The 40848-nt window shown below is 66.8% G+C and carries 44 protein-coding genes and 1 pseudogene; 27 read left to right on the top strand and 18 right to left on the bottom strand.

The genetic code is table 11. From position 1 onward, the window contains the following. The 3 genes from CKY51_RS01830 to CKY51_RS01820 form a co-directional block, all read right to left on the bottom strand. Nucleotides 1–496 (bottom strand): MurL-like N-terminal domain-containing (locus CKY51_RS01830; RefSeq protein WP_484607006.1); only part of this gene is annotated, 496 nt, incomplete at its 3' end. After that, nucleotides 493–951 carry a hypothetical protein gene (locus CKY51_RS01825; protein WP_022974132.1) on the bottom strand — a complete coding sequence of 153 codons (459 nt, stop codon included), beginning with the start codon at nt 949–951 and terminating at the stop codon, nt 493–495. The genes CKY51_RS01825 and CKY51_RS01830, both read right to left, overlap by 4 nt. Then, nucleotides 935–3544 carry a bifunctional aspartate kinase/diaminopimelate decarboxylase gene (locus CKY51_RS01820; protein ID WP_022974133.1) on the bottom strand — a complete coding sequence of 870 codons (2610 nt, stop codon included), beginning with the start codon at nt 3542–3544 and terminating at the stop codon, nt 935–937. Before CKY51_RS01820 ends, CKY51_RS01825 begins: the two co-directional genes overlap by 17 nt. Before the next feature lie 157 nt (nt 3545–3701). Between CKY51_RS01820 and CKY51_RS01815 the strand changes: the two genes are divergently transcribed. Both CKY51_RS01815 and CKY51_RS01810 read left to right on the top strand, forming a co-directional pair. Then, on the top strand, nt 3702–4577 hold the full coding sequence (locus tag CKY51_RS01815) for a PhzF family phenazine biosynthesis protein (RefSeq protein ID WP_031340712.1): 876 nt from the start codon (nt 3702–3704) through the stop codon (nt 4575–4577). Nucleotides 4578–4609: 32 nt separating this feature from the next. Then, the gene (locus tag CKY51_RS01810; RefSeq protein ID WP_022974135.1) at nt 4610–5491 is read left to right on the top strand and encodes a PhzF family phenazine biosynthesis protein; all 882 of its coding nucleotides are present in this window, start codon (nt 4610–4612) and stop codon (nt 5489–5491) included. Between the two features lie 248 nt (nt 5492–5739). On the opposite strand, the gene CKY51_RS01805 is transcribed toward CKY51_RS01810, so the two are convergent. The 5 genes from CKY51_RS01805 to CKY51_RS01785 all read right to left on the bottom strand — a co-directional run bounded on the left by CKY51_RS01805 (nt 5740) and on the right by CKY51_RS01785 (nt 8974). Next, nucleotides 5740–6327, bottom strand: coding sequence for a glycine zipper 2TM domain-containing protein (locus tag CKY51_RS01805; RefSeq protein ID WP_031340713.1), 588 nt, complete (start codon nt 6325–6327; stop codon nt 5740–5742). Nucleotides 6328–6477: 150 nt separating this feature from the next. Beyond that, nucleotides 6478–6912: an OsmC family protein gene (locus CKY51_RS01800; protein ID WP_022974137.1), complete on the bottom strand. Its 435-nt coding sequence runs from the start codon at nt 6910–6912 to the stop codon at nt 6478–6480. 73 nt (nt 6913–6985) lie between these two features. Next, complete coding sequence (locus tag CKY51_RS01795; RefSeq protein ID WP_022974138.1) at nt 6986–7933, bottom strand: aspartate carbamoyltransferase catalytic subunit; 948 nt, start codon at nt 7931–7933, stop codon at nt 6986–6988. A gap of 14 nt (nt 7934–7947) precedes the next feature. Next, nucleotides 7948–8415, bottom strand: coding sequence for a Holliday junction resolvase RuvX (gene ruvX, locus CKY51_RS01790; protein WP_022974139.1), 468 nt, complete (start codon nt 8413–8415; stop codon nt 7948–7950). Further along, nucleotides 8408–8974 carry a YqgE/AlgH family protein gene (locus CKY51_RS01785; protein WP_022974140.1) on the bottom strand — a complete coding sequence of 189 codons (567 nt, stop codon included), beginning with the start codon at nt 8972–8974 and terminating at the stop codon, nt 8408–8410. Before CKY51_RS01785 ends, ruvX begins: the two co-directional genes overlap by 8 nt. A gap of 78 nt (nt 8975–9052) precedes the next feature. Here CKY51_RS01785 and CKY51_RS01780 point away from each other — a divergent pair, with 78 nt between their 5' ends. The 3 genes from CKY51_RS01780 to CKY51_RS01770 all read left to right on the top strand — a co-directional run bounded on the left by CKY51_RS01780 (nt 9053) and on the right by CKY51_RS01770 (nt 12543). Further along, the gene (locus CKY51_RS01780) at nt 9053–10894 is read left to right on the top strand and encodes a DUF4153 domain-containing protein (RefSeq protein ID WP_022974141.1); all 1842 of its coding nucleotides are present in this window, start codon (nt 9053–9055) and stop codon (nt 10892–10894) included. After that, nucleotides 10891–11436, top strand: coding sequence for a DNA-3-methyladenine glycosylase I (locus CKY51_RS01775; protein WP_022974142.1), 546 nt, complete (start codon nt 10891–10893; stop codon nt 11434–11436). Before CKY51_RS01780 ends, CKY51_RS01775 begins: the two co-directional genes overlap by 4 nt. A gap of 198 nt (nt 11437–11634) precedes the next feature. After that, nucleotides 11635–12543: a DUF72 domain-containing protein gene (locus tag CKY51_RS01770; RefSeq protein ID WP_022974143.1), complete on the top strand. Its 909-nt coding sequence runs from the start codon at nt 11635–11637 to the stop codon at nt 12541–12543. A 31-nt stretch (nt 12544–12574) separates the two neighbouring features. On the opposite strand, the gene CKY51_RS01765 is transcribed toward CKY51_RS01770, so the two are convergent. The 3 genes and pseudogenes from CKY51_RS01765 to CKY51_RS01755 all read right to left on the bottom strand — a co-directional run bounded on the left by CKY51_RS01765 (nt 12575) and on the right by CKY51_RS01755 (nt 15907). Continuing rightward, nucleotides 12575–13249 carry a YitT family protein gene (locus CKY51_RS01765; protein ID WP_031340714.1) on the bottom strand — a complete coding sequence of 225 codons (675 nt, stop codon included), beginning with the start codon at nt 13247–13249 and terminating at the stop codon, nt 12575–12577. A gap of 326 nt (nt 13250–13575) precedes the next feature. Further along, nucleotides 13576–14707 (bottom strand): annotated as a pseudogene (locus CKY51_RS01760) (PilT/PilU family type 4a pilus ATPase). A gap of 162 nt (nt 14708–14869) precedes the next feature. Continuing rightward, complete coding sequence (locus tag CKY51_RS01755) at nt 14870–15907, bottom strand: type IV pilus twitching motility protein PilT (RefSeq protein ID WP_003489919.1); 1038 nt, start codon at nt 15905–15907, stop codon at nt 14870–14872. Nucleotides 15908–16108: 201 nt separating this feature from the next. Between CKY51_RS01755 and CKY51_RS01750 the strand changes: the two genes are divergently transcribed. The 7 genes from CKY51_RS01750 to CKY51_RS01720 all read left to right on the top strand — a co-directional run bounded on the left by CKY51_RS01750 (nt 16109) and on the right by CKY51_RS01720 (nt 20884). Next, the gene (locus CKY51_RS01750) at nt 16109–16798 is read left to right on the top strand and encodes a YggS family pyridoxal phosphate-dependent enzyme (protein ID WP_022974149.1); all 690 of its coding nucleotides are present in this window, start codon (nt 16109–16111) and stop codon (nt 16796–16798) included. Nucleotides 16799–16849: 51 nt separating this feature from the next. Next, nucleotides 16850–17728 carry a pyrroline-5-carboxylate reductase gene (proC, locus tag CKY51_RS01745; protein WP_031340721.1) on the top strand — a complete coding sequence of 293 codons (879 nt, stop codon included), beginning with the start codon at nt 16850–16852 and terminating at the stop codon, nt 17726–17728. 353 nt (nt 17729–18081) lie between these two features. After that, nucleotides 18082–18501 (top strand): HU family DNA-binding protein, encoded by a 420-nt coding sequence (locus CKY51_RS01740; RefSeq protein ID WP_152248790.1) that lies wholly within the window; start codon nt 18082–18084, stop codon nt 18499–18501. Nucleotides 18502–18638: 137 nt separating this feature from the next. Then, nucleotides 18639–19217 carry a M23 family metallopeptidase gene (locus tag CKY51_RS01735; RefSeq protein WP_022974152.1) on the top strand — a complete coding sequence of 193 codons (579 nt, stop codon included), beginning with the start codon at nt 18639–18641 and terminating at the stop codon, nt 19215–19217. A 91-nt stretch (nt 19218–19308) separates the two neighbouring features. After that, a complete protein-coding gene (locus CKY51_RS01730) occupies nt 19309–19614 on the top strand; it encodes a DUF3861 family protein (protein ID WP_022974153.1) in 306 nt (101 codons plus the stop codon). A 277-nt stretch (nt 19615–19891) separates the two neighbouring features. Beyond that, nucleotides 19892–20218, top strand: coding sequence for a hypothetical protein (locus tag CKY51_RS01725; RefSeq protein WP_152248791.1), 327 nt, complete (start codon nt 19892–19894; stop codon nt 20216–20218). A 69-nt stretch (nt 20219–20287) separates the two neighbouring features. Beyond that, nucleotides 20288–20884: a YceB family lipoprotein gene (locus CKY51_RS01720; protein ID WP_022974155.1), complete on the top strand. Its 597-nt coding sequence runs from the start codon at nt 20288–20290 to the stop codon at nt 20882–20884. Nucleotides 20885–20951: 67 nt separating this feature from the next. Here the strand turns inward: CKY51_RS01720 and CKY51_RS01715 are convergent, their stop codons facing one another. Next, on the bottom strand, nt 20952–21494 hold the full coding sequence (locus CKY51_RS01715; RefSeq protein ID WP_022974156.1) for a type 1 glutamine amidotransferase domain-containing protein: 543 nt from the start codon (nt 21492–21494) through the stop codon (nt 20952–20954). Between the two features lie 98 nt (nt 21495–21592). Next, the gene (locus CKY51_RS01710) at nt 21593–22060 is read right to left on the bottom strand and encodes an SET domain-containing protein (RefSeq protein ID WP_152248788.1); all 468 of its coding nucleotides are present in this window, start codon (nt 22058–22060) and stop codon (nt 21593–21595) included. A gap of 173 nt (nt 22061–22233) precedes the next feature. Between CKY51_RS01710 and CKY51_RS01705 the strand changes: the two genes are divergently transcribed. The 8 genes from CKY51_RS01705 to CKY51_RS01670 all read left to right on the top strand — a co-directional run bounded on the left by CKY51_RS01705 (nt 22234) and on the right by CKY51_RS01670 (nt 29821). Continuing rightward, nucleotides 22234–22692, top strand: coding sequence for an SUF system Fe-S cluster assembly regulator (locus CKY51_RS01705; protein WP_022974158.1), 459 nt, complete (start codon nt 22234–22236; stop codon nt 22690–22692). Between the two features lie 15 nt (nt 22693–22707). After that, entirely contained in the window at nt 22708–24165 is a 1458-nt protein-coding gene (gene sufB, locus CKY51_RS01700) for a Fe-S cluster assembly protein SufB (protein WP_152248787.1), read from the top strand. A gap of 100 nt (nt 24166–24265) precedes the next feature. After that, nucleotides 24266–25030, top strand: coding sequence for a Fe-S cluster assembly ATPase SufC (gene sufC, locus CKY51_RS01695; RefSeq protein WP_152248786.1), 765 nt, complete (start codon nt 24266–24268; stop codon nt 25028–25030). Next, the gene (sufD, locus tag CKY51_RS01690; protein ID WP_022974161.1) at nt 25030–26289 is read left to right on the top strand and encodes a Fe-S cluster assembly protein SufD; all 1260 of its coding nucleotides are present in this window, start codon (nt 25030–25032) and stop codon (nt 26287–26289) included. Before sufC ends, sufD begins: the two co-directional genes overlap by 1 nt. After that, entirely contained in the window at nt 26286–27530 is a 1245-nt protein-coding gene (locus tag CKY51_RS01685; protein WP_022974162.1) for a cysteine desulfurase, read from the top strand. The genes sufD and CKY51_RS01685 overlap by 4 nt, the downstream gene beginning before the upstream one ends. Before the next feature lie 123 nt (nt 27531–27653). Next, nucleotides 27654–28193 (top strand): GNAT family N-acetyltransferase, encoded by a 540-nt coding sequence (locus tag CKY51_RS01680; RefSeq protein WP_022974163.1) that lies wholly within the window; start codon nt 27654–27656, stop codon nt 28191–28193. Further along, a complete protein-coding gene (locus tag CKY51_RS01675) occupies nt 28190–28522 on the top strand; it encodes a non-heme iron oxygenase ferredoxin subunit (RefSeq protein ID WP_022974164.1) in 333 nt (110 codons plus the stop codon). Before CKY51_RS01680 ends, CKY51_RS01675 begins: the two co-directional genes overlap by 4 nt. Nucleotides 28523–28846: 324 nt before the next feature. Continuing rightward, complete coding sequence (locus CKY51_RS01670; protein WP_031340731.1) at nt 28847–29821, top strand: FAD:protein FMN transferase; 975 nt, start codon at nt 28847–28849, stop codon at nt 29819–29821. Nucleotides 29822–30115: 294 nt separating this feature from the next. Here the strand turns inward: CKY51_RS01670 and CKY51_RS01665 are convergent, their stop codons facing one another. Both CKY51_RS01665 and CKY51_RS01660 read right to left on the bottom strand, forming a co-directional pair. Next, nucleotides 30116–30760: a HutD/Ves family protein gene (locus tag CKY51_RS01665; protein WP_022974166.1), complete on the bottom strand. Its 645-nt coding sequence runs from the start codon at nt 30758–30760 to the stop codon at nt 30116–30118. 306 nt (nt 30761–31066) lie between these two features. After that, nucleotides 31067–31441 (bottom strand): ComEA family DNA-binding protein, encoded by a 375-nt coding sequence (locus CKY51_RS01660; RefSeq protein WP_342354106.1) that lies wholly within the window; start codon nt 31439–31441, stop codon nt 31067–31069. 157 nt (nt 31442–31598) lie between these two features. On the opposite strand from CKY51_RS01660, the gene CKY51_RS01655 reads away from it, so the two are divergent. From CKY51_RS01655 to murU, 4 genes are all read left to right on the top strand, one after another. Further along, on the top strand, nt 31599–33092 hold the full coding sequence (locus tag CKY51_RS01655; RefSeq protein WP_152248784.1) for a M20 family metallopeptidase: 1494 nt from the start codon (nt 31599–31601) through the stop codon (nt 33090–33092). Nucleotides 33093–33363: 271 nt separating this feature from the next. Then, nucleotides 33364–33636 carry a GlsB/YeaQ/YmgE family stress response membrane protein gene (locus CKY51_RS01650; RefSeq protein WP_022974170.1) on the top strand — a complete coding sequence of 91 codons (273 nt, stop codon included), beginning with the start codon at nt 33364–33366 and terminating at the stop codon, nt 33634–33636. 46 nt (nt 33637–33682) lie between these two features. After that, nucleotides 33683–34693: an aminoglycoside phosphotransferase family protein gene (locus CKY51_RS01645; RefSeq protein WP_022974171.1), complete on the top strand. Its 1011-nt coding sequence runs from the start codon at nt 33683–33685 to the stop codon at nt 34691–34693. Beyond that, complete coding sequence (gene murU / locus CKY51_RS01640) at nt 34690–35439, top strand: N-acetylmuramate alpha-1-phosphate uridylyltransferase MurU (protein WP_022974172.1); 750 nt, start codon at nt 34690–34692, stop codon at nt 35437–35439. Before CKY51_RS01645 ends, murU begins: the two co-directional genes overlap by 4 nt. Nucleotides 35440–35619: 180 nt before the next feature. Here the strand turns inward: murU and hda are convergent, their stop codons facing one another. Genes hda through CKY51_RS01625 form a run of 3 tightly spaced genes read right to left on the bottom strand, consistent with a single transcriptional unit; the run spans nt 35620 to nt 38677 of the window. Next, the gene (gene hda, locus CKY51_RS01635; protein WP_022974173.1) at nt 35620–36405 is read right to left on the bottom strand and encodes a DnaA regulatory inactivator Hda; all 786 of its coding nucleotides are present in this window, start codon (nt 36403–36405) and stop codon (nt 35620–35622) included. Then, complete coding sequence (locus tag CKY51_RS01630; RefSeq protein ID WP_022974174.1) at nt 36402–37568, bottom strand: AI-2E family transporter; 1167 nt, start codon at nt 37566–37568, stop codon at nt 36402–36404. Before CKY51_RS01630 ends, hda begins: the two co-directional genes overlap by 4 nt. Next, complete coding sequence (locus CKY51_RS01625; protein ID WP_152248783.1) at nt 37565–38677, bottom strand: DUF2066 domain-containing protein; 1113 nt, start codon at nt 38675–38677, stop codon at nt 37565–37567. The genes CKY51_RS01630 and CKY51_RS01625 overlap by 4 nt, the downstream gene beginning before the upstream one ends. A gap of 128 nt (nt 38678–38805) precedes the next feature. Here CKY51_RS01625 and purM point away from each other — a divergent pair, with 128 nt between their 5' ends. The 3 genes from purM to purN form a co-directional block, all read left to right on the top strand. Continuing rightward, nucleotides 38806–39831, top strand: coding sequence for a phosphoribosylformylglycinamidine cyclo-ligase (gene purM, locus CKY51_RS01620; protein ID WP_031340742.1), 1026 nt, complete (start codon nt 38806–38808; stop codon nt 39829–39831). 29 nt (nt 39832–39860) lie between these two features. Continuing rightward, nucleotides 39861–40319 (top strand): hypothetical protein, encoded by a 459-nt coding sequence (locus tag CKY51_RS01615; RefSeq protein WP_022974177.1) that lies wholly within the window; start codon nt 39861–39863, stop codon nt 40317–40319. Nucleotides 40320–40325: 6 nt separating this feature from the next. Then, nucleotides 40326–40848 (top strand): phosphoribosylglycinamide formyltransferase (gene purN / locus CKY51_RS01610; RefSeq protein WP_152248782.1); only part of this gene is annotated, 523 nt, incomplete at its 3' end.

Genomic DNA, 40848 nt, shown 5'->3' with positions numbered 1-40848 from the left:
GCTCGACCCCGGCCTGGCGCAGCGCCTCGATGCTGACCAACGAATCCTTGCCACCGCCGATGGCCACCAGCGCATGCGCGCGCAAGCCCAGCGACGGCGCCGGTGCAGCCGGCGGTGCGTCGGCCGGCACGCGGATCCTGCCATGCAGGTTCAGGCCGTTGCGGTAGGCGAACTCGCCCAGACCATGCAGGTAGACGGTCTCCACCAGTGCCGCGGTCTCGGCATCGATGGCGCCCTCGTCGATCAGGATGGTCGGCGGGACCGCGGCCTTGTAATAACTGACGCCGGCGATCAGATGCAGCAGACGCAGCGCGCGCTGTGCCGCGGCGCCGCGTGCGCCGTCCAGTGCGAACGGCGCACCGGGCACGGCCACGGTCTCGACCAGTTCCGGCCCCTGGTCGAAGGCATACACCAGCGTCGCCACGCCAGTCTGCGCATCCAGCGCGCAGCGCACGAAGCGAAAGCGGGAGATCTGCTGTTTGTCGAAAGTGCTCATGGACTACCTGCAAGAACGCGTGCGCGACGCAGGTAACGTCGGCACAGGAAATATTCGATCACGGAAAACGGCGCGGCCGCCCATAACAGCGGGACGCAGCCGAAGACCAACAACAGCAGCACGACCTCCGGCCGCAGCATCTGGCCGTGACCGCTGGCCAGCAACGCCACCAACAGGTACACCGCCACTGCCAGCAGGTAGCCGAGCGCGCTCAGCACCACCGTTCGCACCGCCATGCCGCCAGCCTGCCGCACCGGCGCCTGCGCAGCACGCCGACGTTGCCAGCGCTCGGACCACCAGGCCCCGAGTGCGGCGCCGAACAGCGCCGGCAGCAGCCACTTCAAACTATCGCTCCACGGTGCACGCTGGCCGTTCAGATCGATGACGGTGGACAGTGTCACCGTCACGCCGCCGGCCAGCGCACTCAGCAGAACGAACTCAAGCTGTGGGCGCATCGATCACCTCTTCGCGCGGTAGCTCGCGTTGGTTGTAGGTGCTGGCCATGGCATAGCCATAGGCGCCGGCATCGGCGATCAACATGACATCGCCCGGTGTGGTGTCCGCAGGCAGTCGACGACGGCGCCCGAACACATCGGACGATTCGCAGATCGGCCCGACCACATCGAAGCAGCCATCGGCTGGCGCATCATGGCGGCTGAGATTGGCGATATCGTGCCAGGCGTCGTAGAGCGCCGGCCGAATCAAGGTCTGCATGCCGGCATCCAGGCCGACGCGATGCACACCGTCCTTTTCGATGACCTGGGTCGCATGCGCCAGCAGCACGCCGGCTTCGGCCACCAGGTAACGGCCGGGTTCGATGGCCAACCGATAGCCCGGATGCACGGCCTTGACCTCGGCCAGGCCCTTGGCCCAGATCTCCAGATCGAACGGCTCGTCCTCGTCGCTGTAGGGAATCGGCAGCCCGCCGCCGATGTCGATGGTCTCCACCGTGCCGATGCGACGCGCGAAGCCGGCCAGCTCGTCGTACATCATCCGCCAGTGCTCGCCGGTCTCCACGCCGCTGCCGAGATGCGCATGCACGCCGGTGATGGTGACTTGCAGCGTACGCGCCAGCTCGACGAATTCATCCACGCGGGTGGCCGAGAGGCCGAACTTGGACGCCTTGCCGCCAGTGTTGACCTTCTCGTGATGGCCATCGCCATGGCCAAGATCGATGCGTACCCACACATGGCGGCCACGGAACACCTCCGGCCAGTTGCGCAGCGCTTCGACGTTGTCCACGGTGACGGTCACGCCCAGTGCGAAGGCCGCTTCGTATTCCGCACGCGGCGCGAAACTCGGGGTGAACAATACCCGCCGCGGCGACAGTTCCGGCAAGGTGTCGAACACCCGCCGCAATTCGCCGTGCGACACGCACTCCAACCCGAAGCCGGCTTGCTCCAGCGCCATCAGGATGGCGGGATGCGCATTGGCCTTGATCGCGTAATAGCGCTGATCCACCGCGCCGATCTGCGCCAGCGCATGCGCGCGCGCGCGCACCGTGGGCAGGTGATAGACGTAGCGCGGCGTGCCCGCCTGCGACAACGACAGCAGATGCGCGCGCTCGGCCCGCCACCAGGGCGTCGGCCGCGGCCGCACCGAGCCGATGATCTCCCGCCAGCGCGGGCCGAACACCTCGCCCTCGCTCACCGGCATGGCGCCGCTGTCGATCAGCTCGGCATGCAGGATCGGCAGCAAACCGTCCGCATCGGCTTCGTCGATGACGAAGGTCAGGTTCAAGTCGTTGGACGACTGCGAGATCATGTGCACGCGCTCCTGCCCGAACGTCGCCCACACGTCGGACAGCTTGTGCAGCAGCGAGCGCATGCCGCGCCCCACCAGGGTGATCGCCGCGCAGGGAACAATAATCTTGACCTTGCAGATTTGCGCCAGATCGGCCGACAAGGCGGCCAGCACGTCGGTATTGACCAGATTCTCGGATGGATCCAGCGACACGGTGACGTTGGTTTCGGCCGAGCCGATCAGGTCCACCGACAGGCCATGCTTCTTGAACAAGGCGAACACGTCGGCCAGGAAGCCGACCTGCTGCCACATGCCGATGCCTTCCATCGACACCAGCACGATGCCGTTGCGGCGGCTGATCGCCTTGACGCCCGGCACCGGCTCGGCATTACCGTCGATGCTGGTACCGGGCAGCTCCGGCCGCTCGGTATCCAGGATCGCCATCGGCACGCCGGAGTCGCGGCACGGCTTGATCGAGCGCGGATGCAGCACCTTGGCGCCGGTGGTGGCGATTTCCTGCGCCTCGTAGTAATCCAGCCGGGTCAAGAGGCGCGCATCCGGTACTTCCTTCGGATTGGCGCTGAACATGCCGGGCACATCGGTCCAGATTTCCACCCGGCTGGCGCCGAGCAGCGCACCGAAATACGCCGCCGAGGTATCCGAACCGCCACGACCGAGGATGGCGGTGCCACCGTCGGCGTGACTGGCGATAAAGCCCTGGGTGATCAGCAGACGCGTCGGCTGGGCATCGAAGCGCGTGCGCCAAGCGGCATCGGACTGCCATTGGCAGGACACCGACAGACGCCGCGACCAGGCGCTCTGGTTCGGTTGCGGCGGCAATGCCGACAACCACTGCCGCGCGTCCAGCCAGCCCATGTCCAGCCCGTTGGCGCGCAGATACGCCGCACCGATGGTGGAGGACAGCAGCTCGCCCTGTCCCAGCACCTCGGCCTGCCAGTCGAGCGGGCGGCTCGACGCACGCGGGTCGTCGAGCAGCGCGCGCAGGCCGGCCAGGCGTTCGCCCAGCACGGCCTCGGCATCGAGTTCGAGCTCCTGCAGGAAGTCGCGATGGCGTTGTTCCAGCGCCGCGACGCGCTGCGCGCTATCGGCTGCGCCATCGGCGATGGCGGTGAGCTCGTTGGTGACGCCGGACAAGGCCGAGACCACCACCAGCACGCGGCCACCGGTCTCTTGCGCCCGTTTTCCCGCCAGTTTGCCAATCGTGTCCCAGCGATGACGACGCGACACCGAGGTGCCGCCAAACTTGAGAACGATCCAGCGATCGGTAGACAGGGAAGCTGACATTGAGATGAGCGTTTAGGATGAGGGGGGGAAACGCCCGGCGTGCCGGGCGCGATCCTCGATTCTACTGCCAATGCCATTGCCTGATCCCGCCACCGGCCAGACCGGGCCGCCGGCTCAACGCCATGCCCTCCTGTCGATTCCCGCGTCGCGCCTGCTCATGAGCAAACATCGTTACCTGCAACTGGACGTCTTCGCCGCCACCCCCGGCGGCGGCAACCCACTGGGCGTGGTGCTCAATGCCGGCGAGCTCTCGGCCACGCAGATGCAGCAACTCGCTGCCTGGCTGAACCTGTCGGAGACGGTGTTCTTCCTGCCGGTCAGCGCCGCGGGCGCGGACTACCACATCCGCATCTTCACCCCGCGCAGCGAACTGCCGTTTGCCGGCCATCCCAGCGTCGGCGCTGCTTGGGCCGCCGCCACGCACGGCCTGGTGCCTTACCGCGCCGACGGTCTGCTGTACCAGCAATGCGCGGCTGGCGTGTTGCCGGTAGAGGTGTTCGATCGACATGGCGCACTGCAGGTTCGCCTGCGCACGCCGCGTGCACGAGCGCTGTCCGTGAGCGCCACGCACGCCCCGCTGCTGGACGCGGCCAGTGCTGGTTTACGCAACGCCGGAGCACCGCCGGCGCTGTGGAGCAACGGTCCGAACTGGTGGCTGCTGGAGTTGGCCGACGCTGCCGCGGTGCGCAGCGCGCAGCCGGATCTGGCCGCGATCGCACGCCTGAGCGAGGCCAGCGATGCGGTGGGCCTGGCGATCTATGCGGCTGGTGACGAGGCGGCCGACTTGGTGGTGCGGGCATTCTGCCCAGCGGACGGGATCGCCGAGGATCCGGTCACCGGCAGCGCCAACGCCTGTATCGGCGCGCGCCTGCATGAAGAAGGCCGGCTGCCCGGCGCTGCATCGCGCTACCTGGCCAGCCAGGGCCGCGAGGTCGGTCGCGACGGCCACGTGTGGGTGGAGGTCGATGCGAAAGGCGAAGTTTGGATCGGTGGGGCGACGCAGCCGGTGATCGCCGGCCACCTCGATTGGTAATCTGCCACGCCCACCCATCGGAGCCACTCCTCATGACGACCCGCCGTTTCCTGCAGGTGGATGTCTTTTCTGCGCGTCCCGGCAGCGGCAATCCGCTGGCGGTGGTGCTGGACGCCGAGGGACTGGACGACGCGGCGATGCAGGCGATCGCGCGCTGGACCAAACTGCCGGAAACCACGTTCGTCTTTCCTGCGCCGAACACTGCCACCAGCTACGGCCTGCGCATGTTCTCGCCACAGAAGGAAGTTCCGTTCGCGGGACATCCCAGCGTCGGCACCGCGCACGCGGTATTGGAAGCCGGCCTGGCGACACCGCGCGACGGCGTACTGGTACAGGACGGCATCGCCGGCCCGCTGCCGCTGCGCGTGGCCCAGCACAACGGCAGGCGCAGCATCGCCATTCGCACACCGCGCGCGCAGGTCGCCGAGCAGGCGCAGGCCGACGACCCACGTCTGCGCGAGGCCTTGCACGGTTGGACGCTGGGAACGCTGCCGCCGGCGCTGATGGACGGCGGCCGCACCTGGTGGGTGGTGGAACTGGCCAGTGAAGCGGCACTGCGCAGCCTGCAGCCAAACTGGGACGCGGTGGCGCAGTTGGCCGAAGCCACTGGCAGCATGGGCGTGTTCGCTTATGCACGCACACCGCAAGCGACACTGCACGATCTGGCCGTGCGCGCCTTCGTCGGTAACGGGCGCCGCTTCGAGGACGCTGCGTCCGGTGCCGCCAATGCGGTTCTCGCGGCCTGGCTGGATAGCCGAAACGCATTGCCAGGCCGCGCGGGACGCTATGTGGCCAGCCAGGGCCGCGAGATCGGCTTCGATGCGCTGCTCGAACTGCAAGTCGATGCCGATGGCCAGGTCTGGTCCGGTGGCCAGGTTCAGACCGTGATCCGCGGCAGCCTCGACTGGGCCTAAGCGCGGCCCTAAAAAACGACCGGCGACGGTCATCTCACGGTCGCCGCGTCGCTCAGCGAGCCGGCGTGCCCCCGGGCGAACACACACTCACGCGGCGTCGTACACGACACGACGCCGCATGCGGGTAGACCGTCCTGGAGCACCACGACGGCAGCGACAAAACGCAAAACGCCGCGGCAAGCCGCAGCGTTCTTGAGGCCGCCGCCGCGGTGATCAGCGGCGGCCGCGTTGCCAAGTGTCAGACGCGATCAGTCGGCGCGCACGTCCACGCGGACGCGGATGGTGCGGCCTGGGTTGTAGTCGCTGCGGGTGTGATAGAGACGGCCACCGTATTCGTAGGTGACGTCATAACCATCGACACGATCGCTCTGATGGCGATAGGCCACCGGCTCGCAGACACTGACCACGCCGCCGTAGGAGCGATGGTTGGAGTCGTAGATCGAGCGACCTGCCGCCACGCCAGCCATGGTGCCGACCGCGGTGCCGACCAGGCGACCGTTGCCGCCACCGACTTGGCTACCGAGCACGGCACCGGCGATGCCGCCGATCACGCTGGCAACGCCACGGTTGGCGGAATTGGGCGCGCCATAACCACCATCGCGGTAATAGCCGTCGTTGCTGGTGTAATAGCCATCGGCAGGACGGTTGTAGCAGCGTTCGCTGGTCCGCTCGGTGTAGCCATCGGAAACGATGATCGGATCGACGCGAACGACGCGGGCGTATTCGTAGCGTCCATCCTCATAACCGGCGCGATAGCCGTCGTAGTAACGCTGTGCCGTTGCATTGCCCGTCACGGCCAGACCCACAACCAGAGCACCAAGGACAAGAGTTTTCATAGCAGCAGCTTCACAGGGTGGACACGATGCCGATGCTCTGCCCGGTCCAGTGAAACCGCACTGAACCGAGACAGGTCCGCTCTGCCCTATTCAGCAAGCCGCCAGCTGGCGGCGCCGGGCGTCTGCCGGCGCGCGCCCGCATGGGACTGCTCAGTTGGAAAATTCGCTGTCCAAGCTGATCGGCACCGCACTCAACGCCTTGGACACCGGGCAGTTCTTTTTGGCCGCGTCAGCCAGCTCGCGGAACTTGGCCTCGTCGATTCCCGGCACCACCGCCTTGAGCTTGAGCCGGATCTGCGACAACTGCGGACCACCTTCCATCGACAGATCGACGTCCGCGCGGGTATCCAGCGCTTTGGGCGGGAAACCGGCTTCGGTCAATTGCGCCGACAGTGCCATGGTGAAGCAACCGGCATGCGCGGCGGCGATGAGCTCTTCCGGATTGGTGCCCTTTTCATCGCCAAACCGGCTGTTGAAGCCATAGCGGGTGGCGTCCAGCAGGCCGCTCTGCGGCGTGTTGAGCTGTCCCTTGCCGGTCTTGAGGTCGCCTTCCCAATGCGCGGTGGCGTGGCGCGAAATACCCATTGCGGTCTCCTGCGTTTGAAGGGGACCGCCACCATAGGCAGGCGAACGTTATGCCGCCGTGCCCCCGGCGTGCTCAGCCGAGCAAGGTCTCCAACACCGCCATACGCACGGCCACGCCATTGGCGACCTGGCGCAACACGCAGGATTGCGCGCCATCGGCCACCTCGTCGGTGATCTCCACGCCGCGGTTGATCGGGCCCGGATGCAGCACCACCGCATCGCGCGCGGCGCGCGCCAGACGTGCGCTATTGAGGCCGTAGTCGGCGTGGTATTGCTCCAGCGACGGCACCAGCCCTTCTTCCATGCGCTCGCGTTGCAGCCGCAGCATCATCAGTGCGTCCACGCCTTCGAGCATCGCGTCGAAGTCGTCGCCGACCACGCAACCGTCCAGCAGACCATCTTCGGGCAACAGAACTGCAGGTCCGCACACGCGGATCTCGCCAGCGCCCAGCGTGCGCAGCGCATGCAGGTCCGAGCGGGCGACTCGCGAGTGCTTGACGTCACCGACGATGAGGATCTTGAGCCGGGAAAAATCGGTGCCGCGGGCCTGGCGCAAGGTCAGCATATCCAGCAAGCCCTGGGTGGGATGGGCGCTGCGGCCATCGCCGGCATTGATCAACGCGGTGCCCTCGCCGGCCGCTTCGGCCAGCCGTTCCACTGCACCATCGTCCGGGTGCCGGACCACGAAGCCGCGCACGCCCATCGCCTCGAGGTTCTTCAAGGTGTCGCGCGCGGTTTCGCCCTTGCGCGTGGATGAGGTGGAGGCATCGAAGTTGAGCACGTCCGCGCCCAAGCGCTGGGCGGCCAGATGGAACGAGCTGCGGGTGCGCGTGGACGGCTCGAAGAACAGCGTGCATACCGCCGTGCCGGCCAGCACGCTGCGCTTGCCGACCCGTCCGACCGCGGCATCGCGGATCTGCCCGGCACGGTCGAGCAATTGCAGCAAGGTGGCGCGCGGCAGCCCTTCCAGGGTCAGCAGGTGGCGCAGGCGTCCGTCCGAATCGAGTTGCATGGTGGTCATCGCAGTCGGGAGTGTCAGGAAAGAGGGGTGGCCTGGTCGGGCGCGGCCAGCCAGCGCTCGACGATGACGGCAGCAGCCATGGCGTCCAGCGCATCGGCATCGCGTCGACGCTTGCGGCCATCGGCGCGTTCGCGCGCGAATCGCTGTGCCGCTTCGACCGAACTGGAACGCTCATCCATCAGCATCACCGGCAATGCATAGCGCTCGCGCAGTTGCCGCGCGAAGGCATGGGCACGCTTGCGCGCCGGTTGATCCTGATCGTCGAGGGTCAAGGGGTCGCCGACCACCAGTCCATGCGGGCGCCATTCGCGATGCACACGGTCCAGCGCGGCCCAGTCCGGTCCCTGGCCGTGTACGGCGATCACCGCCACTGCGCGCGCACCGGCGCCCAGCGGCGAACCGACCGCCACGCCGATCCGGCGCGAGCCGACATCGAAACCGAGGACGGTGCCACCGGGGCGGATCGGACCCGCCTCAGGCATGCCCGCTGTAGTCCGTCAGACGGAACAGATCCACGCCGATGCGGCCGGCCGCGGTCTGCCAGCGGTCCTCCAGCGCGGTGGCGAACAGCAGGTTGGCATCGGAGGGAGCGGTCAGCCAACTGTTCTCGCCCAGCTCGAATTCCAGCTGCCCGGCGCCCCAACCGGCGCACCCCAGGGCCACCAGCACATGCCGCGGGCCGTCGCCGGCCGCCATCGCCTCGAGAATGTCGCGCGAGGTGGTCAGATACAGGCCCTGCCCCACTTCGAGGCTGGAATCCCACTGCCGTGCGTCATCATGGATCACAAAGCCGCGTTCCGGATGCACCGGCCCGCCATTGAGGACCGGCTGCTCACGCAACTGCAGGTCGTCGGTGTCGATCCCCATCTGCGACAGCACTTCGCCGAGGGTGTATTCGGAAGGACGATTGACCAGCACGCCCATCGCACCGTTCTCGTCGTGCTGGCAGATCAGCGCCACGCTACGGGAAAAGTTGGGATCGGACAGCGCCGGAAGCGCGATCAGCAATTGGTTGGCCAGAGGCGTGGGCAAAACGGACATGCCGCCATTCTAGCGGTTCATTCCGCGCCGCGCCGAGCCGCTGCCATACTTGACCATCATTGCCGCCATGAATTGCCGATGCCTGCACCCGATCACGCCATCGCCGACACCCCCATACCGCGCCAGACCCGCGCCTTCATCGTGCTGGTCGCGCTGCTGCAGGGCGGGCTGCTGTACCTGGCGGCCTGGGGCGAGAGCCAGCACCTGGGGCCGTTCCGCAGCCTTGGCGGGCAGATCTGCTGGTACACCCTGGTGCTCTCGGTCCCGAGCGCGGCGTTGCTCTGCGTACAGCAACTGGGCGATCGGCGGCTGTGGCAGCACCTGGCCATCGTGGCCGCTGTGTTCGCCGCACTGGCGGCGTGGGCGGCCTGGAGCGCAACCGGCGCGCCCGGCCTGCAAAGCCGGAAGATCCTGACGCCATTCGGCCTCAGCGTGAGCGCCGGGTTGTTCGTCGCCCTGCCCTGGCTGCAGAGCCGCCAGCAGTCCGGACGCTGGCGGGCCGACTACCGGGCACTGTTCGAACATGCCTGGCAGAACGCGCTGACCCTGGCATTGGCGCTGCTGTTCGTGCTGGTGTGCTGGACCGTCCTGCAACTGTGGGCGGCATTGTTCGCGCTGATCAAGATCGAGATCTTCCGCACGCTGTTCCGCGGTCAGGCCTTCATCTACCTGGCCACCGGCATCATGACCGGCTTGGGCATCTTGATCGGCCGGACCCAGCACCGGGCGGTGCAGGTGCTGCGGCAGATCCTGTTCGCGATCTGCACCGGTCTGCTGCCGCTGCTGGCCGGCGTGGCGCTGCTGTTCGTGCTGACCCTGCCGCTGACGGGGCTGCAGGCGCTGTGGCAGACCCGCTCGGCCGCCACCTTGTTGCTGAGTGTGGTGTTCCTGCTGGTACTGTTCACCAATGCGGTCTATCAGGACGGTCGCGTCACACCGTCCTATCCGCGCTGGCTGCGGCGCCTGGTCGATGCCAGCCTGCTGAGCCTGCCACTGTATGCGGGCCTGGCGGCCTATGCGCTGGGACTACGCATCGCCCAGTACGGTTGGACCGGCGAACGCTTCTGCGCGTCGGTCCTGGCACTGGTCGCGCTGGGCTACGCACTGGGCGGCGCATGGGCGGTGCTGCGCCCGCAGCCCGGACGCTGGCTGGGCCGCATGGCCGGCAGCAACGTCGCGATGTCGTGGCTATTGATCGCGCTGGTCGTGGCGGTCAATAGCCCGGTGCTGGACCCTTACCGCCTGGTGGTCGGTAGCCAGTTGCAGCAGTGGGTCGCACAGCGCGGCCCGACGGTTTCGGACAGCGAACAACAGGACCTGGAGTTCCTGCGCTTCGACAATGGTCGCCGCGGCTACCGTGCAGTCGCCGCGCTATTGACCGATCCGGCACTGAGCGCCGACGGCAGACGCCGCGAGCTGGTGAAACGACTGCTGGCACGCACCGAGCGCTGGGAGGCGCCGCCGTCGTCGGACGCCTTGCAGAAGACGCGCATGACCGACCCGGCCGAGCTACGCAAACATCTGCTGCTGGCCGTGGGCAGTGCCAGCCCAGACGCTAGCTGGTGGTCGGCCCTGGCGGCCGGCAAGCTGGACAACGACTCCTGCCTGCAGCGCGACACCGAATGCGTGGTCAACAGTCTGGATCTGGACCAGGACGGCAACAACGAAGTGCTGCTATGCGAGGTCTCCAGTCCGTTCGGTGTGCTCTGCACCTTGTACGCAAACGACGCCCGTGGCTGGAGCAAGGTCGACAGCGCGCATAGCTATCCGCGCCGCAGCCAGGGGCAGGAAGCCCTGCGCGACGCCGTCCGCAAGGGCAAGTTCACCTTGCAGCCGCGGCGCTGGCCGGACATCCACGTACCGGGCGGCGGTCCGCTGGTAATGGATCCCCCGAACAATCAGAACCAGCCCGAAAAATGAGCGCTTATTGCAGCATCGCACCTGACCACCCGGTGCACGCCAGCTATCACGCCGAGGAATACGGCTTTCCGCAGCGCCAGGAGTCGGTGCTGTTCGAGCGATTGCTCCTGGAAATCAATCAGGCCGGGCTGAGCTGGGAAACCATCCTGCGCAAACGCGACAACTTCCGGCGCGCCTACGATGGGTTCGACGTCGACGCCGTGGCGGCCTACGGCGAGGCAGACATCGCGCGACTGCTGGCTGACGCGGGCATCATCCGCAACCGGCTGAAGGTGCAGGCCGCCATCCACAATGCGCAGGTGATCCAGCGCCTGCGCGCATCGCATGGCGGTTTCGCCGAGTGGTTGGATGCCCACCATCCTTTGGACAAGCCCGGCTGGGTCAAGCTCTTCAAGCAGACCTTCCGCTTCACCGGCGGCGAAATCACCGGCGAATTCCTGATGAGCCTGGGCTACCTGTCAGGTGCGCACCACCCCGATTGCCCGGTGTTCGCACGCTTGCAAGCACTGGCACCGCCGTGGATGGATGGCAAGGCTGGCTGAAGGCGGGACGACGGCGGGACCGGTTGATCGCGCGCACCACGAGCGCGCCCGTCACTCGCTGCGCGCTGTTGGCGCGCCTGCCATGGGATCGTTGGCGGATGGGGCTGCGCGATTCGCGCTCCGGATTGGCACTGACAGTGCGCGCTGGTCCGGCATGCTTGGACGCTGCCTGCACGCAGGCCGCGGAATGCTGCGGCAATGAGGATCCGCATCGGCATTTCGGGCTGGCGTTATCCGCGGTGGCGGGGCACGTTCTATCCGGACGGGCTGCTGCAGCGACGCGAGCTCGCCTACGCCGCGCAGTGTTTTCCCAGCATCGAGATCAATGGCTCGTTCTACTCGCTACAGCGCCCGGAAAGCTACCAGCGCTGGCATGACGAGACACCCGAGGATTTCGTCTTCGCACTCAAGGGCCCGCGCTTCGTCACCCATATGAAGCGGCTGCGCAACTGCGAGCAGGCCTTGGCGAATTTTTTTGCGTCCGGGGTGCTGCGGCTAGGCCCCAAGCTGGGCCCGATCCTGTGGCAGCTTCCGCCGAACCTGGCCTTCGATGCCGACGTCCTGGACGCCTTCCTCGCCAGCTTGCCACGCGACAGCGAGCGCGCGCTGGCCCTGGCACGCCGACGCGAGCGCGGACGCATGCAAGGCCGCAGCGCACTGGCCATCGACCGTAGGCGCCCGCTGCGGCACGCGCTGGAAGTCCGGCATCAGAGCTTCTGCGACCCGGCCTGCCTGCGACTGCTACGACGGCACAGGGTCGCCCTGGTGATCGCCGATACCGCCGGCAAGTTCCCTTATCTGGAGGATGTGACCGCCGACTTCCTCTATCTGCGCCTGCATGGCGATGCACAGCTCTACGCCAGTGGCTATAGCGATGACGCCCTGGAGCGTTGGGCCGCACGCATCGCCCGTTGGGCCGCCGGCGGAGAGCCGGGCGATGCCCGTCGCAGTGGTCCGCCCGCGCGTCCGCGCGCCAGTCGCGAGGTCTATTGCTACTTCGACAACGACATGAAGGTGCATGCGCCGTTCGACGCGCGCGGACTATTGCGACGGCTGGATCTGCCAAGCGACTGCCCGCCAGGACCAGCTGCCGGCGGCACGCGTTGACGCTACGCCAGTCCCCGGCAGGATCGCGCGCTCAAACGCCCATGTAGCGGTGCGGCCGGTGATTGAACATCAGCACCAGGCTCAGCATCAGCGCGCCCAGCGCCGAATACAGCACTTTGTCCGGCGAGAGCACCGCAAATGCGGCCGCCATCAGCATCGTATCGAAGCTCATCTGCACCTTGCCGGCGCTCCAACCGCGTTCGCGCTGCAGATAGACCGCCAGGATGCCGATTCCGCCGAGACTGCCGCGATGGCGGATGAAGAACAGGATGCCCAGACCGGAGAGCGCGCCGCCAGCGATCGCGGCAAACGCTGTCTGCATCTGCGCATAGCTGGCCCAGCGGGGCAGCAGATCGGTCAGTGCGCCGCAGGCGCCCACCGCCAGGAACGTCTTCAAAGTGAACTCCCAGCCCATGCGGCGCACGCTCAGCCAGTAGAACGGCAGATTGACCAGCACGAACACCACGCCGAAATTCCAGTGCAGCGTGTAGTGCAGCAGGAAGGCCACCCCGGCCATGCCGCCGATCATCAACCCGCCCTTGGCGAAGATCGCCAGGCCCAGCGACGCCACCAGCGTGGCCAGCACCATGCCCTGCACGTCCTCGGCCACCGAATGGTGATACGCGCGATCGTCGGCAGCGGTGCCGGCCGAATCCGGCGGCGGCGTCAGCGGACCGGAGGTGACCACCGCACCATCGTCAGGCAACGGCGCCAGCTCCGGACGGAGATCGGAATCGGGAAGGCTCACGGAATTGGGCACTGCAGTGGGGGGGCTATTAGACACTATCGGCTGGCGCAGTTACATCTGTAACAACGGCCAATCGATGCCGGTCATCGGGACCGGCGCCACCACTCACAGGCGAACGCCATCGCCGTTCCGGGAGACGGCGGCGAACGCACAGCGAGGCGCTTGCGGGATGGCGCGACCATCCACGCCAGGGCGCGTCTGCCCGCATTGACCACGACATCCGCCACATCGGTGGCCGTGCCGGGAGCCCCGGTCACGGCCAACGCGCAAGACCCGAAGGCGCCTCAGCGCACTTCGGCGATTTCCACGCCATCCAACCCCTGCGCCAGAGTCTTGGCATCGCCACCTTGCGACAATTTGATGCGCAGGCGCACCTCGTTCTGCGAGTCGGCGTAGCGCAAGGCGTCCTCGTAGCTGATCTCGCCGGCCTGGTAGAGCTCGAACAGGCTCTGGTCGAAGGTCCGCATGCCCAGGTTGGTCGACTCCTTCATGACCTCCTTGAGCTTATGGATCTCGCCATCGCGGATGTAGTCCTGCACCAGTGGCGTGCCCAGCATGATCTCCATCGCCACTCGCCGGCCACGGCCGTCCGGGGTGGGAATCAGCTGCTGAGCGACCACGCCCCTGAGATTGAGCGACAGATCCATCAACAACTGGCTACGGCGATCTTCGGGGAAGAAGTTGATGATGCGGTCCATCGCCTGGTTGGCGTTGTTGGCATGCCAGGGTACACAGCACCAAGTGGCCGGTTTCGGCGAAGGCGATCGCATGATCCATGCCTTCGCGGGTCCGCACCTCGCCGATCATGATCACGTCCGGCGCCTGCCGCAGGGTGTTCTTCAAGGCGTTTTCCCAGCTGTCGGTGTCGATACCGACCTCGCGCTGGGTGATGATGCAACCCTCGTGCTTGTGCACGAATTCGATCGGGTCCTCGATGGTGATGATGTGCCCGGTCGAGTTCTGGTTGCGGTAGCCGATCATGGCCGCCAGCGAGGTCGACTTACCGGTACCGGTAGCGCCGACGAAGATGATGATGCCGCGCTTGGTCATCGCCAGCGTCTTGATCACCGGCGGCAGGCTCAGCTCGTCAACGGTCGGGATACGGGTCTCGATCCGGCGCAGCACCATGCCGACCTGGTTGCGCTGATAGAAGCAGCTGACGCGGAAGCGCCCGACCCCGGACACGCCGATGGCGAAGTTGCACTCGTGGGTCTTCTCGAACTCTTCGCGCTGCGCCGGCGTCATCACGTTCAGCACCAGGTCGCGGCTCTGCTGCGCGGTCAACGGGGTCTGGGTGATCGGGCTGATCTTGCCATGCACCTTGATCGCCGGCGGCATGCCGGAGGTGATGAACAGATCCGACGCTTTCTGATGCGCCATCAGCTTGAGGAAGGAGGTGAAGTCGATGGTGCTCATTGTTTGAGGCTCCAGGCCCCGAGACACAGGCCACGGGACCCGGAACAGCCGCGGCTGCCACCGTTCCCACGCCCCGCACCCCGCTCCGGCCCAATCTTATGAAAAATCACAGTGCATCGCTGCCGCTTCACCGGGTCCCGGGTCCCGGGCCCCGGTCCCGCTTCACTCGAAGATGCGCTTGTCCTTGGCGTACTCGCGCGCCTGGTTGCGGGTGATCAGGCTGCGCTTGACCAGGTCCTGCAAATGTTGGTCCAGCGTCTGCATGCCGTATTGCTGACCGGTCTGGATTGACGAATACATCTGCGCCACCTTGTCCTCGCGGATCAGGTTGCGGATCGCCGGGGTGCCGACCATGATCTCCCACGCTGCGGTACGTCCGCCGCCGACCTTCTTCAACAGCGCCTGCGAAATCACCGCGCGCAGCGACTCGGACAACATCGAGCGCACCATCGGCTTTTCGCCAGCCGGGAACACGTCGATGATGCGGTCGATGGTCTTGGCCGCCGAACTGGTATGCAAGGTGCCGAACACCAGGTGACCGGTTTCCGCGGCGGTCAGCGCCAGGCGGATGGTCTCCAGGTCGCGCAACTCGCCGACCAGGATGATGTCGGGATCTTCGCGCAGCGCCGAGCGCAGCGCCTCGTTGAAGCCGTGGGTATCGCGGTGGACCTCGCGCTGATTGATCAGACACTTTTGCGAGGTATGCACGAATTCGATCGGATCCTCGACCGTGAGGATATGGCCGTATTCGTTCTTGTTGATGTAGTCGATCATGCCGGCGAGCGTGGTCGACTTGCCCGAACCGGTCGGCCCGGTGACCAGGATCAGCCCCTGCGGCTGGTCGATCAGCTGGCGGAAGATCGGCGGGCAGCCCAGATCCTCCAGCGTCAGCACTTCGGACGGAATCGTCCGGAACACCGCACCTGCGCCGCGGTTCTGGTTGAACGCATTGACGCGGAAACGTGCCAGCGACGGGATCTCGAACGAGAAATCGACCTCGAGGAACTCCTCGTAGTCGCGCCGCTGCTTGTCGGACATGATGTCGTAGACCAGCGCGTGGACCTGCTTATGGTCCAGGGCCGGGATGTTGATGCGACGGACATCGCCATCGACGCGGATCATCGGCGGCAAGCCGGCCGACAGATGCAGGTCCGATGCTTTGTTCTTGACGGAAAACGCCAGTAATTCAGCGATATCCATACGCTGCTTTTCCCCTAGGCTGCGATTGGAAGTGGGTCCCCGCCGGCAGTATAGCGCCCCGGCCGCTGGCGGGAAGCGGGCTGCTCCCGACACTGGCGCGCGCGCCTGAACACCGGCAGGCAGCGCCCTGGCGATGGCCATCGCTGGCAGCAGGACGGCGGCGGCGGCACTATAGCCCTCCTTCTCTATCCGGAGCCGCACGTGTCGGCCTCGCCCCTGCAGCAAATCCTCACCATCATCCAGGCGGCCACGCCTGCCCACGCCAGCCAGGACGTCCGCCTGCTCGCCGTCTCCAAGACCCAGCCAGCGGCAGCGGTCGCGGCGTTGGCAGCCCAGGGCCAGCATGCCTTCGGCGAGAATTACGTGCAGGAAGCCGAGGCCAAGATCGCCGCCCTGCAGTCGCTGGGACTGGAGTGGCACCTGATCGGCCACCTGCAATCCAACAAAGCCGAGCTCGCCAGCCGCTGCTTCGACTGGGTACAGACGCTGGACCGCGCCAAGCTGGTGCCGCTGTTGGCACGCCATCGCCCCGCCGAGCGCGGCCCGCTCAACGTGCTGATCCAGGTCAACATCGACGACGAGGACAGCAAGCATGGCTGCCACCCCGAAGCGATCGACGCCCTGGCCGCGGCGATTGCCGCACAGCCCCGCTTGCGGCTGCGTGGGCTGATGGCCATTCCGGCCCCGTTCCCCGAGCTGGCGCGCCGCCAGGCTGCGTTCTGCCGCATGCAGGCGCTGTTCGCGACCCTGCAATCGCAGCGACCCGGCATCGATACCTTGTCGATGGGCATGAGCGGCGACTTCGCCGAAGCGATCGCCGCCGGCGCCACCATGGTGCGCATCGGCACCGCCTTGTTCGGCCAGCGTGCAGCGGCACCGATATCGTCCTGACGCATCCACGCCGTTCCCGTCCGTCCCTCTGCCCTGCCCGAGGCTGCTGCGATGTCTCCTTCTTCCTCTGCTTCCCTCCGCCCCATCGAGCCCGCGACGATCGCCTTCATCGGCGGCGGCAACATGGCGCGTAGCCTGATCGCCGGGCTGATCCGCAAGGGCCAGTCTCCCGACCGTATCCACGTGGCAGAACCGATCGCCGCGTTGCGGCAATCGCTCACCAGCGATTTTGGCGTGCACTGTTGCGAGGACGCGCTGTCGGCCGTGGATGGCGCCACTACCTGGGTGCTGGCGGTCAAGCCGCAGGTGATGCCGGCGATCTGCCAACAACTGGCCACGCGCGTACAGGCCGAAAAGCCCTTGCTGGTCTCCATCGCCGCCGGCATCACTGCCGCGCAACTGGAGCGTTGGTGCGGCGGCAGTGTCGCGGTGGTTCGCTGCATGCCCAATACGCCCGCCCTGCTCGGCGCCGGCGTGACCGGCCTGTATGCCAATACGCGGGTGAGCGCGGACCAGCGTGCGCTGGCCACTGGCCTGCTGGAAAGTGCCGGGGTGGTGGTGGCGATCGACGACGAGGCGCAGATGGACGCGGTGACCGCGGTGTCCGGCAGCGGCCCTGCCTATGTGTTCCTGCTGGCCGAAGCGATGGAGGCAGCCGGACATGCGCAAGGGCTGCCCGCAGAGACTGCGCGCACGCTGGTGCTGCACACCCTGCTGGGTGCGGCACGGATGCTGACCGAATCGGGCGAAGCACCGGAGGTGCTGCGTCGCCGCGTCACCTCGCCCAATGGCACCACCCAAGCGGCGATCACGTGTTTTCAGGCTGGCGGACTGGAGGCGCTGACGGCGCGTGCGATCGCCGCGGCGACCGAACGCGGCCGCAGCCTGTCGGCGGCCAACGACGTACCGGCCGCACCCGCCGATCACTGAGCATCCACATCACCGGCCACATGAGCGGGTGCATCCTACTGGTCCGCGCGCCGCTCGCGTGGCGGAAAAAACGCGCGCGCGTGCGGCTGCGCACGCCGATACCGCACATGCCACACGCGCATCGGCACCCTGATGGTGTTCGCCAGCACCCTGTGAGAAGGCAGCACGACGTGTCCGGCGGCGCCCGCAATCGCGCTTTTTTCGTCCCGTGGTGAACGAAACCCCGGTGCAGAGCGTTTTTTTCGCGTCTTTTCGTCGATTACCTATTGGCGCAGCGCGACAGTTGCCCTACATTTCGCGTTGCCGACTGGGTCGGCAGACCCAAACCACCAACGATCACGGAATAGAAACCCATGGCAAAAACCGCCGCTAAGAAGGCTGCCCCCAAGAAGGCAGTGAAAAAGGTCGCCGCCGCCAAGACCGCGAAGCCGGCCAAGGCAGCCAAGCCGGCCGCGCCGAAGCCGCTGAAGGAAGCGCTGAGCAAGACCGGCCTGGTCGCGCACATCGCCGAAACCACTCAGCTGGCCCCGAAGGACGTGCGCGCCGTGCTGGCAGCGCTGGAAGGTGCTGTGCACGCCTCGCTCAACAAGAAGGGCGTCGGCACCTTCACCCTGCCGGGCATGGTCAAGCTGACCACCGTGCACGTGCCGGCCAAGCCGAAGCGCAAGGGCATCAACCCCTTCACCAAGGAAGAGCAGATCTTTGCCGCCAAGCCGGCAGGCTTCAAGTTCAAGGCTCGCGTGCTGAAGAAGTTGAAGGACGCTGCGCTGTAAGCGATTCTTCAAGCGCATCATCGAGACGGCCTTCGGGCCGTCTTTTTTTTTGCGCACGTCACCGGACATGCGCGCGCGAAAGACACGGTGCTCATCGCTACGAGGCTAGGCTGACCTCTTCGCACGGAGGTCAAGGTGTGACCACATCCACCGCCAGCCCTGCCCGTCGCCTGCGCCGCCTACTGGTCTCGCTCGCCCTGGTGTGCGCCCTGCTGGTGGCCGCGCGCTATGTCTGGCTATCGCCGATGGCCCTGCAACTGCGCACGACATGGGAGTTGGCACGGCTGCCCCCACCCACGCAGGTTGCGGTCCCGGTGGAAGGCGTGCAGGCACGTCGCATCGCCGATACCTTCGGCGCACCACGCGGACGCGACCGCAGCCATCAAGGTGTGGACATCTTCGCGCCACGCGGCACCCCGGTCCTGGCCGCCACGCGTGGGGTGGTCAGCGCCATCGGCGATCGCGGCTTGGGCGGTAAGCAGGTGTGGGTCGTGGGGCCGGCAATGCAACGGCATTACTATGCGCACCTGGACGACTGGGCACCGGGCCTGCAGGTCGGCGCCGTGGTCGAGCCCGGCACGCCGCTGGGCGCGGTCGGCACGACCGGCAACGCTCGCGGCACCCCGCCGCATCTGCATTACGGCATCTATGGACGCAACGGTGCGTACGATCCACTGCCATTACTTCGCAAAGACGCGCCTGCGCAGGCGCCGTAGATGGTCTGGAACACTGCGTCATGGCCCGCGCTATCGAGCTCCCCATGCGTAGCACCTATGGTGGAGTCAGCCCAAGATCACTGCGACCACCATGCCCAGACGACGCTACCGCATCACGATCACGCCGATCGAAAGCGACGGTCACCCCTGCAGCGATCGCTGCACCCTCGAATTCGAGCAGCGCTCCGGCGCCGATTGGATGCGCCTGTTCGAAGAGTTGCACCAACGCCGTGACCTGAGCAGCGACGAGTGCGCCGCGCTGACCGTCGGCGCGCAACTGCTCGAGAACCTGGCCGCTCGCCCACGCGCGCAGCCCAGCCACGCCCTGGAAGCCTTGCGGCCGCGCCTGCAGGACCTGCTCGATCGCCTGCAACGCGTGCATCCACCATCCCGCTGAGCGCTCCTTGGCGATGCAAGGTCCCGGTACACTGCTGGCTTCGATCAGCGGAGCGATGGTGATGCGGGGATGGCAACTGCTGCTGGGGAGCGTGCTATTGGCCGGCTGCAGTGGCCAGCGCCCTCCCGCTGAGGACACCACAGCGCCCGCAACGCAACAGGCCAGCTCCACCAGGCCCGCGGCGGCCGCCACCGCGGCGACGTCAGCAGTCGCAACGCCGACGACCAACGCCGAGGCAGCGGCGCGCTCCAGCGGCTTCGTCGAAGCGGTCTCCACCCTGCATCGGTACATCGGCGCGCTACCCGGCGCCGATCGCGCTGCCGCCGATGCACTCTGGACCGGTGGCCGACCGGCGCCGGTGCCCGACGATGCAGTGCTGCGCAGCTTGCAGGACATCCAGTCGCTGCGGATCGACACCGACCCACCCGTGGCGCTGGACACCAACACTCCACCGCAGCGCATCGAGGTGCCGCTGCGCGTTACCGTGCGCACGCGTGCCGGCATCGAATCGTTCAGCGGCGCCTACCGCCTGCAGACCCGCGCTGCTAGCGGCGATGCCAACTGGGAAATCTATTCGGCCAGCCTGCACCCGCAGTTGCGCTAGCGTCACGCGCTAACCCGTGGTTCACCGGCATCGGCCAACGATGGCGGTATCCCTTGTCGGAGTGTGGCTATGATCCTGCGTTCGCTCGCCGTTCCCTTGCTGGCCCTTGCGTTGGCACTCCCTGCCGGGACGTCGCTGGCAGCACCGCGCATCCAGGGTCATCAGATCAGCGTCCAAGCCGAGGATGTGCAGCAGTATCTCGGCGGCCATTTCCCACAGACGCATGACGCGCTCGGTGGACTGATCGCACTGACGGTCAGCGATCCCAAGTTGTCGCTGCCACCAGGTGATCGACTGAAGATGGCGTTCGATCTGGCGGTCGGTAGCGCAGGCGGCGCTCCGGCTCCGCTAGGCAATGTGACCTTGACCAGCGGCTTGCGCTATGACACTGCCAAGCAAGGCTTCTATCTGGATCAACCCACCATCGACGACTTCCGGCCGGTCAATGCCGGCGCGCGGCTCGATCACAGCACGCGCCAGCTCCTCAATGCCTGGCTTGCCGACTATGCGCGCAAGGAGCCGATCTACCGCATCGACCCGAAGATCGCCGCTGTCCTCGGCGCGGTACAAGTGCAGTCGGTTGCCGTGCAGGATGGCCGAGTGGCGGTGACCTTCAATCAGGACATCGAACAGCTGGTGCCGTCATCGGCGCGTTCCGGAAGCTGAGACAACGGAGCGCGCTTGCCGACGCACGCGGCACGGACAGCGCCAAACGCCGTCCGTGCCTTGCGCATCAGGCAGTCAGCGCCTTGGCCACAGCTTCGCTGAAAGCCGGGATGTCGTCGGGCTTGCGGCTGGTGATCAATGGACCATCCACCACCACCTCGGCATCGCGCCAGCGGCCGCCGGCATTGCGCAGATCGGTCTTGACCGAAGGCCACGAGGTGACTTCGCGGTCACGCACCAGGCCGCTCTCTACCAATAACCAGGGCCCGTGGCAGATGGCCGCCACGGGCTTGCCGGCATCGGCGACCGCACGGATGAACGCGATTGCCTGTGCATCGGTGCGCAGGTGATCCGGGTTGATGACCCCGCCCGGCAGCACGAGTGCATCGTATTGGTCCGGAGCGGCCTGGCTGAGACGCCGATCGACCGGGACCGAATCGCCCCAGTCGGTGTGATTCCAGCCGCGGATCTGCGCATCCTCGCCAGGCGCGATCACGTCGACCTTGGCACCCCAGGATTCCAGCAGCCGCTTGGGCTCCTGCAATTCGGACTGCTCAAAACCATTGGTCGCGAGCATGGCAACCGTCTTGCCGGACAGTGCGTGATTCATGGGAGGACTCCTCGGGTTTGCGAAGGAGTCAGCACCCTAGGTGCGCCGACGTTGCGCGCCGGTGAATCGATGTCGGCGCGGCGTCACGACACGCGCGCTCAGCGCTTGGGCTGCAGCATCGTACCGGTGCAGTTCTTGGAACCGCAGCGGCATTCCCAGATCTTCTTCATCCGCGCGGTGTGCCGCTCGGCCAGGGTGATGCCGTAGTTGTAAGTCAGCTCCTGCCCCGGCTTGATCGCGCGCTTGGCCTCGATGAACACCTTGTCCTTGCTGCGATCATCGCCCTCGGCCTCTTCCAGCACCGCCTCGCAGTTGGGATTGCAGCTGTGGTTGATCCAGCGCGCGACATTGCCCTCGTAGTTGGCATCGATCACATATTGATCGCTGAGCGTGAACAAGAAGGTGTGTCCACTCTCGGTGTCGCCACTGTCGTCGGCGTCGACCTCGGCATGCGTGCGCACCCGGCCCTTGTATTGGACGATGCGCTCGCCCTTGCCGATGTCTGCGACGGCGAACACGCCATTGCCGTGAATACGTGACTTGCGGGCGGCAATCTTGCGCGACATGAAGGGGTCCAGTAAGGGGGCTGCCCATTGTGACGGCAGCGCAGGCGGGCGCCAAGCACAAGCGGCCAGGCCACAGCGAGAACACCGCCTTGCCGCCGCCTGAACCAGGTCGGTTGGCCTGCGCGGCGTAAAAGCGTACAATTTCGGTCCGCTTTAGAGTCGTGTGCCTTGCCATGCTGCGCGTCACCAAACTCACCGATTACGCCACCGTCGTATTGACGGTGCTGGCCGCACGCAGCGGCCAGGTGTTGAGCGCCAGCGAATTGGCCGAGCAGGCCGGCCTGGAAGCACCGACGGTGAGCAAGATCCTCAAGCCACTGTCGCAAGCCGGACTGGTCGAAGGCCTGCGCGGCGTCCACGGCGGCTACCGGCTGGCACGTGCGGCCAGCGGCATTACCTTGATCGACATCGTCGAGGCCATGGAAGGCCCGCTGGCGATCACCGAGTGCAGCCAGGACCACAGCCAGTGCGGGATCGCCCATCAGTGCGGAGTGCGCTCCAACTGGCGACTGATCAACGACGTGGTCGCCGACGCCCTGCGCGGCGTCACTCTGGCGCAGATGCTGCACCCCCTCTCCCTTCCTGGCGACAGCCGGCGGCGTTCCATTGCCGCGCGCGTCGCGACCACCTGACCTGTAGGCAGCCCGATGGCCACCGAACTTGCCCCCCCGCAGAACGCCGAGATCCTCGAACGCCTGGGCCGACGCTACGACGCCGGCTTCATCACCGAGATCGAGTCCGACTCGCTCCCGCCCGGACTGGACGAGGACATCATTCGTGCCCTGTCGGCCAAGAAGGACGAGCCGCAGTGGATGACCGACTGGCGCCTGGACGCCTATCGGCACTGGCTGAAGATGCCGATGCCCGAATGGGCCAAGCTGCAGATCGCGCCGATCGACTTCCAGGCGCTCAGCTATTACTCCGCGCCCAAGGGCCCGAAGTATGCCTCGCTGGACGAAGTGCCGAAGGAGCTGCTGGACACCTACGACAAGCTGGGCGTGCCGTTGCACGAGCGGGCCAAGCTGGCCGGCGTGGCAGTCGATGCGGTGTTCGACTCGGTGTCGGTGGGCACCACCTTCCGCAAGGAGCTGGCCGAAAAAGGCGTGATCTTCTGCTCGATGTCCGAAGCCATCAAGGAGCACCCCGAGCTGGTCAAACAGTATCTGGGTAGCGTGGTGCCGGTCGGCGACAATTACTTCGCCGCGCTCAACTCGGCGGTGTTCTCCGACGGCAGCTTCGTGTTCATTCCCAAGGGCGTGCGTTGCCCGATGGAGTTGAGCACCTATTTCCGCATCAATGCCGGCCACACCGGCCAGTTCGAGCGCACCTTGATCATCTGCGAGGATCGCGCCTACGTCTCCTATCTGGAAGGCTGCACCGCACCGATGCGCGACGAGAACCAGCTGCATGCGGCGGTGGTCGAGCTGGTGGCGCTGGAAGATGCGGAAATCAAGTATTCGACCGTGCAGAACTGGTACCCGGGCGACGAGGAAGGCCGCGGCGGCATTTATAACTTCGTCACCAAGCGTGCCGAATGCCGCGGCGCCCGTAGCAAGGTCACCTGGACCCAGGTCGAAACCGGCTCGGCGATCACCTGGAAGTACCCCTCCTGCGTGCTGCTGGGCGACGACTCGGTCGGCGAGTTCCACTCGGTGGCACTGACCCACCATCGCCAGCAGGCCGACACCGGCACCAAGATGATCCATGTCGGCAAGCGTACCAAGAGCAAGATCGTCAGCAAGGGCATCAGTGCCGGGCGCGGCCAGAATACCTATCGCGGCCTGGTCAAGGTGGATCGCAATGCCGATGGCGCGCGTAATTACACCCAGTGCGACTCGCTGCTGATCGGCAAGCAATGCGGCGCGCACACCTTCCCCTACATCGAGGTGAAGAATCCTGGCGCCACCGTCGAGCACGAGGCCACCACCTCCAAGATCAGCGACGACCAGCTGTTCTATTGCCGTGCGCGTGGCATCAGCCAGGAAGACGCGGTGTCGCTGATCGTCGATGGTTTCTGCAAACAGGTGTTCCGCGAGCTGCCGATGGAATTCGCAGTGGAAGCCAAGAAGCTGCTGGAAGTCTCGCTGGAAGGCAGCGTCGGCTGACGCTGCCTGCAGGGATTGCGCATCGTGCGGGATCGGCCAGATCCCGCTGATTGCCGTCCCGCTCCCTCTGCTCATCACTCTCTCTTCGAGAAGCCACTCCATGCTTACCATCAACAACCTGCACGCCAGCATTGCCGGCAAGGACATCCTCAAGGGCCTGTCGCTGGAGATCCAGCCTGGCCAGGTCCACGCCATCATGGGCCCCAACGGCGCCGGCAAATCCACCCTCGGCAATGTGCTCGCCGGCCGCGACGGCTATGAGGTCGGCACCGGCAGCGTCCGGTTCGAGGGCCAGGATTTGCTGGCACTGGAGCCAGAGGCGCGCGCCGCCGCCGGCCTGTTCCTGGCGTTCCAGTACCCGGTGGAGATTCCCGGGGTCAACAACACCTATTTCCTGCGCGCAGCACTCAACGCCCAGCGCAAGGCGCGCGGCGAAGAAGAGCTGGACTCCATGCAGTTCCTCAAGCTGGTCCGGCAAAAGCTCGCGGTGCTGCACCTGAAGGATGAATTGCTGCATCGTGGCGTCAATGAAGGCTTCTCGGGCGGCGAGAAGAAGCGCAACGAAATCTTCCAGCTGGCGGTCCTGGAACCGAAGCTGGCGATCCTCGATGAAACCGACTCCGGCCTGGACATCGACGCGCTCAAGAGCGTCGCCGATGGCGTCAACGCGTTGCGCTCGCCGGAGCGCTCTTTCCTGGTGATCACCCACTACCAGCGCCTGCTCGACTACATCAAGCCCGATGTGGTGCACGTGCTCGCCGACGGCAAGATCGTGCAGAGCGGCGGTCCAGAACTGGCGCTAGAGCTGGAGCAGCACGGCTATCACTTCCTCAAGGATCGGGTGGTGCCGGAGGCGGCCGCCTGATGAACGCCCTGCTGGAATCCCTGGCCCAAGGCTTCTGCGGCAGCGATGCGCGGCGTGCCGAGCTCGATGCGGCCCTGCAGGCCGGCCTGCCCGGCCCGCGTGCGGAGGCCTGGAAGTACACCTCATTGCGCCAGCTGGAGCGGCGCAGTTTCCGGCCCGCACCGCTGGTGCCGACCCTGGTCGATGCCGCGGCGCTGGACGAGATTCCGGCGCCACGGCTGGTCTTCGTCAACGGTCGGCCGTCGTCGGCGCTGAGCGATCTGTCTGGCTTGGCCGACGGCGTGCAGGTGCAGGCGTTGTCGACGCTGCAGACCAGCGATTCGGCCTGGCAACTGCTGGGTCGTCGGTTCGACGGCAACGATGCGGTCTTTGCTCGCTTGAACGCCGCACTCGCTGACGAAGGCGTCGTGGTACGCGTCGATGATGGCGCAAGGATCGATCTGCCGCTGCAGTTGGTCTTTGTCGGGGTGGCCGGCGAGCAGGATCTAGCCTGGCACCATCGCCACCTGATCGAACTGCGTGCCGGCGCGAGTCTGCAGGTGGTCGAGCACCATCTGTCGATCGGCGATGCCGCGCATCTGAGCAATGGCGTGATGCATGTGCACCTGTCACAGGAGGCGACGCTGTCGCACGCACGCGTGCAGGGCGACGGAGTTCGCGCCACCACCCTGCTGCGCACGGACGCAGTGCTGGCGCGCAATGCGCACTATCAGCGGGTCGATCTGGAACTGGGCGCCGGACTGTCGCGGCACGAGCTCAACGTGCGACTGGAGGGCGATCACGCCCGGTTACTGGCCAATGGCGTGCTGTTGGGCAACGGCCGGCGCCATGTCGATACTCGTCTGGGCATCGAGCACATCGCGCGCGACACTGCCTGCGAGTTGCTTTGGCGCGGCGTCGGCGCCGATCGCAGCCGACTCGTCTTCCACGGCGGCATCCATATCCGTGCGGGCGCCGATGGCACCGATGCGCGCCTGTCCAACAAGAATCTGCTGCTGTCGGCCAATGCCGAGATCGATACCCAGCCGGTGTTGGTGATCGACGCCGACGAGGTCCAGGCCGCGCACGGCGCCACCGTGGGCCAACTCGACGACAACGCGCTGTTCTACCTGCGTTCGCGTGGACTGCCGGCCGAACAGGCGCAACGTCTGCTCAGCGCAGCGTTCTGCCATGAACCACTGCGCGCTCTCGGCTCGCCGCTGGTCGATCTGCTGGCAATCCAGCTCGATCGCGCATTGAATTCGGCAGGCGTGGCATGAGCGCTCCCCGGCCGACCACGACCACCGCGCCAGATTGGGAACGCGTCCGCAGCGATTTCCCGTTGTTGCTGCGCCAGGTCCACGACAAGCCGCTGATCTATTTCGACAACGCCAATACCGGCCAGAAACCGCTGCCGGTGATCGCCGCGACCGATGCCTTCTACCGGCGTCAGAACGCCAATGTCAGCCGCGCCGTGCATGCGTTGGGAACCGAGGCCACCGACGCCTATGAAGGCGCGCGCGGCAAGCTCGCGCAGCTGCTGAACGTGCGTGCCGACGAGCTGGTGCTGTGCAGCGGCACCACCTTCGCGCTCAATCTGGTGGCCTATTCCTGGGCGCTGCCACGGCTGGCGCCGGGCGATGTGATCCTGGTTTCGCGCATGGAGCACCACGCCAATATCGTGCCGTGGCAGCTGGTCGCCGAGCGCACCGGCGCACGCATCCAGGTGGCGGAGATCACCTCCGACGGCGCATTGGACCTGGATGCACTGCGCAAGGCGATGACGCCGCAGGTCAAGCTGCTGGCGGTGACCCATGTCTCCAACGTGCTGGGTACGGTCAACCCGGTGCGTGAGATCTGCCGCGAGGCACGCAAGCGCGGCATCGTCAGTGTGGTCGACGGGTCGCAGGCTGCGCCGCATCGGCGCATCGATATCGCCGCCATCGGCTGCGACTTCTATGCGATCACCGGACACAAGATGTGTGGGCCGACCGGCACCGGTGCGCTATGGGCGCGCCGCGAACATCTGCAGGCGATGCCACCGTTCCTTGGCGGTGGCGAGATGATCAAGGAAGTCAGCTTCGAAGGGACGGTCTTCAACGACGGGCCGCACAAGTTCGAGGCTGGTACGCCCAATATCGCCGGCTTCGTCGGCCTGGGTGCGGCAGTGGACTATCTGCAAGCGATTGGGCTGGAGCACATCGAAGCGCGCGAAGCCACATTGCTGGCGCATCTGACCGAGGAGTTACAGCGCATCGACGGCCTGCGCATCTTCGGCACCACGCCCGACAAGGCGGCAGTGGTGTCGTTCCTGGTCGAGGGCGCACATGCACACGACCTGGCCACCCTGCTCGACCTGGAAGGCGTGGCCGTGCGCTCGGGCCAGCATTGCGCGCACCCCTTGCTGCAGTATTTCGGCGTGGCCGCGACCTGCCGGGCATCACTGGCGTTCTACAACACGCACGCGGAGATCGAGCGCTTCGTGGAAGCACTGCTGAAGGTGCGCAAGCTGTTGGGGTGAGGCGCCCTATCTCCTCCAGAAACGGAGATTGCATGGCTGACATCCTTGGATCAGCGAACGACGGCTTTTGATCTTCCGGGTCCCGGGTCCCGGGACCCCGCCTCTCTCCGGCATAATCCCCCGATGCACACCACGACCTTCCGCACCGCTACCGTCGAGGACATCGACGCCCTCGTTGCCCTGGTGACCTCGGCCTACCGCGGCGATACCAGCCGGGTGGGCTGGACCACCGAAGCCGACTTCCTGGACGGCGCGCGCATCGATCCAGAGGTGCTGCGGCAGGATCTGCTGCGCGACCGCAGCCTAGTGCTGCTGGTCGAGCAGGATGGCCAGTTGCGCGCCTGCGCGCATATCGCCGACGACCATGGCGCCGGCTATTTCGGCATGTTCGCGGTCGATCCGACCGCCCAGGGCAGCGGCTTGGGCAAGCTGCTGCTGGCCGAAGCCGAGCGGATCGTGCACGGCGTGTGGGGCCTGCCGGTGATGCGCATGACCGTCATCGACATCCGCCACGAGCTGGTCGCCTTCTACGAGCGCCGCGGCTATCGCCGCACTGGCATCCTCAAGCCCTTCCCGTACGGCGATGCACGCTTTGGCATTCCGCTGCGCGATGACCTGCGCTTCGAGGTGCTGGAAAAGCCCTTGTGGGGCGAGCCGGCATGAGCGAGACCTGGACCTTCGTCTGTTCTGGCTCCGCCTTGCTGCCCGGCGAGCTGCAGACCGTATGGGACGCGGTGACCGACGCGCCGATCGTCGTGTTCAACCTCGATGGCGAGGTGTTCGCACTGGAAGACCGCTGTAGCCACGAAGACTATGAACTGTCGCCCGGCAGCTTCGACGCCACCGCCGGCACGATCGAATGCCAGTTGCACGGCGCGCGCTTCGACATCCGCGACGGCCGTGCGCTCTGTGCACCGGCGTATTCGCCGGTCGCCAAGTTCCCAGTGAAGCGGGACGCCGACGGCGGCATCTGGACACGCGACGACCGCTGAGGGTGCACCGCTGCCGCCCTGGGCAATCCGCAGCGGGCCACCCCACGGCCTCGCATCGGGCTCGGCCACGACGGCCGATGTGGTCCTCACATCCGGAGGACAAACAGGCTGCGTGCGTCCGCCCCACTCGCCAGGTTGATGAATCGAGCGGGGCGCAGCGCGTGCGGATGAGCCCCGCAGCGTGCGAGAGGCCGTGCTCTGCGCGGGCGCAAGCCGGATGACTTGCCGCCGTGGCGGGTACGCCCACCCATGCCACCATTGGGCGCCTGCGCAGGCCCACGTCGCCAGCGACGCTGCCCGCTGCACGCATTGCAACCGCCGCTCATGAACCCAATGCCCTCTTCAGATCAAACAGTGTCCACCCTTCGTGGCCGCAGCATGGGCACTGCCTGGAGCGTGAAGCTGGTGGTGCCGCGCACGCGGCACCTGCAGGAACTGCAGGCACGCATCCAGGCGGCGCTGGACCGAGTGGTTGCGCAGATGAGTTCCTGGGATGCCAACTCGGACATCAGCCGTTACAACCGCGCTCCCGCCGGTCATTGGTCCCGACTGCCAGAAGAGCTCCACACCGTGTTGCGCGCTGCGCTGGCCGTCGCCCGCGCCAGCGCAGGGGCTTTCGATCCCACCGTCGGGGCGATGGTCGACCTATGGGGCTTCGGCGCTACCGGTAGGCGTCGCCAGGTTCCGACCGCCACGCAGATCGCCCAGGCACGGCAACGCTGCGGTTGGCAACGGCTGCAATTGCAGGATGGACAGCTGCAACAGCCCGGTGGCCTGGTGCTGGACCTGTCCGCGATCGCCAAGGGCTTCGGCGTGGACTGCGTGCGCCATGCACTGCGACAGGCAGATGTGACCTGCGCCTTGATCGACGTCGGAGGCGAACTGTTCGGTTATGGTCGCAAACCCGATGGAAGTGGCTGGCGCGTCCTGGTGGAATCGACACCCGACGAGGAGGATGGCGCTGCACTGCCGACGCGCGTGCTGACATTGAACGGCGCGGCGATTGCCACCTCCGGCGACCGTTGGCATCACTTCGACGTCGATGGCCAACGCTATGCGCACACCATCGATCCGCGCACGGGTGCGCCGCTGCTGGATGCGCCGGCGGCGGTCACAGTGCTGGCCGAAGATGCAATGCATGCCGATGCCTGGGCGACGGCGATGACCGTGCTCGGCGCCGAGGCCGGACTGGCCTATGCGCGCGATGCCGACCTGGCAGTGCGCTTCCTGCTGCGCCGAAGCGGCACCTTGCACGAGGTCATGAGTCCTGCCTTCGAGCACCGTCTGGCGACTGCGTGATTGGCGCGCCTGCCTGTCTGCGCGTGCACGTCTGTCCACCAAGCCTCGGCTTCGCCACCATCCTGTTGGCCCTGGCCAAGCGTTCGCTAACTGGCGGACGCCTGCACGACGACTCCGGCGCTTGCGTCTCACGCTCTGCGATTGACGGCCCTTGCCGGATCAGCCCGCGGCGAACTGTCACGACTGTCGATGCGCGGCTCCCTGCGTGCACCCGGTCGCCGGACTGGCGACGACACGCCGGGTTGAATCCAGCGCAACCGATGCGCATCGGTCCCGCCAAGGCCGCAGCGGCAGTCAGCGTTCTCTCCCCTCCTGGTAGTGCACGCTCGCATCGCTGCCGCGGTCGAGCTGCGGATCGGTGATCCGAATCGCCAACAGCTCGCCGCCCCCATCGAGCACATAGCGGTGACGGCTGGTCGCACTCAGCCAGGCGGTGTCGCCTGCCGCCAATGGCGGTAGGCCGCTGGCGGCACCGAAGCTGGCCTGGCCGGCCAAGAGGTGGATCGCCCAGGCGGCACCAGGCTCGGCGAAGAACAGCATGGTGCCGACCAGGGGCCGATGCAGCAGCTCGGCATGCAGGACGCCGCGTCGCCACATCAGGTTGAAATCCTGGGTCGGTCCGTCGAGCAAGCTCGCCTGGACGCCTTGCTCGCCGGCAAAGCGTATGCGCTGGTGAGGCGGCAATAGATCGACCACGCGCCCATCGTCGAATGCCAGGCGCATGCCGTTGCCGCGCAGCAGCACCAGCTCTCGTTCGATGCCAGGGAAGGCGGAAAACGCCGCATCCTGCTCGACCTCGGCGATCGACAGCCGCAGCAGCCAGTCCTGCGGATCGCCGACCCGCAAAATCTCGCGTGTCCAGCCCAACTGGTTGCGCCAGCGCTCGCGTCGATACTCGATGGCCGGGATGACTCGGCTGCTCAGGTCGGTCAGTGACATGCAGCCATTGTGCCCGAAGCGCGCGTCCGCTCTCGCCAACGGCGAGCGGGACACACGTCCGGCTGACAGCAAGCAAGCGCAAGCAGCGGCCCGCCTCTCCGTCGTCACATCGGCGATCCCAGGCGCGTCGACGCATAACACGTCGCCGACGGCGCGGATCCAACGAAAAACGCCCGGCTGCACGTCCAAGTGCAACACCGGGCGATTTCACATCCGTGTCGGCTTCCAGCCATCCCCCAGACATCCTGTCCAGTTAGGTTGCGGCCACGCGTCCAGGCGTCGAACCGTATTTCGGATCCTTTCCCCTCAGCGCCGTCCCACCGGTTTCACCGCCGCCGCCCTGGCAGCCTTCTTGGCGGGAGCCATCGTGGCGCCCACTTCGATCAGGTCTCGATTCCGTTCGACCGTCTTGAGTCCGATGCCCTTGACCAGCGCCAGTTCCTCGACGCTTTTGAAGGGACCGTTCGCCTGACGGTGCTCGACGATTGCCTCGGCTTTTGATCGCCCGACGTTCACCAGCACCTTGTCCAATTCCTCAGCAGACGCGGTGTTGATATCGACCTTATCGAGCGCATACGCGTTCGAGGACAACAGCAACGCCAGTAGCAGGGACTTCAGGACTACGGTAAATGACTTCATTGCAACACTCCTTGTGGCTTGGGTGGTTGGTCCTGCCAGCATTCCTGCCGGCCAAGCCAGTGTCCCGCGCCACATGCACATATCCTATCGCCCGGGTTCGGTTCACACAGCCGGTGAACTGCGCGCCACCTTGTAGGAAAAGTCCTACCCGGGACGCGGGGCGTAGAATGGACGTTTAAGACATCCCTTTGGAGCCTTCATGGACAGCGCCAAGATCGACCAATTCGTCAGCGACACCTGGGACCGCGAGATCGTCCCGCAACTGGTCGATTACATCCGCATTCCCAACAAGTCGCCGATGTTCGATACCGATTGGGTCGCGCACGGCTACATGGACCAGGCCGTGCGCCTGATGGAGGACTGGGCACGTGGCCAGACCATCGACGGCATGCAGGTCGAGGTGGTGCGGCTGGACGGCCGCACCCCGCTGATCTTCATCGAGATCCCAGCCACCGGCACCGAGTCGGGCGATGACACCGTGCTGCTGTACGGCCATCTGGACAAGCAGCCGGAGATGACCGGCTGGGACGCCGACCTGGGGCCGTGGACGCCGGTGCTGCGCGGCGACAAGCTCTACGGTCGGGGCGGCGCCGACGATGGCTATGCCCTGTTCGGTTCGCTGGCGGCCATCCTGGCGCTGCGCGCACAAGGCCTACCGCACGCCCGCTGCGTGGTGTTGATCGAGGCCTGCGAGGAATCGGGCAGCTACGATCTGCCGGCCTATGTGGACCATCTGGCCGAGCGGATCGGCAAACCGTCGTTGGTGGTCTGCCTGGATTCGGGCTGCGGCAACTACGAGCAGCTGTGGTGCACCACTTCGCTGCGCGGCCTGACCGGCGGCAACCTGACCGTGAAGGTCCTCGAGGAAGGCGTGCATTCGGGCGACGCTTCGGGCGTGGTGCCGTCGAGCTTTCGGCTGCTGCGTCAGTTGCTGTCGCGGATCGAGGACGAAACCAGCGGACGCATCCTGCTGGATGGCCTGCATGTGGAGATCCCGGCCGAGCGGTTGGCGCAGGCGCGCAGCGCAGCGGCCACGCTGGACACGGCCATTTTCGACAAATTCCCGTTGGTCGAGGGCCTGGTACCGATGCACGAGGACCTGACCGAGCTGGTGCTGAATCGCACCTGGCGGCCGGCGCTGTCGGTGACCGGCGCCGACGGCCTGCCGCCTCTGGCCTCGGCCGGCAACGTGCTGCGTCCGCAGACGGCGGTGAAGCTGTCGCTGCGGCTGCCGCCGACTGCCGACGGCAAGGCCTGCGGGGAGCTGCTCAAGCAGGCGCTGTTGCGCGATGCGCCCAACGGCGCCCAGGTCAGCCTGGAACTGGAGAAAGCGTCATCGGGCTGGAATGCGCCGGGCATGGCGCCGTGGCTGGAAAAAGCCATCGACGACGCCAGCCGTAACTTCTTCGGCAAGCCGGCGATGTACATGGGCGAAGGCGGCTCGATCCCGTTCATGGGCATGCTGGGCGAGAAGTTCCCCGGGGCCCAGTTCATGATCACCGGCGTGCTCGGTCCGCATTCCAACGCGCACGGCCCCAATGAGTTCCTGCATATCCCGATGGGCAAGCGGGTCACTGCCTGCGTGGCGCAGGTCATCACCGAGCACCACGCGGCCTGTCTGCGCGGCGAGACCAGTGGCTCGCCGGTGGCCGCCGACAGCGGCACGCGCCATGGTGGGCACGGCTGCTGCTGAGGCGCCGCGGTCGGCACCCGCCGCAGCGGGTGCCGATGCTGCGCTCCTCGCTCGGCTTATGGTCAGGACCGCAGGCCGACAGTGCCGCACTGTGGCACTTCGCTACGGCATGCACTGACGCACCTGCAGGCGCGAACCGCAGTGGAGTTTGCGCCGACGCTGCCGCTCGGCAGCCCTGCGCTGAATCGCGCTCACCATCAGCGCCATGCCGACGCTGGATCGCGGCATGGCAATGCTAGTCTGCCGGTCCCTCGACCTTGCGGCATGCCCCATGCACACGCTCTTTGGCAGCGACAGCTGGCTCTATATCGCCCTCGTCGGCTTCGTGGTCGGACTGCTGGCCCGCTTCATCATGCCGGGGCGGCAGCGACTGGGGTGCCTGCTGACCATCGTGCTCGGCATCGCCGGCGCGATGGTCGCCCACTGGTTCGGCCATTACATGGGTTGGTACCGCCCAGGCCAACCGGCTGGCTTTCTAGGCGCGCTGCTCGGCGCTGTCGCCATTCTCGCCCTGCTGCGCTTGTTCAGCGGCCCCGATCGCTGACCGCCATGCACTTCCCTGCATCCCCTGCCCGGCCTTGCCTGTCCACATGACCCAAGACGCATCCTCCATCCGCGAGCTCCAACGCCTGTCCTGGGCGCGTCAGGCGCTCGACGATCCGCAGGCCGGCCTGCAACGCGCCTCGGTCGATGCCGGCTTCCGCAGCTACTGGCGCAGCCATGGCCAGGGGCCGTCGCGGATCGTCATGGATGCGCCACCGGCGCTGGAAAACGTGGCGCCCTGGCTGCGCATGCACGCGTTGCTGGACGACCACGGCGTGCGCGTGCCGCAGGTGCTGGCACAGGATCTGGACGCCGGCTTTTTGGTGTTGGAAGACCTGGGCGGTCCGACGTTGGCCCAGGTGCTGGACGATGACAACGCCGACGCGCTGCTGGATGCAGCGGTCGGGCAATTGCTGCTGCTGCAGCGCATTCCGCCGCCAGCTGACAGCGGGGTCTTCGGCGAGGCCCTACTGCAACGTGACGCCGGCCTGTTCGAGGAGTGGTTCCTGGGCCGCCATCTGGGTGTGCAACTGGACTGCGCGCGCTCCGAACAGCTGCAATTGGTGCAGCGCCGCCTGATGGACAACGCGTTGGCGCAGCCGCAGGTGTTGACCCACCGCGACTTCATGCCGCGCAACCTGATGCCGGTGGCGGATGGACCAGCGGTGCTGGACTTCCAGGACTGCGTGATCGGGCCGGTCGCCTACGATCCGGTCAGCCTGTTCAAGGACACCTCGGTGAGCTGGCCGCTGGCGCGCGTGGACGGCTGGCTGGCGCGCTATCACGCCCGCGCCCAGGCAGCCGGTATCACGGTGCCGCCGCTGCCGCAGTTCCTGCGCGACGCCGACTGGATGGGCGTACAGCGCCACTTGAAGAACCTCGGCATCTTCTCGCGGTTGAGCTACCGCGACGGCAAGCATTGGTATCTGGATAACGTGCCGCGCTTCATCGCCTATCTGGACGAGGTCCTGCCGCGGCATCCACCGCTGGCCGGGTTGATCGACTTGCTCGACGCGGTGGTCAAGCCAGCGCTGGCCGCGCGCCAGGGCTCCGCATGAAGGCGCTGATCTTTGCCGCCGGCCTGGGCGAGCGTATGCGGCCACTGACGACTCATACGCCCAAGCCCTTGTTGGTGGTCGGCGATGCCCCGCTGATCGTCTGGCATCTGCGCAAACTGGCCGCGCTCGGCGTGCAGGACGTGGTCATCAACACCTCCTGGCTGGCCGAGCAGTTTCCCCAGGTTCTGGGAGATGGCAGCGCCTTCGGCCTGCGGCTGCACTATTCCTACGAAGGCAGCACGCCGCTGGAGACCGGCGGCGGGATGTTGCATGCACTGCCGTTACTGGGAGCGGCGCCGTTCCTGCTGGTCAACGGCGATGTCTGGACCGATTTCGATTTCGCCCGCCTGGCGCCCGAGCCGGCAGGACTGGCGCAGCTGGTCATGGTCGAGCCGCCCGACTACGCCCGCCATGCGGATTTCGCGCTGCTGCCCGATGGCAGCCTGCAAGCCGGGCCGGCGCCCACCCACACCTACGCCGGCATCGGCGTCTATCGCCCGGCGCTGCTGGACGACTGGCGCGACTGGGTCGAACCGCAAGCGACCGCCACCGACACACCGCGGTTTCCACTGGCCCCGATCCTGCGCGCGCAGATGGCCGCCGGCCGCATCCATGGTGTGCACCACCGCGGACGCTGGACCGACGTCGGCACGCCGCAGCGTTTGGCGGAGTTGCGGGAGGCAGTGGAGGCTGATGGAGCAGAGCCGGGACCCGGGACCCGGGACCCGGGACCCGCGAAAGGCTGATCTCGCGATCGGAATGCATCCGCCCTCGCACGCGCGGCCAGCGCATCCACTCGCCATCCACCACAAACCGGCGCTTAGCTTTTCCCGAGTCCCGAGAAAGGCTGATCTCGCGACCCGAATGCATCCGACCTCGCGGGCGCGGCCGGCACATCCACTCGCCATCCCACCACAAACCGGCGCTTAGCTTTTCCCGGGTCCCGGGTCCCGGGTCCCGAGTCCCGGCCCTGCGTCCCGGGTCCCGGGTCCCGGCTCTGCACCCCGAGTCCCGAGTCCCTGCTCCGCCAGCACTCGCCGCAAGAACGGCACCGTCACCCGACGTTGCGCGGCCAGCGACGCGCGATCCAGTCGATCCAGCAGCGCGACCAGACCGGCCAGATCGCGTTCGCTACGGCTCAGCAGCCAATCGATCGCCGCCGCGTCCAGCGCCAGGCCGCGCCGCTGGGCGCGGTCTCGCAACACCTCGGCACGTGCAGCATCGTCGAGCACCGGTAAGCCGAGACGGATGCATTGCGACAGGCGCGAACGCAGGTCGGGCAGGACCAGCGCCAGGCCATCGGGCATCTGCTGGGCGGTGTAGAGCAGGCTGATGCCAGCGGCACGGGCACGATTATGGAAATCGAACAGCGCCACCTCGTCCTCGCGCCGCCCGGCGATGGCTTCCACCCCATCCAGCGCGACCAGGCTCCGTCCCTCCAGTGCCTCCAGCGCATCGCCAAGTCGACCGGCCGCGGCCTGCAGCGGCAGGAAGGCCGCGCTGCGCCCGGCCTGTTCGGCCGCTGCGCAGACCGATAACGCCAGATGGGTCTTGCCGGTTCCGGCCGGCCCGGCCAGGTAGAGCCAGTCGCCAAATGCGCCGACCGCCAGCGCGCGCAGCTGCGCAATCACGCCTTCCGGCGCACCGATGTAGCTGTCCAGGCGCTGGTCGGAAGGCGTACGCAGGGCCAGCGGCAATTGCGGCACACTCACGGGCGATCGGCGTCCCGGTTGGGGTCGATGATCACGCCGCGCTCGGGGCCGGCCTGCAGCACGATGCCGGCCCGCTGGCCTGCATACAGCTCGCTCTGCGTGTAACGCTCATGCGCATAGCGCAACAGCACGTTGGCCACCGCGGCCACCGGCAATGCCAGCAACATGCCGAGGAAGCCGAACAGCTGGCCGCCAGCCATCACGGCGAAGATCACCGCCACCGGATGCAGGCCGATCTTGTCGCCGACGATGCGCGGGGTCAGCACGTAGCTCTCCAGCAACTGCCCCACGGTGAACACCACGCCCACCCCGATCAACAGCTGCAGGTCCAGGCCCTGCGCCTGCACGATCGCCGCCAGCACCGCCAGCACGATGCCGGTAGTGGCGCCCAGGTAGGGAATGAAGCTGATCAAGCCGGCGATGATGCCGATCAGCAGGCCCAGATTGAGCCCGATGATGGACATGCCGGTGGCATAGATGGCGCCCAGCGCCAGCATCACCAGGAACTGGCCGCGGATGAAGCCGCCGAGCACGTCGTTGGATTCCAGCGCCAGCCGGCTGACCGTGCCGATATAGGCACGCGGGATCACCGCGGCGACACGCTCGACCAATCGGTCCCAGTCGCGCAGGAAATAGAACGCCAGGATCGGCAGCAGCGCCAGGTTGATGACCCAGGTCACCATCGCAAACCCCGAGCGCGAGACATAGCCGAAGAACGTACGCGCCACCCCGCCGGCCTGCTCCCAGTGACTGCGGATCCATTCGATCAGGCGCTCCGGATCCAGCCACCCCATCAACTCGATGCCGGTCTTGCGTTCCAGCCAGGGAATCGCAGTACCGATCACCCAGTCGCGCATCTGCGGCAGCGCCTCGATCAGCACGCGGATCTGCCGCTCGATCATCGGCACCAGGATCATCAACGCCAGTACCACCAGCAACACCATCAGCACGAACACCAGGGTGACCGCCACGTTGCGCGAACGACCGGCACGTTCGATGCGGTCCACCAGCGGGTCGCCCAGCCACGCCAGCAACAACGCCAGCACGAACGGGGTGAGGATCGGCGCCAGCAGCGAGATCACCCACAGCACCCCCACGATCACCGCCGCCCACTTGAGGCGACGCAGGAACAGGGCGATTTCGGCTTCGGGCGTCAAGGTCATTTCAGGCGGTACTCGGCATGCTCGTTTTCAAGAATGACCGGCCCTTCGGTCGGCACACTGACCGGCACCAGGGGACTGTTGTCGCCCAGCATCCGGTTGAGCCCGGAGACGCCGGTGAGCAGTTCCAGGTCCAGCTCCAGGCGATCGCCATTGGCGCTGACCGGACGGATGCTGCGCACCACCGAGACACCCTGTAGCGCGGCCGAGACGCGCAGGTAGTCGTCGGCACTGCCGATGCCGGTGATCACCACCCGATAGATGCCGGGCACGCCGGTGTCCACCCGTTTGGCATAGCGCTTGACCAAGGCGTCGGCAGCGCCGTCGGCACCGCCAGCCATCGCCCGGCGGGCATCGCCGTCGCTGGTGCTCCAACTGGCCAGCTCGGTACCGTTGTCGACGAACACCCAGTCGGCAGTCCAGCCGCTTCCGCTCCGATAGAGCTTGCCGATCAACTGCATCGGCGGACTGTAGCGCGCGGAAGCGCGTGCCACCGCTGCGGTGTCCTTGCGCCAGATCGCACCGGCCAGCGCCTGTTCGGAGGCAGCGCCACCGGGCAGGCCGAGCCGGTAGCCGCGCTCGAGGGCGCGATCCAGCACGCTGCGCGCCGCATTGGCCTGTGCCACCCCGACCAGGCGGGGGCCACTGCCGTCATCGATCGCCAGCCACAGCACCGGCTTGGGACGCGGCTGCGGCCATACCGGCAAGCCCAGCGCAGCGATCAGGCCATCCACGTCGGCCTGGCGGAAGCGCGCCACCAGCATGGTGCGGAAGGTCGGCGCGCCGCTGCGCGAGGTGCCCTGGTCCTGGCGGTAGTCGTAGCCGTCCACGTAGTTGGGCGCATTGCGCAAGGCCTGCGAGACGCCCGGGCGGCTCATCACCCCACGATCGCCGGACACCTTACCCAGCACGGCGGCGAGCGCACGCGCCAGCGCGCCAGGCCGATCGGCCTCGCTCTGGCTGTTGACCGGCACTTCGGCATCGTAGGCCCCTTGCGCCTTGGCGACGTCGCCTTCGGTGCGCAGGTCCGCCTGGGCGAACACCGGCAGCGCCGGGAGGGCAACCGCCAGGGCGAGAAAGAAAGCGAGACTGCGGCGCATCGACGGTTCCATTGCTAGGCGTATCCGGGTGAATTGTTGCCCGAATGGGACGCCAGCGCCAACGTGGCTGCTAAAATCGCTGTCTTTACCGCCGAGCGCCCCCGCCCGTGACCAGCCCAACGCCTTCTTCTCCCACGCCCCTGACCTACCGCGACGCGGGCGTCGACATCGATGCCGGCAATGCCCTGGTCGAACGGATCAAGCCGCTGGTCAAACGCAGTTTCCGACCCGAAGTGATGGGCGGCCTGGGCGGTTTCGGTGCCTTGTTCGACCTCTCCGGCAAGTACCGCGAGCCGGTGCTGGTGTCCGGCACCGATGGCGTCGGCACCAAGCTCAAGCTCGCCCAGCAGCTGGGACGGCACGACACCATCGGCATCGACCTGGTGGCCATGTGCGTCAACGACGTGTTGGTGCAGGGCGCCGAACCGCTGTTCTTCCTGGACTATTTCGCCACCGGCAAGCTGGACGTGGACACCGCCGCGGCCGTGGTGGGCGGCATCGCGCGTGGCTGCGAGCTGTCCGGTTGCGCGCTGATCGGCGGCGAAACGGCAGAAATGCCCGACATGTATCCGCCGGGCGAGTACGACCTGGCCGGCTTCACCGTTGGCGCGGTGGAAAAGGCGCAATTGCTCGATGGCGCCCAGGTGCGCGCTGGCGATGTGCTGATCGGCATCGCCTCGTCCGGCCCGCATTCCAATGGTTACTCGTTGATCCGCCGCATCTACGAGCGCGCCGGCGCGCCGGCCGAGCATGTCCTGGAAGACGGCACCACGCTGATCGACGCGCTCATGGCGCCGACCGCGCTGTATGTCAAACCGGTGCTGGCACTGCTGGCCGCGCACGGGCCGGCGATCCATGCCATGGCCCACATCACCGGTGGCGGGCTGACCGAGAACATCATCCGCGTCGTCCCCGCTGGATTGGGCCTGGACATCGACGCCACGTCCTGGCCGCTGCCGCCGGTGTTCGCCTGGCTGCAACGCGAAGGCGCCGTGGCCGATGCCGAACTGTGGCGCACCTTCAATTGCGGCATCGGCTTCGTGCTGATCGCCGCGCCCGAGCAGGCCGCCGCGCTGGAACAGGCGCTGGACGCGCAGTCGCTGGCGCACTGGCGCATCGGGCAAGTGGTCCCCGCGCAGGGCGACGAACGCGTGCGGATCGGCTGACCCACTGACACACTGACGAGGAGCCCGGCATGGATGCACCGCACCCCGCCCACGTGGCCGCGGCCAGCAGCGAGGATCTGCAGCAGCTCAAGCTGCTGTCGATCTTCCATTACGTGCTGGCCGGGATCACCGGGCTGTTTTCGCTGTTCCCGCTGATCCATCTGGTCATGGGGCTGGCGATCGTCACCGGCAAGCTGCCGATGCAGACCGCCGGGCACGACCCGGCGCAGATGGACCCACGGCTGATCGGCTGGTTCTTCGTGGTGTTCGCGGCAGGGGTCATCCTCTGCGGTATGAGCCTGGCCGGCTTCATGGCCTATGCCGGTCGCTGTATCGCGCAGCGCCGGCGCCACTTGCTGTGCCTGATCGTGGCCGGCGTGTCCTGCTCGTTCATGCCGTTCGGTACCGTGTTGGGCGTGTTCACACTGGTGGTCCTGCTACGGCCGCAGGTGCGGGCGCTGTTCGCCACCTCCACCACCGCTGCCTGAGTCGCGATGGCCGAGACGCCCACGCGGCCCGATCGCCCACGTCTGCGCCTGGCCGTGCTGGCCTCCGGTCGCGGCAGCAATTTGCAGGCGATCCTGGATGCGATCGCCGCTGGAACGCTGGCCGCCGAGGTGGTCGGTGTATTTTCCGATCGTCCGCAGGCACCGGCGCTGGAGAAAGTCGAGCCGGCGCGTCGCTGGAGCGCCAGCCCAAAGGGTTTCGCCGACCGCGACGCCTTCGATGCCGCGCTCGGCGACGCCATTGCCGCCACATATCCCGACTGGGTGGTCTGCGCCGGTTACATGCGCATCCTCGGCGAGCCGCTGGTGCGGCGATTCGCCGGGCGCATGCTCAACATCCACCCCTCGCTGCTCCCCAAGTACCGCGGCCTGCACACCCACGCGCGCGCGCTGGACGCCGGCGATACCGAACATGGCGCCAGCGTGCACCTGGTCGTGCCCGAGCTCGATGCCGGCCCAGTGATCGCGCAGGCCCATGTGCCCATCCTGGCTGGCGATGATGCCGCTCGGC

This window comes from Xanthomonas maliensis (genome assembly GCF_009192945.1).
Taxonomy (GTDB): domain Bacteria; phylum Pseudomonadota; class Gammaproteobacteria; order Xanthomonadales; family Xanthomonadaceae; genus Xanthomonas; species Xanthomonas maliensis.
This window is presented reverse-complemented; position numbering and strand designations above follow the sequence as displayed.

Excerpts from the sequence above, each read along its gene's own strand:
- CKY51_RS01825 (WP_022974132.1), bottom strand. The coding sequence starts at position 951 with ATGCGCCCACAGCTTGAGTTCGTTCTGCTGAGTGCGCTGGCCGGCGGC.
- CKY51_RS01820 (WP_022974133.1), bottom strand. The coding sequence starts at position 3,544 with ATGTCAGCTTCCCTGTCTACCGATCGCTGGATCGTTCTCAAGTTTGGC.
- CKY51_RS01815 (WP_031340712.1), top strand. The coding sequence starts at position 3,702 with ATGAGCAAACATCGTTACCTGCAACTGGACGTCTTCGCCGCCACCCCC.
- CKY51_RS01810 (WP_022974135.1), top strand. The coding sequence starts at position 4,610 with ATGACGACCCGCCGTTTCCTGCAGGTGGATGTCTTTTCTGCGCGTCCC.
- CKY51_RS01805 (WP_031340713.1), bottom strand. The coding sequence starts at position 6,327 with ATGAAAACTCTTGTCCTTGGTGCTCTGGTTGTGGGTCTGGCCGTGACG.
- CKY51_RS01800 (WP_022974137.1), bottom strand. The coding sequence starts at position 6,912 with ATGGGTATTTCGCGCCACGCCACCGCGCATTGGGAAGGCGACCTCAAG.
- CKY51_RS01795 (WP_022974138.1), bottom strand. The coding sequence starts at position 7,933 with ATGACCACCATGCAACTCGATTCGGACGGACGCCTGCGCCACCTGCTG.
- ruvX (WP_022974139.1), bottom strand. The coding sequence starts at position 8,415 with ATGCCTGAGGCGGGTCCGATCCGCCCCGGTGGCACCGTCCTCGGTTTC.
- CKY51_RS01785 (WP_022974140.1), bottom strand. The coding sequence starts at position 8,974 with ATGTCCGTTTTGCCCACGCCTCTGGCCAACCAATTGCTGATCGCGCTT.
- CKY51_RS01780 (WP_022974141.1), top strand. The coding sequence starts at position 9,053 with ATGCCTGCACCCGATCACGCCATCGCCGACACCCCCATACCGCGCCAG.
- CKY51_RS01775 (WP_022974142.1), top strand. The coding sequence starts at position 10,891 with ATGAGCGCTTATTGCAGCATCGCACCTGACCACCCGGTGCACGCCAGC.
- CKY51_RS01770 (WP_022974143.1), top strand. The coding sequence starts at position 11,635 with ATGAGGATCCGCATCGGCATTTCGGGCTGGCGTTATCCGCGGTGGCGG.
- CKY51_RS01755 (WP_003489919.1), bottom strand. The coding sequence starts at position 15,907 with ATGGATATCGCTGAATTACTGGCGTTTTCCGTCAAGAACAAAGCATCG.
- proC (WP_031340721.1), top strand. The coding sequence starts at position 16,850 with ATGTCTCCTTCTTCCTCTGCTTCCCTCCGCCCCATCGAGCCCGCGACG.
- CKY51_RS01740 (WP_152248790.1), top strand. The coding sequence starts at position 18,082 with ATGGCAAAAACCGCCGCTAAGAAGGCTGCCCCCAAGAAGGCAGTGAAA.
- CKY51_RS01730 (WP_022974153.1), top strand. The coding sequence starts at position 19,309 with ATGCCCAGACGACGCTACCGCATCACGATCACGCCGATCGAAAGCGAC.
- CKY51_RS01720 (WP_022974155.1), top strand. The coding sequence starts at position 20,288 with ATGATCCTGCGTTCGCTCGCCGTTCCCTTGCTGGCCCTTGCGTTGGCA.
- CKY51_RS01715 (WP_022974156.1), bottom strand. The coding sequence starts at position 21,494 with ATGAATCACGCACTGTCCGGCAAGACGGTTGCCATGCTCGCGACCAAT.
- CKY51_RS01710 (WP_152248788.1), bottom strand. The coding sequence starts at position 22,060 with ATGTCGCGCAAGATTGCCGCCCGCAAGTCACGTATTCACGGCAATGGC.
- CKY51_RS01705 (WP_022974158.1), top strand. The coding sequence starts at position 22,234 with ATGCTGCGCGTCACCAAACTCACCGATTACGCCACCGTCGTATTGACG.
- sufB (WP_152248787.1), top strand. The coding sequence starts at position 22,708 with ATGGCCACCGAACTTGCCCCCCCGCAGAACGCCGAGATCCTCGAACGC.
- sufC (WP_152248786.1), top strand. The coding sequence starts at position 24,266 with ATGCTTACCATCAACAACCTGCACGCCAGCATTGCCGGCAAGGACATC.
- sufD (WP_022974161.1), top strand. The coding sequence starts at position 25,030 with ATGAACGCCCTGCTGGAATCCCTGGCCCAAGGCTTCTGCGGCAGCGAT.
- CKY51_RS01685 (WP_022974162.1), top strand. The coding sequence starts at position 26,286 with ATGAGCGCTCCCCGGCCGACCACGACCACCGCGCCAGATTGGGAACGC.
- CKY51_RS01680 (WP_022974163.1), top strand. The coding sequence starts at position 27,654 with ATGCACACCACGACCTTCCGCACCGCTACCGTCGAGGACATCGACGCC.
- CKY51_RS01675 (WP_022974164.1), top strand. The coding sequence starts at position 28,190 with ATGAGCGAGACCTGGACCTTCGTCTGTTCTGGCTCCGCCTTGCTGCCC.
- CKY51_RS01670 (WP_031340731.1), top strand. The coding sequence starts at position 28,847 with ATGAACCCAATGCCCTCTTCAGATCAAACAGTGTCCACCCTTCGTGGC.
- CKY51_RS01665 (WP_022974166.1), bottom strand. The coding sequence starts at position 30,760 with ATGTCACTGACCGACCTGAGCAGCCGAGTCATCCCGGCCATCGAGTAT.
- CKY51_RS01660 (WP_342354106.1), bottom strand. The coding sequence starts at position 31,441 with ATGCTGGCAGGACCAACCACCCAAGCCACAAGGAGTGTTGCAATGAAG.
- CKY51_RS01655 (WP_152248784.1), top strand. The coding sequence starts at position 31,599 with ATGGACAGCGCCAAGATCGACCAATTCGTCAGCGACACCTGGGACCGC.
- CKY51_RS01650 (WP_022974170.1), top strand. The coding sequence starts at position 33,364 with ATGCACACGCTCTTTGGCAGCGACAGCTGGCTCTATATCGCCCTCGTC.
- CKY51_RS01645 (WP_022974171.1), top strand. The coding sequence starts at position 33,683 with ATGACCCAAGACGCATCCTCCATCCGCGAGCTCCAACGCCTGTCCTGG.
- murU (WP_022974172.1), top strand. The coding sequence starts at position 34,690 with ATGAAGGCGCTGATCTTTGCCGCCGGCCTGGGCGAGCGTATGCGGCCA.
- CKY51_RS01630 (WP_022974174.1), bottom strand. The coding sequence starts at position 37,568 with ATGACCTTGACGCCCGAAGCCGAAATCGCCCTGTTCCTGCGTCGCCTC.
- CKY51_RS01625 (WP_152248783.1), bottom strand. The coding sequence starts at position 38,677 with ATGGAACCGTCGATGCGCCGCAGTCTCGCTTTCTTTCTCGCCCTGGCG.
- CKY51_RS01615 (WP_022974177.1), top strand. The coding sequence starts at position 39,861 with ATGGATGCACCGCACCCCGCCCACGTGGCCGCGGCCAGCAGCGAGGAT.